Origin of the sequence: Saccharothrix longispora (assembly GCF_030852425.1) — a bacterium.
In the GTDB taxonomy this organism is placed as follows: Bacteria; Actinomycetota; Actinomycetes; order Mycobacteriales; family Pseudonocardiaceae; genus Actinosynnema; species Actinosynnema longispora.
In genome coordinates, this window is sequence record NZ_NSDM01000024.1 from 1 (window position 1) to 57,671 (window position 57,671).

Consider the following 57,671-nt stretch of genomic DNA (forward strand, 5'->3'; position numbering starts at 1 on the left):
GGGCCGCCGATGACGGTGAGGGGTGCGTGGCGTGCGGTGAGGACGGCGGCGCCCTGGTCGGGGCTCAGGGGGAGGGGGCCGGTGGTGGTGGCGGGTGCGTCGTGGGTGGCGGTGGTGTCGTGGTCGGCGGGTGCGTCGTCGTGGGCGGTGTAGAGGGCGGCGAGGGCGGTGCGCTCGGTGCCGGGGGTGCGGGCCCAGGTGGTGAGGGCGGTGCCGCGTTCGGTGTTGACGACGGGTTCGCCGGCGTGCAGGCCGGTGCCGGCGACGACGACCGGTTCGTCGCCGGTGGTGTAGCGGTGGGGGTGGTGGCGGGCGTCGAGGACGGGGACGGCGTCGAAGCCGGCGGCGGTGAGGACGGCGGTGATCCAGCCGTGGTCGGTGGTGAGGGTGGTTTCGAGGTGGGCGGCGTGCGTCCAGTCGGTGAGCAGGGGGAAGAGGGTGGTGTCGCCGGCGGCGTGGAGGGTGTGGCGGCGCCCGCCGGAGTGGTGCAGCCGGACGGGGCGTGAGACGAGGGGGAGGCAGACGCGGCGGCGTTGGCCGTTGACGCGGACGGGGCCGCAGAGGAAGGCCCAGCCGAGGCGCAGGAGGCGGTCCTCGTGGTGCAGGGCGTCGAACTGGGCCAGGCGCTGGGCGGCGCGGTGCTGTTCGGGCGAGGCGGTCCAGGGGGTGGGGGTGTCGCCGGTCAGCGCGGTCCACCCGGAGGGGTCGTCGCCGAGCCAGGCGAGGCCGGCGGTCCTGGTGAGGTCGAGTTGGACGCGTTGCGGCTGTTCGGAGGCGCTGAGTCGGGCGAGGGTGCGCAGCACGGCCGGGACGGTCACGGTCGGGATACTGCCATCCCCCGGGCGGGTGGTCAGGGGGTCGTGCGGTGCAGGGCGAGGTTGCGCTTGTCGGGGGGTGTCACGGCGGCCTCGTAAGCGGGTGTGCCGGGCGACGGTTCGGTGTCCGCGGTGGTCAGGTGGGAGAGGGTGCCGGCGGTGAGTGCGCCGATGCCGAGGCCGACCAGCAGCACGAGGGTGGAGCGGGGGTCGGTCGATCGGGCCACGGCGGTCCTCCGGGGTGTGCGGGGTGCGCTCGACCGACGGGCGGCGTGGTGCCGGGACCGGTGGGGCGAGCGGGGAGGGTGGGGGCGAATGCCCCCGGAAACGGCATCGTGGGGATGCCGTGGCCGCGACCTTAGCCCCGCTGGGGCGGATTATCGGATACTTCCGAAATGATCCACTCGGACGTGTGACGCTTCACGGGGGGTTCACCTCGGTGGGCCGTAAAGCCCCGGGCACCCCATTCCGTCGAAGTAGGCCGCGAAGGGGCGTTCGACGGCGGCGAGCGGGATCAGCGCCCCGTCGCGCTCCAGCGCCCGCCGGATCACCGGCGCGTGGCCCGGGTGCGCGCCCAGCGCCACGACCACCTCGGCGACCTGCTCGGCCTTCGCCACCTCGCCGACGCCGGCCAGGCACTCCCGCACGGCCACCGCGTCCGCCCGCGCCATCCGCAGCCCCAGTTCAGCCCGTCTGGACGGGTCGGCGCCCACCGCGACGGCGAACCGCTCGCACCGGACCTCGTCACGCGCCACGTCGCCGAACTCGGCCACCAGCGCCAGCGACAGCATCTCGTAGACCGCGCGCACGCGTTCGGCCCCGATCGACGCCGTCGGCACCCGGAACCCGCGCACCACGCGCTCGGCGGCGGCCAGCACGTCCCGTCGGCGCACCACCCCGTCCGCGTTGGAATCGAACAGCCGCAACCTGCGCGCGATTCTTTCGACGAGGCGGTCGTCGTCCATGAACAACCCCGATGTCATTGCACGGTGCCCGCCCCGATGTTATCCGGCCGGCTGGACCGGTGGAGTCCCTGGAAGGATGAACCGGTCCGTTCCGCCACCGGTGGCACCGCGCCGCTCCAGCTCCAGCTCCCGCAGCGCCTCGCGGTGCGCCCGGTCCCGGGCCTGCTCCGCCGGCACCTCGACGTCCGGCGCCACCCCGACCGGCTCCGGTCGGCGCCCGACACCGGGTTCACCGCCCGGCCCGTCGGGATCGTCGCCTCCAGGTGCGGGTGCACGGTGAAGCCCGGCGCGGACGTTCTCCGCCGCCGGTCCGCCCGCCCACGACCACCACCCGCCCCAGCTGCTGGAGGTCGTAGGCCGGCTCCTCCGCGCCGGAGAACGTCCGCCCGGCGGTCGGCACGTAGACCGGCCTCGTGCCGCCGAACGGCGTGCCGGCCACGTGCCCGGGGCTCCAGAACCGCCGGCCCGGCCCGTCGCGGTCGTGCATCGTGTTGAGGTGCGTCGGCTCGTCGAGCAGGTAGCCGCACACCAGCGCCACCGTCTCCGGGGCGCCGCCCACGTTCTCCCTGCCGGTCGCCGTTGACCGACCCGCGGTCACCAGCCGGCCCAGCTCCTCGGGCGTGGCGGCGGTGTCGTACGCGCCCGCGGCCAGGCGGTCGGCCAGCAGCGCGTCCAGCCGGGCGGCGACGTCGGGGAAGACGTAGTGCTCGACCAGCAGGGCCCGGGTCCGGGTGACGATCGACGTGGTGTCCACGCGGGGCGGTGGAGCAGCGCGTCCGCGGAAGCGGCAACGCCTGCTGTCCGCGCCCGGCCGCACCCGCGCCGGCCTGCTGTTCGTGCCCCCGGGCCGGGCACCGCGTCCTGGTGGCCCTGTACCGGCAGCCCCGACCGGGGCACACTGGGGGCGCGGCGCTTCCCCCGCCGGCACCACGCGAAGGGGGACGCGCATGTCCGGGTACCGGGCCGGGACCGAGCAGCTCAGGGCCGCGCTGGCCGCCGCCGCACGCGGCTGGCCCGTCGTGCCGCTGCGCCCGCACGACAAGGCGCCCGCCCTGCGCGGCTGGGACCGCGAGGCCACCCTCGACCGCGACCGCATCCGCCGCTGGTGGTCCCGGCACGCCTACAACGTGGGCATCTCCTGCGGTGCGGCCGGGCTGCTCGTGGTCGACCTCGACGTGCCCCACGGGCGCGAGGCGTTCGCCCGCCGCGCCTGGCAGCACGGCGAGGACGACCCGCGCGACACCTACTCCGTGGCCACCGCCGGCGGCGGGGAGCACCGCTACTTCCGCGCACCCGCCGTGCCACTGGGCAACAGCGTCGGCAAGCTCGCCCCGCACGTCGACACCCGCGGCGTCGGCGGGTACGTGGTCGCCGCCGGGTCCCGCGTCGGACCGCACCGGTACCGCGTGCTGCGCGACCTGCCCGTCGCACCCGCCCCCGACTGGCTCGTCGCCGTGCTCACCCCACCCGAGCCCGAGCACGTCGACGTCCCCGCGCAGCGGCGCCCGCCCCGGCGGAGGGTCGCCGCCTACCGGGCCGCCGTCGTGGACGGCGAGGTGCGGCGCGTCGAGGAGGCGCGTCCCGGCGTGCGGGCGCACGTCGTGTTCACCGCCGCGTGCCGGCTGGGCGAACTCGTGGGCGCCGGCTGGCTGGACGAGGCGACCGCCACGTCACTGCTGCTGGCCGCCGCCTCCACCCACGAGGGGGTCGAGGGGTGGACCGCCCGCGAGGCCCTCCGCCACGTCGCCAACGGCATCGCCCTGGGCCGCCGAAGACCTCGCGTCCTGCGCTGAGCCGTCCCGCGCCGAGTCGTCCTGCCCTGAGCCTTCCTGCCCCGAGCCTCCCTGTGCCGACAGCAGCCGCACCAGCACCAGCAAGCCGGCCACCCTGGTCAGGTCGTCCAACCCCAGCACGACCTCATCGGCCACCGGCCGCTCGACCACCGCCCGCCGCCGTGCCGCGCGCCGCTCCGACCACCACAGCACCACCGCGACCACCGCACCCAGGGCGGACAGCACGACCAGCGTGGCGACCGGGTCGCCGCCGCTCACCGGCGGGTCGACCCGGTCGGGGTCGACCAAGGACAGCACCGGCCCAGCATGCCGCAGCGGGGCCCCCGAGTCAGCCGTCCGGTCGAAGGGTGCTGCCCGCCCCTCGTCTCGACCGGCGCCGCCTCGACCGGTGTGGCCCTCGCCGAGGTCCGGGTCCGGGCCGGGTTCGTCCGCGTCCGGCACGTCGGCGCCGTCCCGGTCGGCCCACTCCGGCAGCGGCTCGATCGAGAACACCGCGTCGTCGATCCCCGCGTGCAGGTCGCCCGGCTCGGCGAACCGCGCGGGCACCGTGGCGATCGTGCAGTCGCGCGGGTCCACGTCGTCGACCTCGTCCCAGCGGATCGGAGTCGAGACCGCCGCCTCCGGCACGCCCCGCACCGAACAGGCGCAGGCGATCGTGTGGTCGCGCGCGTTCTGGTCGTGGTCCACGAACAGGCTCCGCGGGTCGCGGTCGCGGACCACGCGCCGCACCCGGTCGAACGGGCAGTCCGGCATCGGGTCCAGGTCGATGCGCCACTCGTCGGGTTTCTCGGTGTCGGCGCGGCGCGAGTTCCACGGGTGGAACTCCACCGTCGACACCTGCACCGCCCGCGCCACGTCCGCCAGGTGCGTCACGCACAGCTCGTCGGCGTGCCGGCCGTAGCGCGGGAAGTGCACGCGCTACCGTCTCGACCCACGGCGGCGCGCCGCGCGGCAACCGCTTCCGGTGCACCTTCTCCCCGGCCACCCCGGAGGGGAAGCGGTGCATCGTGCACGGCCGCTCCCGCAGCGCGCGGACGATCCCGTCGCCGACCGCCGGGTAGTAGCGGGCCAGGTCCAGCTTGGTCTCGCCGCGCGCCGGGAAGCAGACGCGATCCGGGGTGGAGACCCGCACGACGCGGTCCCCGACCTCCGACTCCGCCGAAGGCACCTTCCGGCCATGCGGTGCAATTGACCCGGATCGCGCCGGGAGGCCGGCGGCGCTGCGCCCGCCGCCGGCCCGTCCTCGGGTCAGCCCACCACCTCCCGCCGCACCGGCACGTCGTCCGCGGGGGAGCGCGGCGCGGGGATCTCCGGCGCCGGCCTGCGGATCGTGGCCGCGAGGGCCACCGCGCCCGCCGTGATCACCGCGCCCACCAGCGGCAGGACCACGGGGGCCACCGCGCCGCCGAGCACGCCCGAGCCCGCGATGCCCGCGTAGATCGCCGAGGCGTTCAACGCCAGCAGCAGGTTGGCCCGGTCCGGGTCCAGCGCCACCAGCGCGGCGAACAGCGGCGGGTTGAACGCCCAGAACAACGCGCCCCAGGCGAACAGCAGCACGGCGCCACCGGGACCGGACACCGCCCAGGGCAGCAGCGCCATCGTCACCGCGCACCCGCCCAGCGCCACCAGCAGCGGGGGGCGCGGGCCCCACCGGTCGGCCGCGACGCCGCCGACCGCGTTGCCGAGCACCCCGCCGAGCCCGTAGGCCAGCAGGTTCCCGCCCGACGGCGAACCGCCCAGCACCGGACCCAGGTAGCCGTAGACGCTGAACGTGCCCAGGCACGCCAGCAGCGACACCGCCAGCAGTCGCTGCACCGGCCGGTCGGCCAGCGGCGCCAACCGCTGCCGCACGTCGACGACGGGCCCCGGCGGCACGGCGGGCACCGCCGCGCGGACCACCAGCGCCGCCGCCGCGCACAGCAGTGCCGTCAGCACGAACGCCGCCCGGTAGCCGAACTGGTCGGCCACGAACCGCCCGGCCGGCACGCCCAGCAGCGTGGCCGCCGTGAGGCCGCCCGTGACCACGGCCATCGCCCGCGCCTGCCGCCCCGGGTTGAGCCGGGCCGCCACGGCGGTCGCCGCCGGCGTCGCCAGCGCCGCGCCGCACGCGGTGACCACCCGGGCCACCAGCAGCAGGTCCAACGTCGGTGCGAGCGCCGCGCCCAGGTTGCCCGCCGTCGCCACCAGCAGCGCCGCCACCAGCACGGAGCGCCGGCCGAAGCGGGTGGTCGCGATCGCCAGCAGCGGCGAGCCGACCGCGTAGGCCAGCGCGAACGCGGTGATCGTCGTGCCCGCCGCGGCGGCGGACACCCCGTGGTCGGCGGCGAGGTCGGTCAGCACCGCCGCGACCACGTACCCGCTGGACCCCGCCGCGACCGTCGTCGCGGCCAACGCGGCGGTCCGGGCGTGCATCACGACACCAGTCGGGGCGGCACCGGGGTCAGGTGGGGGGACAGGTCGGGTGGCCTGCGGCCGGTGAACGCCGCCAGGTACACGGTCTCGCGGACCAGCGCCACGGGTCTGCCCGCGCTGAGCAGCGTGGCCTGGCACCACAGCGCGGGCACGTCCTCGGGCAGGTCGGGCAGCGGGTCGTCGAGGTCGGGGTCCCCGGGCGCGCGGGTCGTCGTGGCGTAGTGGGTCGCCCGGCGCGCCTCGGTGAGCAGCACGCCGAGCGGGGTGTAGCCGCGGGCCAGTTCCTCGCGGCGTGGGTCGTCGAGGTCGAGGGCCCGCTGGTGCACGAGCGCGGTGATGGCGGCCAGTCGGGGGGCGCTGTCGCCGAGGTTGGGGACGAGGTAGCCCTCACGCCGGGTCACCCGCGTGCCCGGTGGTAAACCGAGCAGGTGGGCCTGGCGCGGCGTCAGGTCGTGCGGCGCGTCGGGTCGTCGGGGGTCGCGGCGCAGGCGGTAGCCCACCCACAGGGACAGCACGCGGGTGAAGGGGACGGGTACGTCGCGCAGGAAGCGGGCCATGGTCTCGGCCCTGCTCCCCGCCTCGTCCGCGTGTGCGGAGGGAGCTGTGTGGATCATGCGGGTGCACCTTCCGGTGAGTGCCGCACGTCGTTGTGCGGGCATCGGTGCGGTGCACCCCACGATGAGGCCGCACTGATGCGGAGACATCCGTAGGGTGACGTAGACCATCCTGCATATGGTCCACAGTGGACCAGGTATTCGACGGGGCGTTCGACGGCGCCCGGCGCCCGGTCGGCCGCCCCCGTCCGGTCCGGCCGGGCGGCGGTCGGCCGACGAGCCGGCTCCGAACGGCCGCCGCGCCGCCCCGCGGTCGGCCGCACCCGCCGGCCTCCGGCGGCGTGCCCGCGACCCGGACGGCCCGTGCTCCGGCACGTGCGCGCCCGCCCCGGCAGTTCTGCCTGTCCTTCTGCCTGGCGCCGGCGCCACGTCGCCGCTTGACTGGCGGGGCCGCCCCGGGGGTCGGCGACGCCTCCCCCGGAGTGCCTGGCACCCTGGAAGCCCGCACCACCCACAGACGTGCCGTCGGCCACCCCCAGGGCGGACGGCACACCCGGACGCCGTCGGGGCACCGCCCCGGCGGCGTCCCCATGCGAGCACCCCCTCGGGAACGCCCTGCTACGTGCTCCCGTACCCGGCCGGCGGCGGTGCGGGAGGTCGGGACCGGCACCGGTGGGCCCCGATTGCGCAGGTGAGGGACCTTCTCGTTCCGCCGGGGAGCGTCCCCGAGGTTCCAGGTCGGTCCCCGGCGCTCCCCCGGACAATTGTCGTGAACACGGTCCGCCATTAGCGTGACGCCGCGTTCGAAAACACGACGACCCACCTAGGAGAACATCGGGAGCGGGCTGCGAGCCCGTCATCGAAAAGGCGAATGGCGACCGGGGCCCCATAGGGGTGGCCTATCCGCCCGTTGCCTCCCATAATTTCCCCTTGACGTCCTGTTAACACATCTGGCCAGGTCCACGGCGTCGCACACCGGCGTCGGACCCGGTCCGCCCCATGCTGCCCGAAACGGGTCGAGGTGCCATGCGCTCGTTATTGCTGTTCGACGGTCTCGGTGGGAACAACGACACTTTGACGACAACCCTGCGCGCCTTGCGCGCACGTCCCGAGAACGCCGCGTTCTTCGCCGCGGTGGGTCAGGCGCTGGACGCCACCGCCGAATACCTCGGACCGATTGCGCTGCCCGGCGGATTGCCACTGGAAAAATGGCTCGACGGTGTCGAGCCGCCCGCGCTGGACTCCACCGCCGCCGGGGTGTGCGTCCACGTCCACCAGCTGTGCCACCTCCAGCCGACCGCGTGGGGACCCGCCGACGGCGTCGTCGCCGCGCTCGGCCACAGCATCGGCCTCCAGGCGGCCGTCGTCGCGGGCCTGCGCCCCACCCGGCTCGACGAGTTCCTGGCCCTGGTCACCGCCTCGGTCAAGCTCGTCCTGGTCAGCCTGGTCCGCGCGCACCAGATCGCGCCCGGTCCCGCACCCGGCCCCGACCACGCCGCCCACCAGGCGGACGGGCGGGGGAGCAGGGGCGCCACCCCCGGCCCCATGGCGTCCGTCACCGGCCTGGCGCACGACGAGCTGCGGGACCTCCTGACCGGCACACCGGTCACGCTCGGCCTGGTCAACGCGCCCACCACGCACGTCCTCGGCGGCCCCACCGCCGCGCTGCTGGCCCTGCGCCGGCACCCCGCGTTCGACCGCCCCGGCGTGAACTGGGCGTTCCTGCCCAACACCATCCCGTTCCACACCCCCGCGCTCGAACCGGTGGTCGACCGCGTCCGCGCCGACGCCGACTTCACCGGCCCGTGGCCCACCCCCGACCGGCTGGCCGTCCCGGTGTACGCCACCGACGGGCCCCGCAACCTCCAGCACGCCGACGACCTCGTGGACGAGTACCTCAGGCAGGTCTTCGTCCACCCCATCGACTGGCCGCGCGCCGCGAACCACGCCGTGGCCGACGCCGGCGCGACCCGGGTCCTCGACTGCGGCCCCGGCGCCGGCGCGCGCCGTTTCACCCGCGAGTCCCTGCACGCGCGGGTGCGCTTCGAACCGGTCCGACAACCCCGCCGAGCAGGATAGGAGAACCGCCGTGCAGTGCCTTCTCTTCCCGGGCCAGGGCGTGCAGCGCAAGGGGATGGGCGCGGAGCTGTTCTCCCGCCACCCCGAGGCCACCGCCCTCGCCGACGACGTCCTCGGGTACTCCATCGAGGAGTTGTGCCTCCGCGACCCGGAGCGCCGGCTGCGCGACACCCGCTACGCCCAGCCCGCGGTGTTCTTCGTCAACGCCCTGCTGGGCGTCGAGCGCACCGCCGAGCACCCGGCCCCCGACTTCTTCGCCGGGCACAGCCTCGGCGAGTACAACGCGCTCGTCGCCGCGGGCGTGCTCGACCTCGCCGACGGCCTGCGGCTGGTCCGGCGGCGCGCCGAGCTGATGTCGGGCATCACCGGCGGCGGCATGTCCGCCGTGCAGGGCGTGCCCGCCGCGTTCGTCCGCCGCGCCCTGGCCGAGACCGGCCTGACCAAGGTGTTCGTCGCGAACTTCAACGCCGACACCCAGACCACCATCGCGGGCGACCGCGCCGAACTCGCCGTCGCGGGCAAGGCCATCGCCGCCCTGCCCGGCTCGCGCGTCGTGCCCATCAACGTCAGCGGCCCGTTCCACACCCCGCTGATGGCGCCCGCCGAGGCCGAGTTCCGCACCGTGCTCGCCGACTTCACGTTCAGGCCCGCGGCCACGCCCGTCGTCTCCAGCGTCACCGGCGGCCCGTTCGACGGCCCCGACCTGCTCGCCCGCCAGTTGTCCTCGCCCGTCGAGTGGGTGGCCGCGGTCAAGACCCTGCGCGCCGCCGGCGTCACCGGCTTCGACGAGGTCCACGGCCAGACGCTCACCTCGCTCGTCAACAAGATCCACTGAGGGGAAACACCATGAACCAGGACATCGCGGTGGTCGGCCTCTCGGTGGACGTCCCCGGCGCCACCGACCTCGACTCCTTCTGGCAGGTCGTCAGCACCGGCACCAGCATGAGCCGCCCGTTCCCGCCCGACCGCGCGGAGAAGCTCGCCGAGTACATCCGCTACCAGCGCGCCACCAGCATCGACCCGCTCGACGAGCCGGACATCGACTACCACAACGGCTACTTCCTCGACGTCGTCGACCACTTCGACCACGCCGCGTTCGGCATGAACCCCCGTCAGGCCACGCTCACCGACCCGCACCACCGCATGGTGCTGCGCGCCATGTACCTCGCGTTCGAGGACGCGGGCTACTCGCTCGACCGGCTGCGCGGCAGCCGCACGGGCGTGTTCGTCGGCTTCGCGGTCAACCCCGGCTCCACCTACCTCGACTACATCAGCCGCGTCGACCCGTCCGTCGGGCAGCAGGCCATCACCGGCAACATCCCGGTGATGCTGGCCAACCGGCTGTCGCACCACCTGGACCTGCGCGGCCCCAGCATGGTCGTCGACACCGCCTGCTCGGCCACCCTCGTCGCCGTCCACCAGGCCAAGAACGCGCTGCTGGTCGGCGACTGCGACATGGCCGTCGTCGGCGGCGCGCGAATCGTGTTCGCCCCGGTCAAGCACCGGCACTCCAACATCGGCATCGAGTCCTCCGACGGCGTCACCCGCACCTTCGACGAGGCCGCCGACGGCACCGGCTTCGGCGAGGGCTCCGGCGCCGTCGTGCTCAAGCGCCTGGACAAGGCGCTGGCCGACGGCGACCAGGTGTACGCGGTCGTCAAGGGCAGCGCGGTCAACCACGACGGCAACACCGAGGGCATCACCAACCCCGACTCCGACTCGCAGGCCGACCTGCTGCTGGCCGCCTGGGACAACGCGGGCGTCGACCCGCGCACCATCGGCTACTTCGAGGCGCACGGCACCGCCACCCGCGTCGGCGACCCCGTCGAGCACGAGGGCATGAAGCGGGCGTTCGCCAAGCACACCGCCGACCGCGGCTTCTGCGCCGTCGGCACGGTCAAGGCCAACGTCGGCCACCTGTTCGAGGGCTCCGGCGTGATCGGCCTGATCAAGGCCATCGCCGTGCTGCGCAACAAGGCCATCCCGCCGCAGGCCAACTACGCCAACCCCAACCCGAAGCTCGACTTCGCCTCCGGCCCGCTGTACGTGCCGACCGCGCTGACGCCGTGGGAACCCGACGGGCCGCGCCGCGCCGGCGTGAGCGCCTTCGGCCTGGGCGGCGCCAACGCGCACGTCGTCGTGGAGGAGTTCACGCCCGTCGACGACCGGCCCGCCTCCACCGGCGAACACCTGTTCACCCTCAGCGCCGCCACCGTCAAGTCCCTGGTCCGCCTCGTCGAGCGCTACGTCCGGTTCATCGACGCCGGCGGCCTGACCGGCGTCGACATCGCCGACGTCTGCCACACCGCGCAGGTCTCGCGCGGCAGCCACCGCCACCGCGTCGCCGTCACCACCACCGATGCCGCCGACCTGCGGCACAAGCTCGTCGAACTGCTCGCCGAACGCCCCGCGCCGCTGCCCGACGGCCCGCTGGGGGACCAGGGCCGGGCGTTCCTGCGGGGCGGCCGGGTCGACTGGCGCTCCCTCGCGGGCGACCGGCGGCCCCGGATCGTGCGACTGCCGTCCTACGCCTTCGACGAGACGCTCGCCTGGGTGCAGTTCCCGGACGACTGGCGCGAGACGATGAACATCTCCACCACCGACGAGCGCCACCCCGTCACGCACGACGTCGAGTTCCAGGAGACCACGCCGGCCGAGCCGACCGGGCGCGCCACCACCGTGCTGGCCCTGGTGGACCCGGACACCGACGCCGAGGCCGTGCTCACCGCCGCGCGACTCGGCGACGTGCGCTACCTGCGCCTCGGCGAGGACGTCGAACCGGGCACGCCGTTCGACCCGACCGACCCCGCCGCCCACGAGCACGTCGCGCGCCTCGTCGGCGACGGCGTCACCCACCTCGTGCACGCCCTGGCCTTCGAGGACGCGCCCGCCACCGACGTCGCCGAGGTCGATCGGCGCACCGCGAAGAACCTCGGCAGCCTGTTCCTGCTGACCAAGGCGCTGATGGCGGCGGGCGTCAAGGTCGACCTCGCGGTGCTCACCAAGGGCGCCGTGTGCGCCGCCGACGGCGACCCGGCCGTGGTGGAGAACGCCGCGCTGGTCGGCTTCGGCAAGGTCGTCGGCCGCGAGTACCCCTACATCAAGGTCAAGCACGTCGACGTGGACCCGGCCGTGCCGCCCGCCGCGCTGCGCGCCGAGGTCCTGGCCGACCAGCACGGCGTGTTCCTGCTGCGCGGCGACAAGCGGCTGCGCGAGGTGTTCGTCGAGGTCCCCGAGGTGACCGGGCGGGAGGCCCGCGACTACCTCAAGCCGGACGGCACCTACCTCATCACCGGCGGCACGGGCGCGCTCGGCCTCGCCGTCGCCAAGGACTTCGCCACCGCGCGCCCCGGCGTGACGCTCGCCCTGCTCAGCCGCTCCGGCGTGCCGCCGCGCGAGCGGTGGGACGACCCCACCGCCGTGCCCACCGGCTCCAACGCCGCCAAGCGGGTCGAGGCGGTGCGCGAACTGGAGGCCCTCGGCGCCACCGTCGTCGTCCTCGCCGCCGACGCGGGCGACCCCGGCTCGCTCGCCGCGGCCGTCACCGCGCTGCGCCGCGACCACGGCCGGATCGACGGCATCGTGCACGCCGCCGGCCTGCCCGGCGGCAGCACGGTGATGTTCCGGCGGACCGAGGACTTCGACCGGGTCGTGCGGGCCAAGCTGCACGCCGCGTTCGTGCTCGACGAGCTGACCGCCGACGACCGGCCCGACTTCATCGCCCACTTCTCCTCGGTCGCCTCCGTCTTCCCCGCACCCGGCCAGGCCGACTACGCCGCCGCGAACTACTACCTCGACAACCTCGCCCGGCACCGCGCCGGCGGGCCGACGCACGTCATCGCGCTGGACTGGGTCGCCTGGAAGGAGATCGGCATGGCCGTCGACTTCGGCACCAACGGCGACACCATGTTCAAGGCGCTGCCCACGAAGGTCGGCCTGTCCGTCCTCGACGCCGGCCTGCGCTCCACCCGCGCCCGGCTGTTCGCGGGCGAGCTGAACTACCGCGGCGAGCTGATCCACCTGCTGCGCTCCTACGACGTCGCGCTGTCCCCCGACATCGAGGCCAAGGTGGAGAAGGAGATGCAGGCGCTGGAGGCGCGGCTGCTCAAGGCGTCGGAGAAGACCCGCGCCACCGTCGCCGCCGTGTCCGTCGAGCTGGAGGGCCGCCCCGGCGGCGACTACAGCGACGTCGAGCGCACCGTCGCGCAGTGCCTCGCGCTGGCGTTCGGCTACGAGACCCTCGACGTGGAGGCCGACTTCTTCGACCTCGGCGGCGACTCCATCATGGCCGCCACGGTCGCCAACACGATCGCGGTGTGCCACGGCGTGGGCTACGACGTGGCCGACCTGCTCGCCGACCGCACCATCGCCGAGATCGCCTACCACGTGGAGGACCTCGCCGACTTCGCCGCCACGGAAGTCGCCTGATGAGCGACCTGACCACCGGACCGCCGCTGCGCCGGGTCGTCGGCTTCGCCCTGCCCCTCACCGCGGCCAACCTGCTCCAGCAGGGCTACGTGCTGGTCGACAGCATCGTCGTCGGCCACTACGTCGGCGTGGAGGGACTGGCCGCCGTCGGCGCGAGCGGGCCGCTGTTCTACCTGCTCAACGCCATGTTCATCGGCCTGGGCACGGCGTTCACCATCCGCCTCGCGCACCTGCGCGGCGCGCGGCAGGACGGCGAGCGGCGCGGCGTCGTCCTCTCGCTCGCCCTGCTCACCGCCGTGTGGTCGGTCGGCTGCATCGTGCTGGCCACCGCGCTCGCCCGGCCCGTGCTGGCGCTCATGGGCATCCACGGCACGCTCGCCGACGCGTGCGCGGAGTTCATCGGCGTGCTCTCGCTCGGCTTCCCCGGCCTGTTCGGCTCCGCCGCGGTCAGCGCCTACCTGCGCGGGTTGGGCGACTCGCGGGCCGCGATGTGGGTGGCGGGCTTCGGCAGCATCGCCAACGCCGTGCTCGTGCTGCTGTTCGTCGCCGTGTTCGGGATGGGCGTCGGCGGCGCGGCGCTGGCCACGGCGATCGCCGCCACCGCCGCGCTCGTCGTCGGCCTGCTGCACGCCCGCCGCGTCCACCCGGTGCCGCGCGCGGGGGAGCGACCCGCCGTGGCGCGCGAGCTGCGCGACGCCGTGCGGCTCGGGTTCCCGCTGGCCAGCCAGCACATCATCCTCGCCGTGGGGATCATGGTGCTGGTCTGGATCATCCAGGCGTTCGGGCCGGTCGTGCTCGCGGCGTTCACCGTCGTGTCGCGGATCGAGCAGTTCACCGCGATGCTGTTCCTGGACTTCTCCGGCGCCGTCACCGCGTTCACCGCGCAGAACCTCGGCGCGCACGACCGGGCGCGGGCGCGGCAGGGGCTCCTCCAGACCCTCGGCCTGACCGTCGCCCTCACCGCGGTGGTGTCCGCGCTCGTGCTGCTCGCCCGCGGCCCCATCGCCGCCGTGTTCACCGACGACCCGGCCACCCGCGACCTGACCGAGCGCTACCTGCTGATCATCTTCCCGTTCTTCGCCCTCTACACGGTCATGGTGGTGCTGCACGGGCACCTCAACGGCTCGCGCCGCACCACCGCGCCGCTGATCTGCACCGTCATCGCGTTCGTCGTCGTGCAGATCCCGTTCGCCTACCTGCTCAACGGCGTGTTCGGCATCGAGGCGGTGATGTGGGCGGTGGTCGCGGGCTGGACCGCCGGCCTGACCTACACGGTGCTGTGCCTGCGCCGCGTCCTGTTCGACCGGACCCCCGAGGTGGTGCCGTCGTGATCACCGAGAGCGCCGCGCAGGTCGAGTTCCACGGCGGCCGGGCGCGCACCGGCCCGGCGACGTGGGGCCAGCAGGGCACCTGGGACGGCATCCACGGGTGGCTGCCCGAGCTCAAGCCGTTCTTCTTCCTCACCAAGTGGCTGCCCGTGCCGCTGCTGCTGGAGGTCGGCGACGTGCTCGACGTGCTCGGCGAACTCGTGCTGCGGCACGAGTCGCTGCGCACGCGCTTCCACCTCGGGCCCGGCGGCGAGGTCACCCAGGAGGTGCTGGCCTCGGGGACCCTGCCGGTGCGGGTGCACGACCGGCCCGCCGACGACCCGGTGCAGTTCGGCGACGTCGTGGCCACCTGCTGGCAGCGCGACACCGCCACCGCGTTCGACCACTCCGCCGAACTGCCCGTCAGGCTGTCCGTCGCGCTGCACGAGGGCATCCCGGTGCTCGTCGTGCTGGTCTTCTCGCACCTGGCCGCCGACCACACCGCCACCGAGCTGCTGGCCGCCGAGCTGACCGCCCTGCTCCAGGCCCGCGTGGACGGCGTGCCGCCGCCACCGCCGCGCCCCGCGCTGCAACCCGTGGACATCGCGCTGGCCGAGCGCTCACCCGACGGCCAGATGCTCGCCGCGGACGCGCTGCGGCACCTGCGGACCGCGCTGGAGCGGATGCCGCCCGCCACCCCCGCGCGCGCCGAACCCGCGTCACCCCGGCACGTGGGCGCCGACCTGGAGTCCGACGTCCTGCCCGTGGTGGTGCGCAAGGCCGCCCGCCGCTGCCGCACCACCACCTCGGTGCTCATGCTGGCGATCACCACCGCCCTGGTCCGCTGCGTGTGCCCCGGACCGCTGCACCGCCTGGACGTCATGCAGGGCAACCGCGCCACACCCGGGCTGATGGGCAGCGTCACCACCCTCAACCAGGTCGTGCACACGGTGACCGACCTGCGCGCGGACTCCTTCGCCGAGCTGCTGGCACGGGCCGGGCGCACCATGGCCGACGCCCGGGCCCACGCCCGCTACGACAGCCGGGCGGCGGCCGAGGTCGTCCGCGCCCGGGGCGGGGCGCTCGAACCCGGCACCCAGTTCAACGACATGTGGTCCACGCTGCCCCGAGCCCGCGCCACCGCCGAACCCGACCCCGCCGCGTCCGAGCTGACCTGGCCCGCGACCTCCGAGGCCGAGCACATGGTGCTGTACTTCGACGTGCGCGGCACGCCGGAGCGGATGCGGCTGGGGCTCATGGCGGACACGGCCGTGCTGCCGCGCGAGGAGATCGGCGGGTTCCTGCTGGCCTTCGAGCGCGTCGCGGTGGAGCTGGCCGACGGCGACGTGCCGCTGGAGCGGATCGGGGAGCTGTTCGCCGAGAGCCGCGCGCGGGTGGACCGCTGACCCCACCTCCGCCGACCCTCCCGGACGGGGGTCGGCGGGGGTTCACCGCCTGCGCTCGCCCCACTCGCGCATCAGCGCCAGCACCCGCAACCCCACCGACGGCAGCACCGCGCCCGCCCGCGCCATGCCCGCCCGGTAGGCGGGCACCGCCCGCACCAGCCGCCGCCCGTCCAGCATCGACACCGCCGCGTCCGCCACCCGCGACGCCGACAGCAGCGACGCGTTCGCGAACAGGATCGCCGAACCGGGGTCCGACCGGACCTCGCGCACCATCCCCGTGTCGGCCACGTCCGGGCAGCACGTCAACACCCTGACCGGCACCCCGGCGCGCCGCAGGTCGCCCTGCAACCCCACCCCGAAGCTCAGCACCCCGGCCTTCGTCGCCGCGTACAGCGCCAACCCCGGCACCGGCCCGTACGCCGACGTCGACGCGACGTTCAGCACCGTGCCGCCACCGGCCCGCATCGCCCCCACCGCGGTCAGGCTGCCGTGCACCACCCCGAGCAGGTTCACCTCGACGAGCCGACGCACGGCCTCGTCACCGTGCTCCCACGCGTCCCCGGTGACCAGCACCCCGGCGTTGTTGACCCACAGCGACAGCCGCCCGACGCCGGCGGCCACCCCGGCCACCGCCCGGTGCGCCGCCGGGTCGCGCACGTCCGCCACCACCCCGTGCCCGCCGATCGCCGCCGCGACACCGACCACGGCCTCGTCCACGTCGGCCAGCACCACCTCGTACCCGCGCCCCCGCAACCGCCGCGCGATCTCGAACCCGAACCCGCGCGCCGCCCCGGTCACCACCGCAACGTCCACCCGACCCACCCTAGGGCGGGCGTCACGCCCCGGCAGGACGTGGCACGACCCCCGCCCGCGCCACGGCGTCCACCTCGACACCGGCGGAGCGGACCAGCGCGCCGCGCGGGTCCCACACGGCGGAACGGCCCGCCGCCCGCGCGAAGCCCTCGCCGGTCGACCCGGCGAAGCTCGCCACCGCCACCCACACCCCGTGCCGCACGGCGATCCGCCGCGCCCGCGAGCGCAGCACGTCGAGGTCCGACTCGTGCTCCGCCACGCCCGCCGCGTACACGTCCACGCCCAGCGCCGCCACGGCGGCCGCGTGCTCCGGCACACCGGTGTCCTTGCACACGGCCAGCCCGATCCGGACGCCGTCGACCTCCACCGCGGCGGGCGCGTCGCCGGGCACGAAGTGCGCCGGCTCCTCCCCGCCCAGCCACATCTTGCGGTACGCCACCCGCCCGCCCGCGCCGGTCACCTCCAGCACGCCGATGGACCGACCCGACCCCGACGGCCCCGCGACCGGCGCGCCCGCGAACGCCACCGCCCCGGTGTCCGCGCACGCCGCCACCAACGGCCCCAGCGCGTCGGGCGACACCACCGGCGCGTCGAAGTGGTACCCGGTCAACGACAGCTCCGGGAACACCACCACCCTCGCCGAAGCCGCGCGGACCGCCTCGGCGTGCGCCACCGCGTTGACGGCGACGTCGCGGGGCGCGCAGCGCGGCTGGGCGACGGCGATGGTGATCACCGCCCGACCCTACGGGCCGGGTCAGGAGCAGCGGTAGTGCGCGGGCCGGTCCGCCTCGACGCCGACGATCGTGCGCTCGTCGTCGCTCAGCCCGGTCAGCGCGAAGCGCGCGGCGATGGGCTGGGCCACGAGCACCCCATCGCGCCAGAGCATCACGCGCTGCGACGATCCCACGAAGCCGTAGCCGGCGATCGTGCCGTTGCCGCCGAGGGAGATCCCCTCGACGGCGGGCCTGCCGATGGTGCGGACGACCGAGCCCCTCACGTCCCACTCGGCCACGGCGCCGCTGTGGTTCGGGGCGATGTCGAGCCTGCCGACGACGCGGCCGTCGCGGATGTCGCGGACGCTGCTCGAGTCGCCGGTGCCCGGTACGGCGAGCGGTATCCACCGGCCGGCCGGGGTGACCACGTGGTCGCTGCCCGTGACGATGCCGACGAGGACGCGCCCCTGGTCGTCGATGTCGACGAGGGAGACGCCGTGGGCGTCCGGCATGGTCACCTCGCGGTAGGTGCCCGGCGCGTTCGCCGGCCACACCACCATCCTGCTCTTCGCCGTGCCGACGCTGCTCCACCCGAGGACGTCGCCCCGGTTGTTGACGTGCGAGGCCGACGAGCTGGTCCACGCCGGGTCGGCCGGCAGGTCGGTCATGGTGCCGTCGTGGGCGACGGTGACGGCGTGGAACCGCTGGTCGAGGTACATGCTGCCGACCACCAGCCCGGACGCGTTGACGTCGCTGAAGTAGGGGACCTGGCCGGCGCCCCGCACCACCACCTTGCCGTTGTCCCACAGCGTCGCCCTGGGGTCGACGAGCCCGTCGCCCCAGAAGGAGTCGAGCCCGGTGTTGCCCACCGCGTACCGGCCGCCGTCGTAGCCCGTGATCTCGCCGGCGTCGGCGCCCTCCGGCAGGTCCCACAGCGTCTTCTGCCACGTGCAGGCCACCGCGCCCGTCGCGCCCGCCTGGCCGGCCGGCGGCGACACCAGCGCCGCGCCGAGCACGACCGCGGCCAGCAGCCGCCCCGCTTGTCGTTTCAACACGAAGAAGTCCTTCTCCCAGTGAGGAATTCACCCTGGAGGCGAGTCTGGCAGCGGTCGGGCCGCGAACCGGGCGGACGCGGACGGGCACTTCGGGCTAACGCGGCACCCTCGCCCACTCGGTGCCCGCGCCCAGGTGGAACGACGGGTACGCGGGCTGGTTGTACGTCGTCTGCTGCCGCGCCACGTCCACCCGGTACTGCGGGTCGTGCATCAGCGTGTACAGCTTGTGCGGCGTGACCTCCGTGCTCAGGTGCACGCGCAGCGCGCTGCTGTCCGCCGTGCGGACCAGCAACTCCTCCCGCCAGTCGCCGAACACGTCGGCCACCAGCGACGGGTTGCCCTTGGTGCCGTTGTTGGTGCGCGTGCCCCCGGCGGTCAGCAGCGTGCCGCGCCGCCAGTCCTCCACCGTCGGCGTCACCTCGCCCGCCCCCGCGACGACCTGCGTGGTCAGGTCCGCGGCCCACCGGATGCTCTGGTTCGTCCCCGGGATGGCGGCCGACAGCGGCCTGCCGTCCGCCGACCACAGGCCCACCGCGCCCGACCCGCCGGGCACGGACGCCCACGTCTCCAAGCCCGGCTCGTCGGGCAGCACGTCGCCGACCATGCCCCGCCCGGTGTCGACCCCGGTGTACGCGCCGTAGAGCACCCGCCCGGTCGCGGCGTCGCGCAGCGAGTAGCCGTAGGGCGCGTACCGGCCGCCCTCGTGCACCATGTAGATCTCCACGCCCGGTCGGGCCGGGTCGACGTCGGTCACGTGCAGAGCGTCGCCGTGGCCCAGCCGCTCCACCGCGCCGGGGTTCGCGCTGCCCGGCGGAAGCTCTGCCTCCGAGCTGTAGAGCAGCGACCCGTCGTGGTCGATCGTCGCCGCGCCGTAGACGACCTCCTGCTTCCCGTCGCCGTCCACGTCCGCCGCGCTCAGCGAGTGCGCGCCCTGCGTGGTCAGCGAGCCGTACTCGGGCGAGGTGCCGTCGCGGCCGTGGGGGGAGTCGTCGAACGGGTTGGACATCGGCGTCCACCCGCTGTCGACGAACCAGTCCCGCCGCAGCTCGCGGCCGTCCCACCGGTAGGCGACCAGGGTGGAGCGCGTGTAGTAGCCGCGCGCGAACACCGCCGACGGGTGCACGCCGTCGAGGTAGGCGACGCCGGCGAGGAACCGGTCGACGCGGTTGCCCGGCTCGATGCGCGGCATCGCGTAGTCGCCCCACATGAGCCCGTCGTCGTGCCGCCCCGGCTCGTAGCGCACGGTCCGCAGCTCGCGGCCGGTCGCGCCGTCCAGCACGGTCAGGTACTCGGGGCCGTCGAGCACGAACCCGGCGAACGCCCGCAGGTTGTTGCGCGTGCTGCGGCCCGGCGCGTACACGTCCACGAAGTGGTCGACCAGCGCGCGGGCGTCGGTGTCCGACAGCGGGTAGGCGTAGCGGGGTTCGAGGCCGAACGCCCGCTCCAGCGTCGCGGGCCAGCGACCGGCCACCACCTCCGGGTGCGCGTGCCAACCCCGGAATACCTCCACCAGGTGCTCGTAGTAGCCCGCCGCGCTGAGCCGGTGGTCGTCGCGGTGCGAGTGGCCCGCCCGCACGTCCTCGCGGGGCATCGTCACGTACCGCTGCGACACCGGGTTCCCGCGCCGGTCGTATCGGGTGACCTTCGTGCCCGGCGCCGTCTTGAGCATCATCTCCGCGCGGCCGTCGCCGTCGAAGTCGTAGACCGGGAACTGCGTGTAGTGCGCGCCCGAGCGGATGTTCACGCCCAGGTCCACGCGGTGCAGCAGGGTCCCGTCGAACCGGTAGGTGTCGATGTAGGTGGGGCCGGTGTAGCCGACCTGCGAGACGTCCTTCGAGTTGGACGGGTCCCACTTGACCACGTACTCGTACGAGCCGTCGCCGTCCACGTCGCCGACGCTCGCGTCGTTGGCCGAGTACGTGTACGCCTCGCCGGTCGGCGTGACGCCGTCCGCGGGCTTGCGCAGCGGCAGGTCGCGCGAGGCGCCCGCCCACGGCGTGACCGGTTCGCTGCGCGCGCCTTCGCGACCCCGCACCACCGGCGCCACGCGGTACTCCGCACCCACCACCGGGTCCAGGTGGTTCGTGCTGTCGGTGACGGTGGCGACCCGGCGGCCGTCGCGGTACACGGCGAACGCCGGGCCGGCCAGGCCGGTGGCGGTGTGCCCGGTGGCCTCGTGGCGCAGCAGTCGCCAGCTGAGGAACACGCCGTGGTCGGTGCGGGCGGCCACCAGGCCGCGGTCGAGGCGTTCCAGCCGGGGACCCGCCGGCCGGGAGCCGCCCGGCTCCGCGGCCGAGACCGGGGGAGCGGGCAGGACGAGCGCCAGGGCGGCGAGGGTGGCGAGCAGGGGTCGGACGCGGGTCATCGGCGGCCTCCAGGGGCGCGACAGTGCGCGAGGTGCGTGACGACGCCACACGATGAACCGTTTCAACCGGAATAGCAAGGGAAATCCTCCGTTCACTTGGGCAGGAAAGCGCTATCCTTGACGCCGTGACGTGGCTCACCTAGGTTGTTTGAACCGATTCAAACCGAAGGGTGAGGGTGATGGGACGAGTGTCTCGCCGTGGTCCGGCAGGCCTGCTGGTGTCGCTGGTGTCGCTGGTCGCCGTGCTGTCCGGGTGTGGCGGCGGTGACTCCGGCGACGGCCCGGTGACCCTGCGGTTCGTCTGGTGGGGCAACGAGGACCGCGCCAAGGTCACCGAGGCGGCGGTCGACGCGTTCCGCGCGAAGAACCCGGGCATCGAGGTCGAGACCGAGTACAGCGGCTACGACGCGTACTTCCAGAAGCTCTCCACCCAGGTCGCCGGGGGCGCCGGTCCGGACCTGCTCCAGCTCGACCGGGCCACGATCGGCGAGTACGCGGGCCGCAACGTGCTGGCCGACCTCGGCCCGTACCTCGGCGGCGCGCTGAAGGTCGACAAGATCCCGGCCAACCTGCTGGAGGGCGGCAAGGTCGACGGCAGGCAGCACGCCGTCGCCGCGGGAGCCACCACGCAGATGCTGATCTACGTGCCCTCGCAGTTCCAGGCCGCGGGCGTCACCGCCCCGAGCGCGCCGGGCGAGACGTGGACGTGGTCGCAGTTCACCGAGGCGATGAACAGGATCGGCGCGGCCGGCGCGGTGGCGGGCACCACCGACTTCGGCTGGGCCATCGACTGGTTCGAGGTGTGGCTGCACCAGCACGACAAGTCGCTCTACACCCCCGACGGCGAACTCGGCTTCACCGCCGACGACCTGGCGGAGTACTGGGAGCTGATCGGCACGATGCGGGCCGGCAAGGGCGTCTCGGCCGCCGAGGTCACCACCAAGATGGACGGCTCGGTGCAGAACTCCGGCATCGTCACCAAGCAGACCGCCTCCGAGATCGGCTACGACTCCAGCGTCACCGGCTACTTCGGCGCGTTCGGCCCGGACCTCGCGCTCGCCCCGCTGCCCAGCGACGCCGAGGAGAGCGGCATGGCCGCCCTGCCGCCCGTGTCGTTCGGCGTCGCGCAGCGCTCGAAGAACAAGGACGCCGCGGTGAAGCTGCTCGACTTCCTGCTCAACGACCCCGAGGCGGGGGAACTGCTGGGCGCCTCGCGCGGCGTGCCGCCGAACGAGGAGGTCCGCGCGCGGGTCTGCGCCGGCGCCACCGGGGGCAGCAAGGCCGTGTGCGACTACGAGGTGGCGCAGCAGGACAGGATCGGCCCGGCGTTCGGCGCCTGGCCCACCGGGTCCTCCGCGGTCAAGCGCGACTTCCAGCGCACCTACGACGACGTGATCTTCAACCGGGTGTCCGTCGCCGACGCCGCGAAGCGCGTCGTCCAGGACGCCGAGCAGTCCCTGGGGTCCTGACCGATGACCCGGTCCGCGTTCACCGGCACCACCGGCACGGCCGACACGTCGGGCGTGACCGGCCCGCCACTCCGGGACATCCCGCCTCCGACGGCCGCGCCGGGTCGCCGGCGGCGCGGGCAGGGCGTGGCCTACCTGTTCCTGTCGCCGTGGATCGCCGGCGCCGCGCTGCTGACCATCGGCCCGATGGTCGCGTCGCTGTACCTGTCGTTCACCGACTACGACCTGTTCTCCGCGCCGAACTGGATCGGCGTCGACAACTACGCGACCATGTTCGGCGGCGACGAGCGGTTCTGGCACGCCGCGTGGGTGACCACGAAGTACGTGCTGATCTCGGTGCCGCTCAAGCTCGGCCTCGCGCTCGCGGTGGCCCTGTTGCTCAACCGGCCGCGCCGGGGCGCGGGGCTCTACCGGTCGGCGTTCTACGCGCCGTCGCTGCTCGGCGCGAGCGTCAGCGTGGCCCTGGCGTGGCGGGCGCTGTTCTCCACCGGCGGCACCGTGGACGAGGGGCTCGCGGCCGTCGGCATCGACACCGGCGGCTGGGTCGACCAGCCGCAGTACGCGCTGCTCACCCTGGTCGCGCTGGCCGCGTGGCAGTTCGGCGCGCCGATGGTGATCTTCCTGGCGGGCCTGAAGCAGGTGCCTAAGGAGCTGTACGAGGCGGCGGCGATCGACGGCGCGGGTCCGGGGCGGCGCTTCCTGTCCGTCACGCTGCCCATGCTGTCGCCGGTGATCCTGTTCAACCTGGTGCTGGAGACCATCCACGCGTTCCAGGCGTTCACGGGCGCCTTCGTGGTCAGCAGCGGGCGCGGCGGGCCGAGCGACTCGACCCTGCTCTACCCGCTGTACCTCTACCAGCGCGGCTTCACCGACTTCCGGATGGGCTACGCCTCGGCCATGGCCTGGGTGCTGCTCGCGGTGGTCGCGGTGCTCACCGCGCTGGTGTTCCGCAGCGCCCGGCGCTGGGTGTTCTACGCGGGGGAGAACAGGTGACGCTCTCGAAGCGGGTCGTGTGGCACGCGCTCGTGGCGGGCGCGCTGCTGGTGCTGCTCTACCCGGTGGTCTGGCTGGTCTCCACCTCGTTCAAGCCCGCCACGGAGGTGCTGTCCACGCTCGCGCTGCTGCCGACCGAGCCGACCGGCGACAACTACGCGCAGGTCTTCGACGGCGTCGGCGAGTTCGGCGTGCTGCACTACTTCCGGAACTCGCTGCTCATCTCCGCCGGCGCGGTCGTCGGCAACGTGGTCTCGTGCTCGCTGGCCGCGTACGCGTTCGGGCGGCTGCACTTCCGGGGCCGCGGACCGATGTTCGGCTTCATGATGATCACCATCATGCTGCCGCAGCACGTGGTGCTCATCCCGCAGTACGTGATCTTCCAGCAGATGGGCGCGGTGAACACGTTCTGGCCGCTGGTCCTGCCGAAGTTCCTGGCCACGGACGCGTTCTTCATCTTCCTGATGGTGCAGTTCATCCGCACCCTGCCGCGCGAGCTGGACGAGGCCGCCACGCTCGACGGCTGCGGACCGGTCGGCGTGTTCCGGCACGTCGTGCTGCCGCTGCTGCGGCCCGCGCTGATCACCACGGCGATCTTCACGTTCATCTGGACGTGGAACGACTTCTTCTCGCAGCTGATCTACCTCAACGACGCGGAGAAGTTCACCCTGCCGCTGGCGCTCCAGCTGTTCGTCGACCAGGCCACGCAGTCCGCGTTCGGGCCGATGTTCGCCATGTCGGTGCTCGCGCTGCTGCCCATCGGGCTGTTCTTCCTGGCCTTCCAGCGGTTCCTGGTGGACGGCGTGGCGACCTCGGGCCTGAAGGGGTGAGCGCCGGGGTGCGCCGGGTGGCGCTGCTCGCCGAGGTGCTGCTGGTCGGGGTGCTGGTGTGCGCCGCGGCGCTGCCGGTGCTGACCGCCGTGCCCGCGCTGGCGGCCGGCGCGGTGCTGCTGCGGGAGCTGGTCGACGAGGGGCGGACGCCGACCGCGCGGCGGTTCGCGCTGCTGCTGGGCCGGGCGCTGCGCGACCCGGCGGCGGTCCTCGTGCCGCTCGCCGTGCTGGTGGTGGGCGCGCTGGACCTGCTGGCGCTGGCGGGCGGGCTGCCCGGGGCGACCGTGCTGGGCCCGGTGATCGGGCTGGTGCTCGCCGCGGTCGTGCTCGTGCTGCTGCGCACGGCCGCGCGGTGGCGCCCCGGCGACCGGTGGGCGGTCCTGCTCGCGTCGCCGCCGCGGGACCCGGGCGGTTACGCCTACCTGGTCGGCGCGGTGGCGGTGGCGGTGCTGGTGGTGGGCCAGGCGCCCGCGTTCGCGATCGTCGTGCCCGGTCTCCTGGTGTTCGCCGCGGTCGCCGTGGAGCGCCGGTGACGCCCCGCGTGGTGCTCGTCGGCGCCTCCGGCCACGGGCGGCTCCACCTGCGCGAGATCGTCGCCCTGGAGGCCGCCGGACGGGTGGAGCTGGCCGGGGTGTGCGAGACCGGGCCGCTCGACGCCGAGGCGCGGCGGCTCATCGGCGACCGACCGGTGGGCCCGGACCTCGGCCCGCTGCTGGCGGGCGCGGACATCGGCGTCGTGTCCACTCCCATCCACACGCACGTGCCGCTGGCGCACGCCGTGCTCGACGCCGGGCTGCACCTGCTGCTGGAGAAACCGCCCACCCCCACCCTCGCCGACTGGCACGAGCTGGTCGGGCGGTCGCGCGGCCGGGTGGTGCAGGTCGGGTTCCAGAGCCTCGGGTCGCACGCCCTGCGGCGGCTGCGCGGCCTGGTGCGCTCCGGGGAGCTGGGCGCCGTCCGGGGCATCGGGGTGCGCGGCACCTGGTCCCGCGACGACGCCTACTACGCCCGCGCGCCCTGGGCGGGCCGCCGCACGCTCGACGGCAGGCCCGTCGTGGACGGCGCGCTGACCAACCCGTTCGCGCACGCCGTGGCCACCGCCCTCGCGCTGGACGGCAGCACCGGCGTGGACGACGTCGAGGACGTCGAGCTGGAACTGCTGCGCGCCCGTCCCATCGAGGCCGACGACACCTCGTGCCTGCGGCTGCGCACCCGTCGCGGCACGGTCGTCGTGGTCGCGGTCACGCTGTGCGCGGAGGTGCCGGGCGACCCCGTCCTCGTCGTGCACGGCGAGGCGGTGCGCGCCGAGCTGCACTACACCGAGCACCGGCTGGTGGTCGACGGGGTCGAGGAGCGGCACGGGCACGACACGCCGCTGCGCAACCTGCTCGACCACCTCGACGACCCGGCCGTGCCGCTGAACGCGCCGCTGTCCGCCACCGGCGCGTTCACCCGCGTGCTGGAGGCCGTGCGGACCGCGCCCGACCCCGCGCCGATCGACCCGCGCTGGCTGCGCCGCAACGGCAGGCGGGTGGACGTCGACGGCGTCGACGACGCGGTGGCCAGGGCGGTCGAGCGGCTGAGCACCTTCGCCGAGCTGGAGGTGCCGTGGTCACCGCTGGGCGCTGCCGCCCGGTACGGCTGGGACGCCCGGTCGCTGCCGCTGGTCGTGCCGCGACCCGCGCTGCACCCGGTGCGCACGCTCGGCGGCGTGGTGGTCACCGGGGAGCACCCCGCGGACCACCCGTGGCACCGGGGCATCGGGCTCGCCCTGCCCGACGTGAACGGGGTCGACCTGTGGGGAGGCCGCGACCACGCGCCCGGTGAGGGGTACGTGCCGGGTGAGCTGGGCGTGGTGGGCGAGGTCGGTCCGGGCGAGCTGGTGTGGTGCGACTCGGCGGGGGAGGTGCTGCTGCGCGAACGCCGCCGCCTGCGCCGCCGCATCGTCGACGGCGGGTGGGAGCTGGAGTGGAGCAGCGTGCTGTCCGCGCGGACCGAGGTGGTCCTGCACGGCCCCGGCGGCAAGGGGCGCGCGGGCGCGGGCCACGGCGGCTGGTTCTGGCGGCTGCCCGACCTCGACCCCCTCGCCGTGCGGGTGTTCAGCCCGGACGGCGAGGGGGAGGAGGAGGTCAACGGCCGCGCCGCGCCGTGGCTCGCGGTCGTGGTCGCGGACCCCGTGCGGCCCTGGACGGCCGTGCTGTCCGGGCCGGCCGACCCGTGGTTCGTCCGGGTCGCCCGCTACCAGGGGATCGGTTCGGCCCTGGCCTGGGACCGCCCGCTGGTGCTGCGGCCCGGGCGGGAGCGGGAGATCACCGTGCGCGCGGCGTTCTACGACGGCCTGCGGCTGCCCACCGGGTGACCGTGTGGAGCGTCCCGTCCGCCTGATCACGATCCGACGCCATGCCCTGCTCCGGCGGAGCAGGGCATGGGCCATTCGTGGTGTGAATTCCTCCGAACGGGGTACTCCCTCTCGGATCGAGGGGAGTGCACACGATGGCGAAGCACCGATTGGGCCAGTCCGAGGGCCGGCAGTGGGGTGGTCCGGACCTGGTCTCCGGAGCCGAGGACGCCCTGGCCCGCGGCGACCGCGAACAGGCCGAGACCACCCCGGAGCGGCTCGACGACGACTAGGACCCGAACGCGCCGGTCAGAAATCCAGGTCGGCGTCCTCGCTCACCGAGCGCAGCGCGGTCACCGTCGGGTGCCCGCCGGAGAGGACGGCGGCGTCGCTGCCCGGCGGCAGTTCGCCCTCCACCGCCACCGAGGCGATGTCGATCGACCCGTCGTCGGTGTCCTTGACCCGGCTCTGCACCGCGCCGAACTCGGCCAGCCCGGCCCGCTTCGGCTCGGCCCAGGAGGCGTCGGGCTCGGCGGCGTTGGGCACGTTCAGGTTGAGCACCGAGCCCGGTGGCAGCGCGGCGAGCCGGTCGAACAGGCCCGACGCGACCGCCACGGCGGTGTCCCAGTGGTGCGGCACGTCCGCGTCCAGTCCGACGTCGAGGGACACCGCCATCGCGCTCACCCCGTTGACGGAGGCGGTGAGCGCCGCGCCGACCGTGCCGGAGTGCAGCACGGCCCGGCCCACGTTCGCGCCGCGGTTCACGCCCGACAGCACGATGTCCGGTGGGGCGCCGAACGCGCCCTGCGTGGCGACCATCGCGATCAGGCCGGGGTGCGCCGAGACCGCGTAGGCGGGCACGTCTGGCAGGCCGGGCAGCTGCCGTTCCTCCACCACGATCCGCCGGTCGTCCTCGGCCGCGGTCAAGCCGGCGCTGGTGCCGCTGGACTCGCGGGCGGGCGCGGCGACCACGGTTTCCCACCCGTGCTCCACCGCGCCGCGCGCGAGGGCGGCCAGCCCCGGCGAGTCGATGCCGTCGTCGTTGGTGATCAGTACCCTCACTCGTGCTTCCACGGGGTGAGGGTTACCCGTTCCGCCAGCTCCCGCACCACGTCGCCGCTACCGGTGCCCAGGCCGTGCCGCGTGATGTTGACCGCGCCGGCCGCCGCGCCGAGCTTCAGCGCGTCCTTCAGCGACTTGCCGAGCGCGAGACCGGCGGCCAGCCCCGCGGTCATCGAGTCACCGCCGCCGCGGGTGTCCACGGGGGAGAGGTCGGGCGACTCGACGAGGTAGAACTCCTCCTCGACCAGCGCCAGGGTCTCCTCGGCGGCCCGGGACACGACGACCGCGCGGGCGCCGCACTCCGCCAGCTCGCGGACGCCCTCCACCAGGTCGGGCAGCGAGTCGGACTTGGCCAGCCCGTCGGACACCAGCTCCTCGTGGCTGACCTTCACCACCGCGGGCCCGCCCTTGAGGGCCGCGGCGAGCCGCCCGCCCGACAGGTCCACGACGACCTGGCACCCGTTGCCGCCCAAGTCCTTCGCGAGGCGCTCGTAGACGGAGTCGGGCACCGGCTCGTCGTCGGCGGCGGGGCCGCTGAGCACGGCGACGCCCGCGTTGAGCGACTCCATCAACGTCATCTCGTACAGGTCGTCCAGCTCGTGGCGGGTCAGCGCGTCGGCGGGCATCCGCACCGCCTCGTCGCGACTGCCGTCGCGCCGGTCGTGCACGTAACCGCCGTTGCGGGCGGCGACGTCGCGTGCCTTGAGCTCGACCCCGATCAGGTGCCGCAGCACGTGACCGGTCTCCCCGCCGAGCGCGGCGCACAGCACGACCTCCGCGCCGAGCGACTGGATCATCCGCGACTGCCACACACCCTGACCACCCGCGTGCACGTGGATGTCCGGCGCACCGTCCAACTCCTCCACCGTCACCGTCAACTCCGGGGACGGCGCGAACACCGCAACTCGACCAGTCATAATCGGACATCTACCCCAATTCGTCGTGATCAAATCACGGGCAGTCGGGCCTCCCCCAGCCAGGAGTCGAACAGCGCGCCCAACGGCAGGGCGGTGTGCCGGGCGGCCACCGCCTCGAAGTCCGCCGTCGTCGCCGTGGCGTGCCGGAACGTCGTGGTCCAGTCCCGCAGCAGCGCGAAGAACTCCACGTCGCCGACGCGCTCGCGCAACGCCTGGAGCAGCAGCGCCCCGCGCTGGTACACGCGGTCGTCGAACAGGCCGGCCTCGCCGGGGTCGCCGATCCTCAGGTCCTGCGGCAGCCGGGTGAGCCGGGCGTGCGCCCGCCGCGCCTGCACCGCCGCGGTCAGGCCGCCCGAGCGCTCCGACCACAGCCACTCCGCGTAGCAGGCGAAGCCCTCGTTGAGCCAGATGTCCCGCCAGTCGGCCAACCCCACCGCGTTGCCGAACCACTGGTGCGCCAGCTCGTGCGCGACCAGCCGCTCGTGCCCGCGCCGCCCGTCCACGTGGTTGGCCCCGAAGACCGACATGCCCTGCGCCTCGACCGGCACGTCCAGCTCGTCGTCGGTCACCACGACCTGGTAGTGCCGGAACGGGTACGGCCCGAACAGCTCCTCGAAGACCTCCACCATCCGGGGTTGGCGGGCGAAGTCGTGCCGGGCCGCGCGCAGCAGCCGGGCGGGCACCGCCACGTCCTGCCCGTCGGCCGGGGCGAACCGCTCGTACACGCCGATCTGCACCGACGCCAGGTAGGTCGCCATCGGCTCGGCCTGCTCGTAGACCCACCGCGTGGTGCTGCCGCCGATCCGGCCGTCGACGAGGACCCCGTTGGCGAGCACCGTGTACGGCGACGCGGTGGTCACCGCGATCCGGTACGTCGCCTTGTCGCGCACCAGGTCGTTGCACGGGAACCAGGACGGCGCGCCCACCGGCTGGCCGGCCACCAGCGCGCCGTCGGCGAGCTGGTCCCAGCCCAGTTCGCCCCAGTGCCGGGTGCGCACGGGCCGCACCGCGCCCGCGTAGCGCACCTCGACGGTGAACGGGCCGTCGACCGGGCGGGCCGGGCGGACGCGCAGCTTGCCGCCGCCGAGCGCGAACCGGGCGGCCTTGCCGTCCACCAGCACGCGCTGCACGGCCGGTCCCGCGAAGTCCAGCACCACCGGGCTGAGCGGCGCGTCGGCGACGGCGGACAGCACCGCCCGCCCCGACAGGCGACCGCTGATCCGGTACTCCAGGTCGAGGTCGTAGTGCGCGACCCGGTAGCGGCCGTCGCCGTTGCCCGGCAGGTACGGTCCGCTCATCGCCAGGCGGAGATCGGGTTGCCCAGCCAGCGCGTGCCCGCGGGGACGTGCTCGCCCCGCATCACCAGCGACGCCGGGCCCACCGTCGTGTGCGGGCCGACCGACGCCCCGGGCAGCACGATCCCGTGCGGGCCGAGCGTCGCGCCGGCCGCGAGCGCCACCGCGTCCATGCGCAGGATCCGATCGTGGAACAGGTGGGTCTGCACCACGCACCCCCGGTTGACCGCCGCACCGTCGCCCAGCGACACCAGGTCGGCCTCGGGGAACCAGTACGACTCGACCCACGTGCCGCGGCCGACCCGCGCGCCCAGCGCGCGCAGCCACACCGCCGTCACCGGCGACCCGCCCGTCGAGCCGACCAGCCACGGCACGGCCAGCACCTCGACGAACGTGTCGGCCAGCTCGTTGCGCCAGACGAACCCGCTCCACAGGGGGTGCTCGCGCGCCCGGAACCGGCCCACCAGCAGCCACTTCGCCGCCACCGCCACCGCGCACGCCACGACGCCGGCCGCGAGCAGCACCGGACCGGCGAGCAGCGGCCCCACCTCGCGCAGCGCGAACAGCACGCCGACGACCAGGGCGACGTGGCACATCACCGGCACCACCCGGCACAGCTCGACCAGCGCCCGCGCCACGACCAGGCGGCGCGGCGGGTCGAACGTGCGGCTCAGGTCGCCCTCCTCGGCCGCGCGGGGCAGCTTCATCGGCGGCATGCCCAGGTAGGAGCTGCCCGCCTTGGCGCGCTTCGGCGTGGCCGACAGCACGCCGACCAGGCCGCGGTTGGGCACCGCGCGACCGGGCGCGGTCATGCCCGAGTTGCCCAGGAACGCCCGCTTGCCGACCCTCGCCTGGGCGATGCGCAGCCGCCCGCCGCCCAGCTCGTAGGTGGCGACCATGGTGTCGTCGGCGAGGAACGCGCCGTCGCCGATCGTCGTCATCCTCGGCAGCGCGACCACGGTGGACGCCTCGACCCGGCGACCCACCCGCATGCCGAGCAGGCGCAGCCACACCGGCGTGAACAGGCTCGCGTACAGCGGGAACAGCGCGACGCGCGCGGTGCTCATCAGCCGCTCGGTGGTCCACGCCTGCCAGGCGACGCGGCTGTGCACCGGGTGGCTGCCCGCGCGCAGGCCGGTGCCGAGCAGCCGCACGCACACCAGCACCAGCAGCGCGTACGCGCCGAGCCACACCACCGTGGCGAGCGGCACGGCGAGCAGCGCCGAGGTGAGCGTGAGGGGTTCGCGCACGACCAGCAGCACGGCGGGCAGCGCGGCGGCGGCCGGGATCAGGCCGAGCGCGGAGGCGGTGAGGCCGTAGGCGAGCTTCCACCGCCGCGAGCGCGGCGGGCGCGGGCCGGGACGGCCGGCCTTGCCGGTGCGCGTCGCGGGCACGCCCGCCCAGCGCTGCCCGGTGGGCACGGAGCCGGTGACACCGGAGCCGGGCGCGACCTCGGCCCGCTTGCCGACGCGCGCGCCCGGGAACAGCGTGCTGCGGGCGCCGACGACCGCGCCCGCGCCGATCCGCACGCGGCCGACGTGGACCAGGTCGCCGTCGACCCAGTGGCCGGACAGGTCCACCTCGGGCTCCACGGCGCTGCCGCGGCCGAGCTTGAGCATCCCGGTGACCGGCGGCAGCGAGTGCAGGTCGACGTCCGGGCCGACCTTCGCGCCCAGGGCGCGGGCGTAGTGGGTGACCCACGAGCCGGTGAGGTTGGTGGCGCCGCTGGACTCGGCGAGCCGTTCGGCGGCCCACAGCCGCAGGTGCACGCCCCCGCCGCGCGGGTACGAGCCGGGTGTGACGCCGCGCAGCAGCAGCCGTGCGCCGCCCGCCGCGATCGCGACCTTGCCGGGCGGGCTGACCAGCAGCAGCCAGCCGGCGGCGAGCCACCACCACGACACGTGCGGCGTGATGCCCAGGACGTTGCCGAGGGCGGCGAGCGCGAGCGACCAGCGCAGCCCGACCAGGCTCGTGAGCGGTACGAGCAGCAGCAGTTGCAGCAGCCCGGCGCGGCGGGGCGTGGGCACGACCTCGCGGGCGGCGGCGCGGTGGCCGGCCAGGTCGTCCAGCCGCGCGGCCATCCCGCGCAGCGTGGGGTGCTGGTAGACGTCGCTGACCGAGCCGCCCGCGTGCCGGGTGCGGACCAGCGTCACCAGCCGGGCCGCGGCCAGGCTGCCGCCGCCGTGGGCGAAGAAGTCTGCGTCGGGGTCGGCGACGCGGGAGCCCAGCACCTCGGCCCACTGGTCGGCCAGCCACGCCTCGGTGGGGGTGAGGTCGGCGTGCGCGGACTCGTCGGCGGCCGGCGGCAGCGGCCACGGCAGCGCGTCGCGGTCGACCTTGCCGGACGTGCGGGTGGGCAGCGTGCCGACCACGGCGAGCACCGGCACGAGCGCCGCGGGCAGCGCGGACCGCAACCGGTCCAGCGCGGCGGCCTGGTCGAACGCGTCCCCGTCGGCGGGCACGACGTACCCGACGAGCACCTGGTTGCCGCTCTTGGTGGACCGCACGGCCGCGGCGGCGCCGGCGACGTCGGGCAGCGCCTGGAGCGCCGTGTCCACCTCGCCCAGCTCGATGCGCCGACCACCCAGCTTGACCTGCTCGTCGGCGCGGCCCAGGAACACCAGCCCCTCGGGCTCGGCGCGCACGAGGTCGCCGCTGCGGTAGGCGCGGTCCCAGCCCAGCGCGGGCAGCGGCGCGAACTTCTCCGCGTCCTTGGCCGCGTCGAGGTAGCGGGCCAGGCCGACCCCGCCGATCACCAGCTCGCCCGAGCCGCCCATCGGCACCGGCCCGCCCGCCGCGTCGACCACGACCAGCTCCCAGCCGTCGAGCGGCAGCCCGATGCGCACGGGGGGTTCACCGGTCAGCCGGGCGGCGCAGGCCACCACGGTGGCCTCGGTGGGGCCGTAGGTGTTCCACACCTCGCGGCCCTCGACGGCCAGCCGCTCGGCCAGCTCCGGCGGGCACGCCTCGCCGCCGAAGATCAGCAGCCGCACGTCGTCGAGCGCGTCCACCGGCCACAGCGCGGCCAGCGTCGGCACCGTGGACACCACGGTGATCTCGCGCTCCACCAGCCACGGCCCCAGGTCGAACCCGGTGCGCACCAGGGCGCGCGGCGCCGGGACCAGGCACGCGCCGTTGCGCCAGGCCAGCCACATCTCCTCGCACGACGCGTCGAACGCCACCGACAGCCCGGCCAGCACCCGGTCGTCGGGGCCGATCGGGTCGTCGGGCAGGAACAGCCGCGCCTCGGCGTCCACGAACGCCGCGGCCGAGCGGTGGCTGACCGCGACGCCCTTGGGCTTGCCGGTGGAACCGGAGGTGAAGATGATCCACGCGTCGTCGTCGGGGCCGGGCGAGCCGACCGCGCCGAGCGGCGCGCGCAACGGGGTCAGGGCGCGGTGCTCGCCGAGCACGGCGCACGCGCCCGCCTCGCCGAACACCAGTTCGGCGCGCTCGTCGGGGTCGTCGGCGTCCACCGGCACGTACGCGGCGCCCGCGGCGAGGACCCCGAGCACGGCCACGTAGAGGTCCACCGTGCCCGACGGCACGCGGATGCCGACCCGGTCGCCGACGCCGATGCCGGCCTCGGCCAGGGCGCGCCGCTGCGCGTCGACCTCGTCGAGCAGGTCGCGGTAGGTCAGCGACGTCGTGCCGTCGTCGAGCGCGGGGGAGTGCGGGTGGCGCTGCGCGGTGTCGGCGAGGACGTCGACGAGGGTGCGCGCGGGGGCGGCGACGCCGGCGCGGAACAGAGCGGGCGTGGCGGTCGGCGTGGGGAGGGCGGTGTCGGGGGCGATGGTCACCGGCCGACACCGGTGGGACGTGAACGCACGGTGTGATCCTCCGAAGGGGCGACGAGCTGCTCCACGCCCGGCGGAACCGGTCAAGCAGCCTGGGCGGTCGCTCCAGCGAAACCGCCGACGTGCGACTTTACCCAGCTTTAACGGGCCTGTCCCGATCTGCGCGTCGCGAGTGGGTGGTGTCACACTCCGTGATCGCGTGCCGTGATCCCTGCTCCACGTGGGGTGAACGCGAACCCGTCGGGGAAGCCGGCGCCGCCCAGCCGGGCCGCGAGCACCGCGGGTTCCGGCAGGTCGGGTTCCTCGCGCAGGTGGAACAGCACCGGCGGCCGGGCGCGGTCGGCGGCCCCGTAGAGCAGGGTCCCGGGGTGACGGGGCTTCGTGCCGCCGAGCAGCGCGGTCGGCGTCCCGAACCGGTCGAGCACCTCGTCGCGCGCCCGGTCTCGGGCGCACCACTCGTGCGCCGAGGCGAGCAGCCGGTCGTGCTCGTCCCGGTCGAGGAGCCGGTCGGGGACCAGGAAGCCGTGCCGGTGCGCGAACTCCGCGTACACCGAGGCGACCACGTCGTCGTCCGCCCGGCCCAGCACGGCGTGCACGCCGCCCCTGACGCCCGCGCCGTTGGCCGCGCGCCGCTCGACCAGTTCCGCGCGGAACGCGGCCCACGCCGCGCCGAGCCCGTGGGCGAACGCGGCGGCGTCCAGGCAGAGCAGGAGGCCGATCTCACCACCGTGCGCGACCGGGCGCCGCAGCGCGTCGTTCGCCCGGTCGAGCAGGTGCGCGCGGATCTCGTCGGCGGTGGGTCGGGTCACGGGGACATCCAACATCGCGCCGGGCACCGCGCCCGCGCGACCTAGCGACCCGACCCGAGCGCGGCGTCCACCAGGGGCTTGACCTCGGTGCCGAGCAGTTCGATCGCCTCCATGACCAGCTTGTGCGGCACGCCGGCCCAGTCCATCTGCATCGCGTACCGGTCGGCGTCGACCAGGCCGCCCACCGAGATCAGCCGTTCCGCGACCTCCTGCGGGCTGCCCGCGAAGATCGACGTCGCGCCCTCGGTCCACGCGTCGTAGTCCGCCCGCGAGGGCACCGACCAGCCGCGCGCCTTCGCGCCGTACTTCATGGTCTCCAGCCAGTACGGGTAGAACGCGTTCTTGGCGTCCTGCGAGTTGCGGGCGATCAGGCCGATGGCGCTCATCGTCACGTGCAGGTCCTCGGGGCGCTGCCCGCCCGCCTCGCCCGCGCGCCGGTACAGGTCGACCAGCGGGGCGAAGCGCTCCGGCTCGCCGCCGATGACCGCGTAGACCACGGGCAGGCCGAGCAGGCCCGCGCGGATCGAGGACTCCGGGTTGCCGCCGGTGCCCACCGAGATCCGCAGGTGCTCGCCGTAGGGGCGCGGGTGGACGCGGGCGTTCTCCAGCGGCGCGCGGAACTTGCCCGACCAGGTGATCGGGTCCTCCCGGTCCAGGCGCAGCAGCAGCGCCAGCTTCTCCTCGTACAGCTCGTCGTAGTCCTCCAGGTTCGCGCCGAACAGCGGGAACGACTCGGTGAACGAGCCCCGCCCCGCGAGCAGCTCCGCGCGTCCCCGGCTGAGCTGGTCGAGCGTGGTGAACTGCTGGTAGACGCGCACCGGGTCCTCGGTGCTGAGCACGGTGACCGCGCTGCTGAGCGTGATGCGCTCGGTCACGCCCGCGGCGGCGGCGAGCACCGTGCCGGGGTTGGAGATCGAGTACTGCGGCAGGTGGTGCTCGCCCAGGCCGTAGAAGCCGAGCCCCAGCTGGTCGGCGAGCCTGATCCGCTCCAGGCTCTGGGCCAGCGCGTCGGCGACGGAGACCTGCTCGCCCGTGACGGGGTCGGGGTGCCGGTCGCCGAAGCTGTAGACCCCGAGCTGCATACCTTTTGTGGACACGTCAACAAGCTAGCGCGTCATTGATGACACGTCAACATCTTGCTAGCTTGGGTGGATGGTCGAACCACGGTGGCTGGGCGAACGGGAGGCCGCGGTGTGGCAGGCGTACCTGGCCGTGCAGCGTGAGCTGCGCAGCGCGCTGGAACGGCAGCTCGTGCGCGACTCGGGGTTGTCCGACGCCGACTACTCGCTGCTCGTGCCGCTCTCCGAGGCCGCGGACGGCGTGGTGCGCTCCCGCGAACTCGGCGTCCTGGTGGGCTGGGAGCGCAGCAGGCTGTCGCACCAGGTCGGCCGGATGGAGAAGCGCGGGCTGGTCGTGCGCGAGGAGTGCGCCGAGGACGCCCGCGGCTCGATGGTGCGGCTGACCCCCGCGGGGCGGGCCGCGATCGAGGCCGCCGCGCCGGGGCACGTCGAGGCGGTGCGCCGCTACCTGTTCGACGGTCTGTCCGCCGAGGAGGTCGACGTCCTCGACCGGGTGTTCCACCGCGTCCTGGGCCGGATCGCCGACGACGCCTGACCGCGGGGACGGTCCGGAACGGCTCGGAAAAAGGGGCCGCGCGTGGTGCGGCCCCTCTCCGCCCCCCCGGGATACCGGTCGGCGGCGGTGGACCGCCCGTCCGCCCGGTCGCGTTCGGCCGTCGGGGAGCCGAACACCCTTCAGCATCGCCCGCGGGGGAGCGCGCCCGCATCGACAACCCTCCGTATCCGCTTCCGTATCCCCTGCGGGCAGGTGTACGACCGGCGCATCCGTACCCCCGCCGCCGGGGATACGGATACCGGTGGATGCGCTCGTGGTGGCGAGGTCGCGACAGTGGACACCCACGTGGAAGACCCGACGCCGGCGTGGGCACCGTTCGCGAGGAGAAGACGTGCAGCTGACCGCTGGGTTCGCACCGGACCGACAGGCCCTCGTCGGCGGCCCGCTGCGCGGCTGGCAGCACCACGCGCACGAGGACGCGCTGGCCCGCCTCGGCCCGGCGCACGCCGCCGAGCTGCCCAACGGCCTGGAGGTGCTGGTCACCACCGTGGGCCTGGAGGCCACCCGCTCCCTGCTCGGCGACGAGCGGCTGTCCAAGGACGCGGCAGGCCTGGTCGGCGCGATGCAGCAGCAGTTGGCCGCCAAGGGCAGGCCGACGGACCTGTCGCGGATCATCGGCCCGTCCATGCTCAACACCGACCCGCCGCACCACCGCAAGCTGCGCGCCCTGGTCTCGCAGGCGTTCACGCCGCGCCGGATCGAGCTGCTGCGCCCTGCCGTGGAGAAGACCGCGAACGACCTCGTGGCGGCGCTGCCCCAGGACGCCGACCTGGTCGAGGCCCTGGCGTTCCCCCTGCCGCTGACGGTGATCTGCGACCTGCTCGGCGTCCCCGGGGAGGACCGCGCCCAGCTCAACCGCTGGACCGCGGCGATGATGACCGAGCGGCCCGAGCTGGTCGTCCCGGCCTCCGACGCCATGTTCGGCTACCTCGCGGGCCTGATCGAGTACAAGCGCGCTGAGCCCGACGACGCCCTGCTCAGCGCCCTCACCCAGGCCCGGGTCGACGGCGAGGGCCTGACCCCGGAGGAACTGCTCACCACCGCGATCCTGCTCGTCGTGGCGGGGCACGAGACCACCGGCGCGCTCATCGGCAACACCGTCGCCGCCCTGCTCGCCCTGCCCGGCGCGTGGCAGGCCCTCACCCCGGACACCGTCGCCGCCGTGGTCGAGGAGGCCGCCCGCTGGGACCCGCCGACCCGCGTCACCCCGCACTACCGGGTGACCGCCGACGTCGAGGTGCCGGGCGGCGTGCTCCCCGAGGGCGCGCTCGTGATGATCAACCTGGGGACCGCGGGTCGCGACCCGCTGACGCACGGTCCCACCGCGACCCGCTTCGACCCCACCCGCGTGCCGGTCACCGGCAACGCCGCCCTGGGGCACGCCTCCTTCGGCCACGGCATCCACTACTGCCTGGGCCACCACCTGGCCCGGATCGAGGTCAGGGCGGCCATCACCGCCCTGCGCGCCCGCCACCCCGGCCTGAGCCTCGCGGCCGACGCGGCCGAACTGGTGCGCGACGACAAGGTCGTGCCGAACACCTTCGCCTCGATCCCCGTGCGGCTGGAGCCCTGACCCGACATGTCGGTACGACTGCGCGAACCGCACTCCCAGGTCCCCACGAGGCCGGCGGTCAAGGTGATGGGCTGGTACCGCTCCGTGCTGTCGAGCCTGCGGTCCGCCGACCCCGCCGCGTCGCGGGGCTCCCACCTGACCCGGGTGGTGGCCCTGGCCCGGGTGCGCCCCGACCCCACCCCCTGGACCCGGCCCCTCTAGTCCGACTTCCCCGCCAGCAGCGTGATCAGCTGGTGCCGGTTGGCGATGTCGAGCTTGCGGTAGATGCGGGTCAGGTGGGTGTGGACGGTCGCGGGGGAGATGACCAGGCGGGACGCGACCTCCGGGTTGGACAGGCCGTCGCCGACCAGCCGGGCCACGTTCCACTCCGCCGGGGTCAGGCCGGCGGGGCGCGGCGAGGTCGGGACCTCGTCCTCGTCGTCGGCGTCGAGCACGGCGGCCAGGGCGTTCTCGACCGACTCGGCCCGTGACGAGTACGCGCGCCCGTAGGCGTCGTCGCCGAGCACCGCGCGGGCGCGTCGGACGGCCCGGGCGCTGTGCGCGGCGAACGGCACGAGGCCGTCGACGCGGACGCCGGTCACCCGGTGCAGCCCGTGGGCCAGACCGAGCATGCGGGCCGCCGCCTGCGCCTGGCCGGCCTTGGCGTGCGCCCAGCCCAGGCCCTCGATCGTCCACAGCGGACCCCACTTGTCGCGGATCGCGCGCTGCACCCGCAGACCCTCCCGCAGCACCTCCAGCGCGCGTTCCGGGTCGCCCCACCGGGTCTCGACCACGCCCCGGCACCAGTGCGCCCAGCTCAGCCCCCACGGCGCGCCGAGGCGCTCGCAGGAGGCGAAGAACTCCTCGGCCGCCGGTTCGGCCCGTTCCCGGGGGCTCAGCAGGACGAGGGACACGGTGAGCATGATGTGCGCGAGGTGCTCGTCCACCGCGAAGTCGGGGCCCAGGTCGCCGAACTCGGCGTGCGCCTGCCTCAGCAGGTCCGCGCCGGCGACCGAGCCCAGCGCGAGCACCGCGAACGCGCCCCGCACGAACGTCACGGCCGGCAGCGGCACGCCCACCGCCCGGGCCAGGGCCGTCGCCTCGTCGACGCGGCGGGCCACCTGCGAGCGCTCCACGCCCAGGCAGAGCGCGATCCAGGCGTCCAACGCGATGGCGCTGGCCCGCAGCGGGTCCGCGGCCGGCGGCACGGCGGCGAGGGCCCGGCCCAACCACAGCCGCTCCTCGGGTAATCGACCGGCGTAGGTGTACCAGCGGGTGCGCGCCAGGTCGACGCTCATCTGGAGGCCCGCGTGCGCGGTCGCCGGGTCGCCGATCAGGTCGGCCAGCACGACCCGGTGGTTGGCCATGTCGCGGTCCACCGCGTCGAGCAGCAGCGCCTCGTTGCGGCCGGTGAACGAGGCGGCCAGCCGGGCCGCCTCACCGCGGAAGTGCCGCCGGTGGCGCTCCCGCACCCCGGCGGCCTCCCCGGAGGCGCGCAGCCGGGCCGCGCCGTGCTGCCGCAGCGGTTCGAGCAGGTGGTAGCGGCTGCGGTCGGCCGACGGCAGGGCGATCGACTTGTCCAGCAGCCCGGCCAGCGCGTCGGCGACCTCGGTGGCGTCGAGCCCGTCGCCGGCGCACACCGCCTCGGCCGCGGGCAGGCTGAACCCGCCCTCGAACACCGACAGCCTCGCCCACAGCAGCCGTTCGGCGGGCGTGCACTGGTCGTGGCTCCAGCCGATGAGCGCGCGCATGGTCCGGTGGTGCGGGACCGCCGTCGTGTCGTTCACGGTCAGCACGCGCATCACGTCGTCGAGCCGGTCGGCCAGCAGCTCCACCGGCATCGACCGCATCCGCACGACGGCCTGCTCGACGGCCAGCGGGATGCCCGCGACCCGCCGCAGCACGCGCACGACGTGCGGCCAGTTGTCCTCGGTGATCCGCCAGCCGGGCACGCTCGCCGCGGCGCGGTCCACCAGCAGCGCCACCGACTCGTGCGCCAGGTCCAGGGGCGCGTCCTCGGCGGGCACGTCCAGCGGCGGAACCATCACCAGCACCTCGCCGGGCACGCGCAGCCGGGCGCGGCTGGTGGTCAGCACGCGCACGCCGGGCGCCGCGCCGAGCACCTCCCGCACCAGGTGCCCGACCGGCTCGACCAGGTGCTCGCAGTTGTCCAGCACCAGCAGCATCCGGCGCGGTGCGAGGTACTCGACCAGCGTCTCCAGCGGGGTGGTCGTCGCCTGGTCCGGCACGCCCACCGCGCTGAGCACGACCTGTGCCAGCAGTTCCGGGTCGCCGCCGCGCGCGGGCGCCAGCTCGACCACGCGCACGCCGTCGTCGTAGGCGCGCTGCACCTGCGCGGCCAGCTCCAGCGCCAGGCGGGTCTTGCCGCCGCCGCCCACGCCGGTGAGCGTGATCAGCGGTGCGGTGCCGATCCTCCGGCGCAGCTCGGCGAGCAGGTCCTTGCGCCCCACGAACGAGCTCAGCGCACGCGGCACGCCTCCGGTCCCGGGTCCCCGCTCGGTCATCCGGACACCGTACGACACCCGTGCGTCCTCGTCCCGTGAGATCGGCGAAACAGGTCGCACCGCGAACCCTTGCACGACTTGGTGGAGACGACCCCTGGTCGGCCCGTTCGCACCGCCCCGATCCCACCCTTGCCCTGCAAAGATTGCACATCCTTGTGCAACGTGGCGCGATGGTGCGAGCGGGATCGCGACGGTGGACGGCGGTGGTGGCCGCCCCGGCCCCCGCTCAGGCCCAGGCCAGCACCGACTCCACCTCGGCGTCCAGCTCGGACACCGGGATGTGGCCGAACTGCTCGACCACGATCCGCCCGTCGCGCCGCCGCCACGAGCCGCGCACCCGGCCGTCGACCACGACGTGCGGCACGGGACCGCCGCCACCGGGCCGCACGAACGGCTCGTCGGCCGGGTCGAGCAGCAGGCCGCGGTCGCGGTAGCCGAGCAGGAAGGTGTCGAACGGCCCGAGCAGGCGCACCACGCCGTCGAGGTCGGGCGCGTCGGCGGTCGGCAGCTGCCAGCCGTGCTCGCCCTCGACGAGCTCGTCCACGGGGAACCCCCGGGCCGCCTCGGCGGCGGGCAGCCCGCTCCAGGCGGTGAAGTCCTCGACCGTGGCCGGGCCGTGGGCGCGCAGGTAGCGGCGGACCAGCTCGGCCACGCCGTGCCGCGCGTCGCGGCCCTCGCGCCCGTCGCCGAACCCGTCCCCGGAACCGTCGCCGACGAGGCGGTAGGTGCCCTCGCCCGCGCACACCACGCCCCGGTTCGCGGCGTAGGCGAGCAGGTACGCGGGCGCCTCGGTGGTCGGGTCGAGCACCACGCCGACCTCGGCCAGCCTCCGGACCACCTCGTGCCGGGGCACGGGTTCGACGAGCACCTCGCGCAGCCCGTCGAGGGCCCGCGCGCACAGCTCGTCGTCCAACCCCAGCTCCAGCCTGCGGCGACGGGTGCGGGCCACGTTCACCGGGCCGAGCAGCGCGACGAGCGGGCCCGCGTCCTCGCGACGCAGCAGGTGCACGGCGCCGCGCATGGCGCAGGTGCGCACCACGGCACCGCCGGCGAGGGCCGCGCGCAGGTCGGCCGGTGCGACGCCGGTGGTGCGGGCGCGCACGGCCAGCCCGGCGGCGGTGGTGTCCTGCGCCTGCACGGCCAGCACGTCGCGCAGCAGCTCGTCGAGCGACCGGGCGGGGGTCGTCAGGCGCTGCGCCCGCATCCGCAGCGCCCTGGTCCTCGCGGCGGTCACCTCGGCCCCGCGCCCGTGGACCCGCGCACCACCAGTTCGGGCAGGAACACGAACTCGGCGTGCGTGGACGGCGGGGAGCCGCCCCGCGTGCCGCCGATCCCCTCCGGCAGCGCGTGCACCGCGGCCCGGCCCATCGCCTCCACGGACCGGCGCGGCGTGGTCAGCGGCGGGTCGGCGAACACGATCAGCGGCGAGTCGTCGAAGCCGACCACCGACACGTCCCGCGGCACGGACAGCCCGCGTCGCCGCGCCGCGCGGATCGCGCCGAACGCCATCAGGTCGCTGCCGCACACGACGGCCGTGCACCCCTGGTCCAGCAGCGCCGAGGCCGCCGACTGCCCGCCCTCCACGGTGAACAGCGAGTGCTGGACCAGGGCCTCGGCCTCCTCGGCCGTGCGGTGCAGGATCGTGCGCACGGCCCGCACGAACCCCTCGGTCCTGCACAGCACCGGCGTGAACCGGCGCGGCCCGACCGCGAGCCCGATGCGCTCGTGCCCCGGCTCCACCAGGTGCGACACGGCCAACCGCAGCGCGGCCCGGTCGTCGGTCGACATGAAGGGGGCCGCGACCTCCTCGGTGCAGCCGTTGATCATGACGAACGGGATGCCGCGCCCGGCGAGCCTGGTGGACCGACCGGTGTCGGCGGTGGAGTCGGCGTGCAGCCCCGAGACGAACACGATCCCGGCCACGCCCCGCTCCACCGGCACCTCCGTCAGCTGGTCCCCGGTGGACCCGCCGGGCGTCCGGGTGCACAGCAGCGGCGTGTACCCGGCGCCGGTGAGCACCTGCTCCACCACCTGCGCCGGCGCGGGGAAGATCGGGTTGCCCAGCTCGGGCGTGATCAGCCCGATCGACCCGGCGCTGCGCTGCCGCAGGCGGGGCGGCCGCTCGTAGCCGAGCAGGTCCACGGCCGCCCCGACGGCCTGCCGCGTGGTCGCCGAGACGCCGGCCTTGCCGTTGAAGACCCGGCTGACCGTGGCCTCGCCGACCCCGGCCTGCGCGGCGATGTCGCTGAGCCGGGCGGTCGCCCCGTCCATGTACGTCCTCTCCGTCGCGGTACGCAGAGGAAAGACCTTGCAAAGGCTTTCAGCAAGTCCTTGACAGTCGCCGGTCACATCCCGGGTGCGAGACCGGGTGAACCCAGCGTCCTCGCGGCCTGCTCCGCGCCGGCGGCCAGGGCGGTGGGCACGTCCGCGCCGCCGAGGTGGGCCACCAGGTAGCCGGAGAAGAACGCGTCGCCGGCGCCGTTGGTGTCCACGACCTCGGTGACGGGCACGGCGGGCACGCGGTGGACCTCGCCGTCGACCACGGCGACCGCGCCGTCCGGGCCGAGCGTCGCCACGGTGGGTTTGCCGGTCGTGCCGAGGAACGCCAGCAGCGCGTCGTGGTCGGCGAACCCGTCGTCGTTGAGGAAGACGTGGTCGGCGGCGGCGAGGAAGTCGCGGTGGAACTCCTGCGCGCCGTCGTAGCCGTGCAGGTCCGTCCACAGCGGCACGCCGGCGCGGCGCACCGCGGCCGGCAGCGGCCGTGCGTGCTCGGCGAGGTCGACCACGGCCACGTCGGCCGCCGCGAGCGCGGCCAGCGCCCGCTCGTCGTGCCGGGGCTCGCTCAGCCCGGGCAGCTCCAGGTACACCGAGACCCGCCCACCGCGCGGGTCCATCAGGTTCAGGTGCTGCTCGGTGGGCTGGTCCACGACCTCCGCGATCACCTCGACCCCGGCGTCCTCCAGCACGGCCAGCACCGCCCGGCCGGGCTCGTCGTCGCCGACGACGGTGCGCAGCACCACGTCCACGCCCAGCGAGGCGAGGTTGAGGGCCTTGCCCGCCGACGTGCCGCCGACCGCCGTCCAGTGGCGCGTGGCGAACACGGTCTGCGGGCGCGGCTCCGGCAGGCGGTCCACCTCGACCAGGCGGTTCCACGAGACCGGGCCGGCGACGAACACCCTGTGCGTGATCACCGGGCCATTGTGCGGCCCGGCGATCTCGTCCGCCGTGGGGATGGGCGTGCGGAGCGATCGCCCCGCCCGGGTGCCGGTTCCCGACCGGTCGCGCATCACGCGCGGCCGGTCGGTCAGAAGGTGACCTCCAGCGACTCAAGGCGGTGGTTGAGCGGCGGGCTCGGGACCACGTTCGCGGACTCCAGCCGCAGGTCCGGGCAGCGTTCGAGCAGGATGCGGAAGCACTCGTCGGCTTCGGTGCGGGCGAGTGCGGCGCCGAGGCAGTAGAACGCGCCCAGGCCGAACGCGGTGTGCCGGTTGGGCTTGCGGGTGATGTCGAAGCGGTCGGGGTCGGGGAAGACCTCCGGGTCGCGGTTGCCGGCCATCATCGCCAGGTAGAACCGCTTGTTCGCGGGCAGTTCGACGCCGCCCAGCTCGAACGGCTCGGTGCTCTGGCGCACGATCATGCTCGCCGGGCCGTCGCAGCGCAGCATCTCCTCCACGGCGTTCGGCGTGAGCGACGGGTCGGCCTTGAGCTTCGCGAACTGGTCGGGGTTGTCGAACAGCAGCTTGAGGCCGTTGGCGATCAGGGTGGCGGTCGTCTCGTGGCCCGCGAACAGCAGCAGCACGCAGTTGGCGACGATCTCGTCCTCGGTGACGACACCTTCGCGCTCGGCGGCGACGAACACGCTGATCAGGTCCTCGCGCGGTTCCTCGCGGTGCTGCCGCACCAGGTCGCGGACGTACTCCTGCATCTCCAGCACGCTGCGCTGCGACTGCCGCAGCCGGTCGGCGTCCGCGATCTGGAAGACCGCGAGGATGTCGCGCGACCACGCCTGGAGCTGCTCGCGGTGCTCGGTCGGCATGCCCAGCATCTCGGCGATGACGTTGGCGGGCAGCGGGTAGGCCAGGTCCGCCACGACCTCCATCCGGCCCTGTTCGGCGACGGCGTCGAGCAGTTCGTGGGTCAGCTCCCGGATGCGGGGGCGCAGGCCGTTGACCGTGGCGGGGGTGAAGTAGCGCTTGAGCAGCTGCTGGAACCGCACGTGGTCGGCCTCGTTCGTGTGGCCCATCCACAGTTCGATGGACGTCCGCAGGGGGAGCAGCTCCTCCTGCTCCTCGGGGGAGAACTGGGACAGCGACTGGGCCATGTTCGCCGGCACGAGGGTGCGGTCCTTGAGCACGGCCAGGATGTCGGCGTGCCGGGTTAAGAGGTAGGAGTCGAGCTGGGGGATGACGCTGACCGGGCTCTCGGCGCGGATCCGGTGCAGCAGGGGGGTCGGATCGGCCAACGCCTCGGGGGAGAACAGGTCGTAGGACTTCAGCGCCACGGCGGAATCGGTCATGGGCGCAAGTCTGGCCGAGCCGGCCGCGGCCCGGCCACGGGTGAACACGAAATGCCCTCACATGGCGGCATGGAATCAGGGACCGGTGGCCAATACTCACGATAACTTCAGTGTTGCTTAAAAACAACGCTCCACCGGGTAGGTGGAGCAGGAAACGGCAGGTCGAAACCGCAGGGACAGGAGAGGAGGCGTTGCGCGATCACCACGTCATGGGGAACTGGCTCGACGGGGTGCTCGGCGGTCGTCGCGAGGGCTCGAACTGCTCGACGGGGCGGTCGTGGCCCGCGGCGACCGTGCGGCGGAGATCATGGTCTCGTACGTCGTGGTGTTGGCGGGCACGGGGGGGTCCGAGCGCGCCGCCCCGGCGTTCGGGGACCTGGCCGCGGCGTGGGACGCCGTCATGCCGCCGGAGCTGCACGTGCTCCCCCGGTGGTCCGGGCCGTACCCGGTGGAGGAGTACCGCCGGTCCTGCCCGCCGGGTGTGGCGGTGGGTTCACCCGGGCGGTGCACGTCGAGCACCACCCGGGTCGAGGCCTCAGCCCTGGTCGGACCACCAGCGGCGTCCGGTCTCGCCGAGGGTGGAGATCGGGTCGTAGTACGGGTAGCGGCGGTCGAGGGCCTCGGGGTCGTCGAGTTCGATGCCGGTGCGGTAGTTCTTGGTCCAGTAGGAGATGCCCAGTTCGCGGTCGTACTCGTGCAGCTGGTGGACCCAGCGCTTGCCGACGTAGGGCACGTCGCACACGATGCGCGGGGTGGCGTAGCCGGGCAGGTAGCCCATGATGGCGTGCTGGAGCTCCTGGGCTTCCCAGACGGCGACGCGCCAGTGCTCGGCGTTGGGGATCATGTCGCACATGTAGAAGTAGTACGGCAGGATGTTCGCCTCGCCCTGGAGCGCGAAGCACAGGTCGAGCAGGTCGTCGGGGGTGGCGTTGACGCCCTTCATGAGCACGCCTTGGTTGCGGACGTCGCGGACGCCGACCTCCAGTGCGGTGCGGGCGGCTTCGGCGACGAGCGGGGTGACGGACTGCGCGTGGTTGACGTGGGTGTGGATGGCGAGGTTGACGCCGCGGCGGGCGGCGGTGCGGGCGACGCGTTCGAGGCCTTCGACGACCTTGGGCTGGAGCCAGTGCTGGGGGAGTCCGGCGAGGGCCTTGGTGGCGAGGCGGACGTCGCGGACGGTGTCGATGTCGAGCAGCCGCATGAGGAAGTTCTCGAGTTGCGGCCAGGGGACGTTGGCGACGTCGCCGCCGGAGACGACGACGTCGCGCACGCCGGGGGTGTTCTTGAGGTAGTCGACCATGCGGTCCTGGCGGTCGACCGGTTTGAGGGCGAGCTTGTGCTTCCGGACCTGGGGGGTGGAGTTGCCGACGAGGTCCATGCGGGTGCAGTGGCCGCAGTACTGGGGGCAGGTGGGGACGAGTTCGGCGAGGACCTTGGTGGGGTAGCGGTGGGTGAGTCCTTCGACGACCCACATCTCGGCTTCGTGGAGGGAGTCGCGGGTGGAGTGGGGGTGGCTGGGCCACTCGGGGTCGCGGTCGGAGCGCACGGGGAGCATGTAGCGCCGGACGGGGTCGGCGAGGAAGGACTCGGTGAAGGTGTCGGGGTCGAGGGCCGCGGTGGGGGCCATCGTGTTGAGCATCTGGGGTGGGAGCAGCATCGACATGGTGGCGAGGTGCTGCTGGTCGGCGGCGAGTTCGTCGTAGAACCGGTCGGTGAGCAGGTCGCCGGTGACGGTGCGGAGCTGCTTGGGGTTCTTGACGCAGTTGGCGCGTTGCCACTGGGCGTCGCGCCACTGGGCGTCGGTGACGTCGCGCCAGCCGGGGAAGCGGCGCCAGTCGGGTTCGACGAGTTCGCGGCGGACGTAGGTGTAGGGCTGGAGGTCAGCCCTGGCCGACGTGGTCGTGACCTCGTGCAGCGCAGTCATCCATGCTCCCTACCCGTAGAGTGGCGTGAAGATATGCTGCCAGACAGGCCGTTGGACGTAAATATTGCGGCCGGGAGCGTTTTGGGCGGTTCGTTCGTTGGGCGGGTATGCGCGTGTTCGCCGTACTGCTGATCGGCCTGGCCGTCGAGGTGACCGCCCTGGTGGCGGCCTTCGGTGCCTGGGGACTGCTGCCGACGCTGGGGCTGCTGCTCCTGGGCGGGGTGGTGGGGTCGCTGCTGCTGCGCCGGGAGGGCGCGCGGACGATCGGGGCGTTCTCGGAGGCGATGCGCACGCGGCGGGCGCCGCACCAGGAGGTCGCGGACGGGGCGCTGATCGCGGCGGCGGGGTTCCTGATCGTCGTGCCGGGGTTCGTCAGCGACGTGGTGGGCCTGTTCCTGCTGTTCCCGCCGACGCGGCGGTTGATCAGCCGGCGGATGGCGCGGCGGGCGGAGGCGCGGGAGCGGGAGTTGGTGCTCAACCTGCGGTACGGGCGGTCGCCGATGGCCGGTGGCGTGGTGGTGGACGGCTCGGTGGTGGATGGCGGGGTCGTGGACGGCGCCGTGGTGGACGTGCGGCCCGACGAGGTGCGCGGCGAGCGGCCCGAGTTGCGCTGATCTGTGGGGCGTGTTCGCGCCGCTAGCCTGCTCGTGGAGGACGCGCGGCGAACGGTGTTGGACTGGGTCGACGGGAAGAGCGGGGGCCGCCTCGTCGAGTTGCTGGAGGCCGGCCGCACGGCGGACGGGCGATGCGCCTGAAGGTGGAGCACAGGGCGGACCCGGCGGTCGGGGCGGGTATCGCGTCGGCGCTGCGGCTGTCGTTCGTGGAGTCCCGGGACGACGGCGTGCAGTGGATCACCCGGGTGCGCGGCTGGGTGTGCCCGGGTGCCGGGGCGGGGACGCCGAGGGCTGGCTGTGGGTCGACGTGGACGCGGTGACGCACGACTCGCTCGACGGCGTCACGATCGCCGCGCCGCGGTTCGTGCGGACGCTGCTCGCCGAAGGTGACCGGCCGCGGCGCGTGCCGCTGTCGGGTTCGCCGTTGCCGTACACCGGGGAGGCCGGGGCGGACGAGTTGGCGGAGCTGGTGACGGACCTGGACCGCGACCTGCCGGTGGTGGCGGTCAGTCCGCTCCCGGCGGACTTCCACTACGCGGGGCTGCCGCCGAACACGACCGCGCGGGAGAGGTTCGAGCAGGTGGTCGACCGCGCGGCGGCGATGGTGGCCGGGCTCGCCGCGGTGTGCGTGCTGGACGAGGCGGGTGTCGCGGCGTTCGCCTCGGCGGTCGGTGCGGACCACGCGGTGCGGGACGGCGCGTTCCGCGTCTACCTCTCGGGGACGGACCCGGCGGTCGACGAGCCGTGGCGCCACCGCTACACGCTGCCCGCCCGATTCCTCCAGCGGAGGGGGACGGCGGGCGTCGTGATCACCAGGGCGATCGCGTTGCGGGCGAACGCGCGTCGCGCGCCGGTGAGCTACGAGCCGGCGGCCCGTTTCCCGGACTCGGCGCGCGTGGACGCGGCGGGTGACGCGGCGGCGTTGCCGGAGATGTCGGAGGAGGAGAACGACGAGCTGCGGGGCCGTCTCGCGACGCAGGACCAGCGGTACCAGGACCTGCTGGAGGACCACGCGCACCTGGAGGGGGAGCACAACCGGCTGCGGATCGAGTTGGCGACCGCGCGGCGGAAGCCGGCGCTGGTCGAGCAGCGGCTGCGGGCGGAGCACCCGGACGAGGTGGCCGCGGTGGTGGGCGCGCAGTGGCCGGACAGCGCGGATTCGCCCGGCGAGGCCGCCGAGTTGGCGAGGGGCCTGCTCGGTGCGCACCTGTGCGTCCCCGACGGTGCGCTGGTGGACCTGGACCAGCTCGACCGGGCGGTCGAAGTCGCGCGCCTGGGGCAGACGTCGTGGCGCGCGTTCCTGGCGCTGTACTCCTACGGCGAGGCGTTGGCGGAGGAGGGCGACCCCGGTTCGTTCTGGACGTGGTGCGCGAACTCCGGGCACGCGAACGCGTGGACCGCGACGCCGAAGAAGCTGGCGATGGTCGAGAGCGATTCGGCCAAGAGGTCGGACAAGCTGCGGAACAAGCGCGTCTTCCCGGTCGACGCGGGTGTGGCCGAGGCCGGCGGGGTGTTCATGGAGATGCACATCAAGATCGCCGAGGGCGGGGGGTGTGCTCGCGCCGCGGATCTACTTCGTGCCTCGCGGGAGCAGGGGAAGGTGCACGTGGGCTACTTCGGCCCGCACAAGAACGTGCCGAACACGCTGGCCTGAGGGACGGCGGCCCGGAACGGGTGTCGCGGAAACGGGCGTTGGGTACGTGACACGACATGACGGTCATAGGCGTGCACGCCTCGCACGAACAAGTACACCCGACGGTGCTGCTGGACGCGGTCCGGCGGGCCGAGGAGGTCGGTTTCGACGCGGCGATGAGTTCGGACCACTTCTCGCCGTGGAGCAGCAGGCAGGGGCAGAGCGCGTTCGCGTGGTCGTGGCTGGGGGCCGCGCTCCAGGCGACGTCGCTGCCGTTCGGCGTGGTCAACGCGCCGGGGCAGCGCTACCACCCGGCGATCATCGCGCAGGCCATCGGCACGCTGGGCGCGATGTACCCGGGGCGGTTCTGGGCGGCGCTGGGCAGCGGTGAGGCCAGCAACGAGCACATCACCGGTGAGGTGTGGCCGGACAAGGCGACGCGCAACGCGAGGCTGCGCGAGTGCGTGGAGGTGATCCGGGCGCTGCTGCGCGGCGAGGAGGTCACGCACCACGGGTTGGTGGCGGTGGACCGGGCGCGGGTGTGGACGCTGCCGGAGGAGCCGCCGCTGCTGGTCGGCGCGGCGGTGAGCCCGGAGACGGCGGCGTGGTGCGCGGAGTGGGCGGACGGCCTGATCACGGTGAACGCGCCGGTCGAGCAGCTGGTGAAGGTGCGTGACGCGTACCGGGAGGCGGGTGGCCGGGGCAAGCTGCACCTCCAGGTGCACCTGAGCTGGGCCGAGGACGAGGACGAGGCGCGCGCGGTGGCGCACGAGCAGTGGCGCAGCAACGTGTTCGCGCCGCCGGTGTGCTGGGACCTGGACCTGGCGGAGACCTTCGACGTGGTCTCCGAGCACGTCTCCGTCGAGCAGGTGGCGTCGGTGGTGAACATCTCCACGGACCTGGGGTGGCACGCGAAGACGGTGCGCGAGTACGTGGAGCTGGGCTTCGAGGAGGTCTACCTGCACCACGTGGGCCAGGAGCAGCGGCGGTTCCTCGACGCGTTCGGCGAGCACGTGCTGCCGGCGGTGCGGTCGTGAAGCTGACGCGGACCGCGGACCTGTGGTGGAAGAACGCCGTCGTGTACTGCCTGGACGTGGAGACCTTCCACGACTCCGACGGTGACGGCTACGGCGACTTCCGGGGCCTGACGCAGAAGATCGACCACCTGCACCGGCTGGGTGTGACGTGCCTGTGGTTGATGCCGTTCTTCCCCACGCCGGACCGCGACGACGGTTACGACATCACCGACTTCTACGGCGTGGACCCGAGGCTGGGGACGCTGGGCGACTTCACGGAGTTCGTGCGCACGGCCCGTGACCGGGGCATGCGGGTGATCGCGGACCTGGTGGTCAACCACACCTCGGACCAGCACCCGTGGTTCCAGCAGGCGCGGGACCCGAAGAGCCCGCGGCACGACTGGTACGTGTGGGCGGACGAGAAGCCCGCGGACGGCGACGAGGGCGTGGTGTTCCCCGACCAGGAGACGTCGCTGTGGACCTACGACCGCAAGGCGAAGAAGTACTACCTGCACAAGTTCTACAAGCACCAGCCGGACCTGAACGTGGCCAACCCGGCGGTGCGCGACGAGATCGCGCGCGTCATGGGGTTCTGGATGGAGCTGGGGCTGTCCGGGTTCCGGGTGGACGCGGTGCCGTTCCTGCTGGAGGCGCCGGTCGAGGCGCTGCCCGACCCGCACGAGTACCTGGCCGACCTGCGGGCGTTCCTGTCGCGGCGCAACGGCGAGGCGGTGCTGCTGGGCGAGGTGAACCTGCCCTACACCGAGACGATGCGCTTCTTCGGCGACAACGACGGCGTGGGCGACGAGCTGCACATGTGCTTCGACTTCATCGGCATGCAGCAGATGTACCTGTCGTTGGCGCGGCAGGAGGCGAGCCCGCTGGCGCACGCGCTCAAGGAGCGGCCGGAGCCGCCGCGCGACTGCCACTGGGCGACGTTCGTGCGCAACCACGACGAGCTGACGCTGGACAAGTTGACGGTGCCGGAGCGGCAGGAGGTGTTCGCCGCGTTCGGCCCGGACGAGGACATGCAGCTCTACGGTCGCGGTCTGCGCCGGCGGCTGCCGTCGATGCTCGGCGGTGACCTCGCGCGCGTGAAGATGGTCTACAGCCTGCTGTTCTCGCTGCCGGGCACGCCGGTGCTGTTCTACGGCGAGGAGGTCGGCATGGTCGAGGACCTGTCGGTGCCGGGGCGGGAGGCGGTGCGCACCCCCATGTGGTGGGACTCGGCCGTCGAGCAGCGCCGCGACCCCGACTCGCTGCTGGAGTGGGTCAAGTTGCTGGTGGAGCGCTACCGGGAGTGCCCCGAGCTGGCGTGGGGCGACTTCCAGGTGCTCGACACGGCGGAGCCGTCGGTGCTGGCCCACCGCTGCGACATCGACGGCGGCACGGTGCTGGCGGTGCACAACCTCGCCGACCGGGACGTCGCGATCGACGTGGACAGGCTCGAGGGGGACCTCACGGACCTGCTGGTCGACGGCACGGTGCCGGTGAAGGACGGCACCGCGCACGTGGAGCTGGGTCCCTACGCCTGCCGCTGGTTCCGCGTGGTGACCGGCGACTGACCCGGCCGCCCGCGGTCGCCGCCTCAGCTGGTGAGGCGGTAGCCGTGGGCGGGCCGGTTGGCGACCCCGTAGCGGGGCTGGACCTCGGCCTTGCCCACGGTGACCAGGTGTTCGAGGTAGCGGCGGGCGCTGACGCGGGAGAGGCCGGCGCGTTCGCCGACCTCCTGCGCGGACAGGTCGCCGGTGGTGGTGCGCAGGGCGTCGAGGACGAGTTTCAGCGTCACCGCGGACAGGCCCTTGGGCAGGCCGGCGCGGGGCCGGTGCTGGAGCAGTTGGTCCACCTCGTCCTGGTCGAGCCACTGGCCCATGCGCGCCACCTCGGTGCGCCGCGCCAGGTACTCGCGCATCCGGTCGAGGAACGCGGTGCGGGTGAACGGCTTGACCAGGTAGTGGTCCACGCCCCGGGACATGGCCTGGCGGACGGTCTCGCGCTCGCGCGCCGCGGTCACCGCGATCACGTCCACCGGCGGGCCGGGGCGGCCGCGCAGCCGGGCGAGGACCTCCAGGCCGGAGATGTCGGGCAGGTGGATGTCGAGCAGCACGAGGTCGGGGCGCAGCGCCTCGACCGCGCGCAGCGCCTCGCCGCCGCCGTGGGCCTCGCCGACCACCTCGAACTGCGGCAGCGCCGCCAGGAAGCCGCGGTGCACGGCGGCGACCGCGAAGTCGTCGTCCACGACCAGGGTGCGCACGCTCACCGGGCCACCTCCGGCAGCCACACGTCGAACGACGCGCCACCCAGTTCCGAATCGGAGATCTCCACGCGGCCGTTCCGCCGGGTGACCACCCTGGACACCAACGCCAGTCCAATCCCTCGTCCGTGCGCGCCCCGCGGCGCCTTCGAGCTGACCCCGAGGGTGAAGATCCGGCCGCGTTGCGACCGCTCCACCCCCGGGCCGTCGTCGTCGACCACGACCCGCACGCCCGTGGTGTCCGACCGCACCAGCACGCGCACGGTGCCCCCGGCGGACACGGCGTCGACGGCGTTGTCGAGCAGGTTGCCCAGCACGGTGAGCGCGTCGTCGCCGGTGCGGGCGTCGACCGTGGAGGCCGGGTCCAGGCGCAGCGCCACGCCGCGCTCGTGCGCGGTGGAGGACTTCGCCAGCAGCAGCGCGGCCAGCGCCGGGTCGGCCATCGCGCCGCCGATGATGCCGGAGGTCACCGAGCCGGCGCCGCCGACCCGTTCGATGTAGGCGACGGCGTCCTCGCGCCGGTCCAGCTCCACCAGGCCGCTGATCACGTGCAGGTGGTTGGTGAACTCGTGGGCCTGCGCCCGCAGCACCTCGGTGACGGTGCGCTGCCCGTCGAGCTCGCGCAGCGCGTCGTGCAGCTCGGTGCGGTCACGCAGGGTGAGCACGACGCCGACGGGGCGGCCGTGGGTCTTGGCGGTGGTGCGGTTGGCGACGAGGACGCGTTCGCCGGCGAGCACGAGCCGGTCGACCACGTCGTCCACGCCGCGGGCGAGGTCGAGCAGGCCGCCGTCCTCCAGCACGTCGGCGGCGGGCCTGCCGGTCGGGTCCTCGGTGAGGCCGAGCAGCCGCACCGCCTCGTCGTTGACCAGGGCGAGGCGTTCGCGGTCGTCGAGGGCGACCACGCCCTCGCGGATGCCGTGCAGCATCGCGTCGCGGGTCTCCAGCAGCTGCGCGATCTCCGCCGGTTCCAGCTTGAACGTCCGCTTGCGGACCAGCTGCGTGACCAGGGCCGCGCCCAGCACGCCGACGAGCGCCGCGGCGGCGAGCCAGCCGATCAGCTCGGGCAGGTCCTCGGCGAGGTCGGCGGCCAGTTGGCTCTCCAGGATGCCCACCGACGCCATGCCGATGATCTCGCCGTCCGGCGAGCGGATGGGCACCTTCGCGCGCAGCGACGTGCCCAGGGTGCCGGTCTCGGTGCCGACGAACACGCGGCCCGACAGCGCGGTGCTGGGATCGGTGGACACCATCTCGCCGATGCGCGCCGGGTCGGGGTGGGCGTAGCGGACGCCGGTGCGGTCGGTGACCACGACGTAGGTGACGTTGGAGGCGTTGCGGATCAGCTGGGCCAGCGGCTGGATGGTGCCGGCCGGGTCGGGCGCGTCGAAGGCTTCCACGACGGTGGGCAGTCGTGCGACGCTCTCGGCGACCGACAGCATCCGGTCCTTGTACGAGTCGCGGATGCGGTCGCTCTGCAGCTTCGCCGCCATCAGCCCCGCCGCGCACACCGTGATCAGCACGATGACCACCTGCAACATGAGCAGGGAGACACCCAGGGGGACCGAACGGCGGCGCATGTGGGGCATTCTGGCCTATCGCCTGTGAGCCGGGCCACGACCTAAACGACCAATACGGCCCTTACGAACTATGTGACGCCTCACCCGATCGAGTGGATCTAGGGTCCGGCCACCAGCACGACGGCGCGCTGGGTGGAACACGGAGGACCCGATGGCAGGACAGCACACCCGACTCCTCGCGGCCGTGGCCGCCGCGGGCCTGGTGCTCGCGGGGTGTGGCGGCGGAGGAAGCGGCGTCTCGGCGACCGACGACGTCGACCGGCTCGAGATCATGGCCCCGGCGGACCCGGGCGGCGGCTGGGACCAGACCGCGCGCGCGATGCAGGCGGCCATCAGCGGAGCCGACCTCGCCGGATCGGTGCAGGTCAGCAACGTCGGCGGCGCGGGCGGCACGGTCGGCCTGCAGAAGCTCGCGAACGAGAGGTCCGACAGCTACCTGATGGTGACCGGCCTGGTCATGGTCGGCGCGGTCGAGACCAACGAGGTCGACAAGCGCCTGGAGGACACCACCCCGATCGCCCGCCTCACCGCCGAGGACGAGGTCGTCGTGGTGCCCGCCGACTCGCCGTACCAGACCATTGACGACCTGCTCGCGGCCGTCGCCGAGAAGGGCCAGGGCGTGTCGATCACCGGCGGCTCCGCCGGCGGCACCGACCACATCCTCGCCGCGATGCTGCTCAAGGCCAAGGACATCGACCCGGCCAAGCTCAACTACGTGGCCTACTCCGGCGGCGGCGAGTCGCTGGCCGCGCTGCTGGGCGGCAAGGTCGACGCCGGCATCTCCGGTGTCGGCGAGTACGTCGAGCAGATCAAGGCGGGCAAGCTGCGCGCGCTGGGCACCTCCGGCCCGAAGGAGCACCCCGAGATCAAGGCACCGACGTTCAAGCAGGTCGGGACCGGTGTGGAACTGATCAACTGGCGCGGTGTCGTGGCGCCCGGCTCCATCTCCGTGGCGGCCAAGGACCGCCTGGTCAAGCTGGTCACCGACATGCACGCGAGCCCGCAGTGGCAGGAGGAGCTGAAGAAGAAGGGCTGGACCGACACGTTCCAGACCGGGCACGACTTCAACACGTTCCTCACCACCGAGATCGGCCGCATCCAGCCGGTGCTCAAGGAGATCGGCCTCGTGAAGTGACCTCGCCCGCCACACCGTCCCCGGCCTCCGGGCCGGGGACGGCCCCGTCGGGCACCCCGACCCGGTCGGCGAAGGTCGAGGAGTACGTCTTCGCGGCCCTGGTCGTCGCGCTCGGCGTGTTCACGCTCGTCGACGCCACCACCATCACCGCGCGCAACCAGGCGGGCGGCGTCGGGCCCCGCGCGTTCCCCTACGCGGTGGGCGCGCTGCTCGTCGTCACCGGCATCGCCGCGATCGTGGCCACCGCCCGCGGCAGGCTCGGCGAGGCCGAGGACGCCGAGGACGTCGACGACTCGGTGCGCACCGACTGGCTCACCGTCGGCAAGCTCGTCGTCGTGCTGGTCGCGCACCTGCTGCTGATCGACCCGGTCGGCTGGCCGGTCGCCGCCGTCGTGCTGTTCGCGGGCGCGGCGTGGACGCTGGGCGCGGTCTGGTGGAAGGCACTGCTCGTCGCCGTCGTGCTGGCGCTGGTCGTGCAGGTCGTGTTCGCCGCCGGGCTGGGCCTGTCGCTGCCCGCCGGCGTCTTCGAGGGGGTGCCACTCCTCGATGGGTGACTGGGCCGCACTGCTGGAGGGCTTCGCGACCGCCGCGCAGCCCGAGTACCTGCTCTACGCCCTGCTGGGCGTCACGCTGGGCACCGCCGTGGGCGTGCTGCCCGGCATCGGGCCGGCGATGACGGTGGCGCTGCTGCTGCCGCTGACCTACACGCTCGAACCCACCGCCGCGCTGATCATCTTCGCGGGCATCTACTACGGCGGCATGTACGGCGGGTCCACGACCTCGATCCTGCTCAACACACCCGGCGAGTCGTCCTCCGTCGTCACCGCGCTGGAGGGCAACCGGATGGCCAAGGCCGGGCGCGGCGCCGCCGCCCTGGCCACCGCCGCGATCGGCTCGTTCGTGGCGGGCACCATCGCCACGGTGCTGCTCACCGCGCTCGCGCCGACCATCGCCGACGTCGCGGTGCAGCTCGGCCCGGCCGACTACGTGGCGCTGATGGTCGTCGCGTTCACCACCGTCGCCGCCCTGCTGGGCTCCTCGCCGGCGCGCGGCCTGGCGTCGCTGGGCCTGGGCCTGTTCCTGGGACTGGTCGGCACCGACACCCTCACCGGGCAGCAGCGCTTCACCCTGGGCGTGGCGACGCTGTCCGACGGCATCGACGTCGTGGTGGTCGCGGTCGGCGTGTTCGCCGTCGGCGAGGCGCTGTACGTGGCCGCGCGGCTGCGGCACGGGCCGGTCGAGGTGGTGCCGGTGGGCGGCAGGTGGATGACCGGCGAGTTCTGGCGGCGCTCCTGGAAGCCGTGGCTGCGCGGCACGTTCATCGGTTTCCCGATCGGCACCGTCCCGGCGGGCGGCGCGGACGTCTCGACGTTCCTGTCGTACGCGGCGGAGAAGAAGCTGTCGAAGCGGCCCGAGGAGTTCGGCAAGGGCGCGATCGAGGGCGTGGCCGGTCCCGAGGCGGCCAACAACGCCGCCGCGGCCGGTGTCCTGGTGCCGCTGCTGACCCTGGGCCTGCCCACCACCGCCACCGCGGCGGTGATCGTGGCCGCGTTCCAGAGCTACGGCATCCAGCCGGGGCCGCTGTTGTTCACGAACAACTCGGAGATGGTGTGGGCGCTGATCGCGTCGCTCTACATCGGCAACGTGATGCTGCTCGTGCTCAACCTGCCCCTGGTCAAGATCTGGGTGAAGGTGCTGCAGATCCCGCGGCCGTACCTGTACGCGGGCATCCTGCTGTTCGCCGCGCTGGGCACCTACGCGGTGAACTTCGTGGTGGACGACCTGGTCGTACTGCTGATCATCGGCCTGGTCGGGTTCTTCATGCGGCGCCACGGCTACCCTGTGGCGCCGCTGGTCGTCGGCCTGATCCTGGGCCCGATGGCCGAGGAGCAGGTGCGCCGCACCCTCCAGATCAGCGAGGGCGACCTGTCCGCGCTGGTCACCAGCCCGTTCGCGGCGGTCGCCTACTCGATCCTCGCGCTGGTCCTGGTCCTGGCGACGGTGCTCCGACTCCGCCGCCGCAGGACCCCCGTCACCACGGGGGCCTGAACACGCACCCCGCCGGGCGTGGACGTACGACTCGCCCGGCCCGGACGTACGACTCGCGGTACCCACCCGCGAGTCGTACGTCCGGGACCTGTGAGTTCCGCGTTCGGGCTCCGGGGCCGCGGTCAGAGGTGGCGGATCACGCGGGCGGGGTTGCCGACCGCCACCACGTTCGCGGGCAGGTCCCGGGTCACCACCGCGCCGGCGCCCACCACGGTGTTCTCCCCGATGGTCACGCCCGGCAGCACGATCACGCCGCCGCCCAGCCACACGTTGTCGCCGATGGTGATGGGGTGGGCGCCCTCCCACTTCTCCCGGCGCGGCCCCGGCTCGACCGGATGGGTGGGCGTGAGCAGTTGCACGTTCGGCCCGATCTGCACGTCCGCGCCGATCACGATGGGCGCCACGTCCAGCGCGACCAACCCGAAGTTCGCGAACGAGCGGTCGCCCACCCGGATGTTCCAGCCGAAGTCGACCCGGAGCGGCGGCCGGATCACCACGCCCTCGCCGACCGCGCCCAGGTGCTCGGCCAGCAGTCGGTGCCGCTGCGCGCCGTCGCGCGCGCCGGTGGCGTTGTAGGCGGCCATGAAGTCGTCGGCGCGCAGCACGTCCTGCTCCAGCGAGGCGTCGGCGACGTACGGCTCGCCGGCGAGCATCCGCTCGCGCATGGTCGGTTCGGGCATGTCACGACCGTACTGGGCGCGACTCTTGCGCACTCTCGCCGGTTCGCGTGAAGATATCGGCGTCTAGCAGCACTCTGGCCGAAGGATTTCCATGACGTCGATGTCGTCGTACGGTCTGCACCGCGTCCTGCACCCCGCCGGCGTGCTGCCGCAGCAGGCCTGGCGCCTGGACGCCGACGACACCTGCGGCCCCGACGAGGTCGTCCTGGACGTCGAACGCCTCAACCTCGACGCCGCCTCCTACCGGCAGTTGCGCGAGCAGCACGGCGTCGACGGCGTGCGCCGCGCCGTGCTCGACATCGTCGCCGAGCGCGGCAAGATGCAGAACCCCGCCACCGGTTCGGGCGGC

General features: G+C 74.0%; 48 protein-coding genes and 1 pseudogene (1 of these 49 running past the window's edge). 23 read left to right on the forward strand and 26 right to left on the reverse strand.

Annotated elements, in window-relative coordinates; translation table 11 throughout:
- From CKY47_RS34230 to CKY47_RS34245, 4 genes are all read right to left on the reverse strand, one after another.
- A partial coding sequence (locus tag CKY47_RS34230) for a hypothetical protein (RefSeq protein WP_306750515.1) occupies window positions 1-818 on the reverse strand: 818 nt, incomplete at its 3' end.
- Window positions 819-850: 32 nt separating this feature from the next.
- On the reverse strand, window positions 851-1,042 hold the full coding sequence (locus CKY47_RS34235) for a hypothetical protein (protein WP_306750516.1): 192 nt from the start codon (window positions 1,040-1,042) through the stop codon (window positions 851-853).
- A gap of 204 nt (window positions 1,043-1,246) precedes the next feature.
- On the reverse strand, window positions 1,247-1,780 hold the full coding sequence (locus CKY47_RS34240) for a hypothetical protein (protein ID WP_306750517.1): 534 nt from the start codon (window positions 1,778-1,780) through the stop codon (window positions 1,247-1,249).
- 229 nt (window positions 1,781-2,009) lie between these two features.
- The gene (locus CKY47_RS34245; RefSeq protein WP_306750518.1) at window positions 2,010-2,534 is read right to left on the reverse strand and encodes a S41 family peptidase; all 525 of its coding nucleotides are present in this window, start codon (window positions 2,532-2,534) and stop codon (window positions 2,010-2,012) included.
- A 193-nt stretch (window positions 2,535-2,727) separates the two neighbouring features.
- Between CKY47_RS34245 and CKY47_RS34250 the strand changes: the two genes are divergently transcribed.
- Entirely contained in the window at window positions 2,728-3,573 is an 846-nt protein-coding gene (locus CKY47_RS34250) for a bifunctional DNA primase/polymerase (protein WP_306750519.1), read from the forward strand.
- 429 nt (window positions 3,574-4,002) lie between these two features.
- On the opposite strand, the pseudogene ligD reads toward CKY47_RS34250, so the two are convergent.
- The 3 genes and pseudogenes from ligD to CKY47_RS34265 all read right to left on the reverse strand — a co-directional run.
- Window positions 4,003-4,762, reverse strand: a pseudogene (gene ligD, locus CKY47_RS34255) (non-homologous end-joining DNA ligase LigD); the annotation flags it as partial.
- A 59-nt stretch (window positions 4,763-4,821) separates the two neighbouring features.
- Window positions 4,822-5,985 carry an MFS transporter gene (locus CKY47_RS34260; protein WP_306750520.1) on the reverse strand — a complete coding sequence of 388 codons (1,164 nt, stop codon included), beginning with the start codon at window positions 5,983-5,985 and terminating at the stop codon, window positions 4,822-4,824.
- Window positions 5,985-6,599, reverse strand: a complete 615-nt coding sequence (locus CKY47_RS34265; protein WP_306750521.1) for a hypothetical protein — start codon at window positions 6,597-6,599, stop codon at window positions 5,985-5,987. Before CKY47_RS34265 ends, CKY47_RS34260 begins: the two co-directional genes overlap by 1 nt.
- 966 nt (window positions 6,600-7,565) lie before the next feature.
- Between CKY47_RS34265 and CKY47_RS34270 the strand changes: the two genes are divergently transcribed.
- Genes CKY47_RS34270 through CKY47_RS34290 form a run of 5 tightly spaced genes read left to right on the forward strand, consistent with a single transcriptional unit; the run spans window position 7,566 to window position 15,759 of the window.
- A complete protein-coding gene (locus tag CKY47_RS34270; RefSeq protein WP_306750522.1) occupies window positions 7,566-8,618 on the forward strand; it encodes a hypothetical protein in 1,053 nt (350 codons plus the stop codon).
- Window positions 8,619-8,628: 10 nt separating this feature from the next.
- On the forward strand, window positions 8,629-9,453 hold the full coding sequence (locus CKY47_RS34275) for an ACP S-malonyltransferase (RefSeq protein WP_306750523.1): 825 nt from the start codon (window positions 8,629-8,631) through the stop codon (window positions 9,451-9,453).
- 11 nt (window positions 9,454-9,464) lie between these two features.
- Window positions 9,465-13,046, forward strand: a complete 3,582-nt coding sequence (locus tag CKY47_RS34280) for a type I polyketide synthase (RefSeq protein WP_306750524.1) — start codon at window positions 9,465-9,467, stop codon at window positions 13,044-13,046.
- Window positions 13,046-14,377 (forward strand): MATE family efflux transporter, encoded by a 1,332-nt coding sequence (locus CKY47_RS34285; protein WP_306750525.1) that lies wholly within the window; start codon window positions 13,046-13,048, stop codon window positions 14,375-14,377. Before CKY47_RS34280 ends, CKY47_RS34285 begins: the two co-directional genes overlap by 1 nt.
- The gene (locus tag CKY47_RS34290; protein WP_306750526.1) at window positions 14,374-15,759 is read left to right on the forward strand and encodes a condensation domain-containing protein; all 1,386 of its coding nucleotides are present in this window, start codon (window positions 14,374-14,376) and stop codon (window positions 15,757-15,759) included. Before CKY47_RS34285 ends, CKY47_RS34290 begins: the two co-directional genes overlap by 4 nt.
- A 42-nt stretch (window positions 15,760-15,801) precedes the next feature.
- On the opposite strand, the gene CKY47_RS34295 is transcribed toward CKY47_RS34290, so the two are convergent.
- From CKY47_RS34295 to CKY47_RS34310, 4 genes are all read right to left on the reverse strand, one after another.
- Window positions 15,802-16,572: an SDR family NAD(P)-dependent oxidoreductase gene (locus CKY47_RS34295; protein ID WP_306750527.1), complete on the reverse strand. Its 771-nt coding sequence runs from the start codon at window positions 16,570-16,572 to the stop codon at window positions 15,802-15,804.
- 22 nt (window positions 16,573-16,594) lie between these two features.
- Window positions 16,595-17,305: a carbon-nitrogen hydrolase family protein gene (locus CKY47_RS34300; RefSeq protein ID WP_306750528.1), complete on the reverse strand. Its 711-nt coding sequence runs from the start codon at window positions 17,303-17,305 to the stop codon at window positions 16,595-16,597.
- A 21-nt stretch (window positions 17,306-17,326) separates the two neighbouring features.
- A complete protein-coding gene (locus tag CKY47_RS34305) occupies window positions 17,327-18,340 on the reverse strand; it encodes a hypothetical protein (protein ID WP_306750529.1) in 1,014 nt (337 codons plus the stop codon).
- 94 nt (window positions 18,341-18,434) lie between these two features.
- A complete protein-coding gene (locus CKY47_RS34310) occupies window positions 18,435-20,705 on the reverse strand; it encodes a rhamnogalacturonan lyase (protein WP_306750530.1) in 2,271 nt (756 codons plus the stop codon).
- Between the two features lie 179 nt (window positions 20,706-20,884).
- On the opposite strand from CKY47_RS34310, the gene CKY47_RS34315 reads away from it, so the two are divergent.
- The 6 genes from CKY47_RS34315 to CKY47_RS34340 all read left to right on the forward strand — a co-directional run bounded on the left by CKY47_RS34315 (window position 20,885) and on the right by CKY47_RS34340 (window position 26,628).
- Window positions 20,885-22,174 carry an ABC transporter substrate-binding protein gene (locus CKY47_RS34315; RefSeq protein WP_306750531.1) on the forward strand — a complete coding sequence of 430 codons (1,290 nt, stop codon included), beginning with the start codon at window positions 20,885-20,887 and terminating at the stop codon, window positions 22,172-22,174.
- Between the two features lie 3 nt (window positions 22,175-22,177).
- Window positions 22,178-23,167, forward strand: coding sequence for a carbohydrate ABC transporter permease (locus CKY47_RS34320; protein ID WP_306750532.1), 990 nt, complete (start codon window positions 22,178-22,180; stop codon window positions 23,165-23,167).
- Window positions 23,164-23,997 (forward strand): carbohydrate ABC transporter permease, encoded by an 834-nt coding sequence (locus tag CKY47_RS34325; protein WP_306750533.1) that lies wholly within the window; start codon window positions 23,164-23,166, stop codon window positions 23,995-23,997. Before CKY47_RS34320 ends, CKY47_RS34325 begins: the two co-directional genes overlap by 4 nt.
- Entirely contained in the window at window positions 23,994-24,530 is a 537-nt protein-coding gene (locus CKY47_RS34330) for a hypothetical protein (protein ID WP_306750534.1), read from the forward strand. The genes CKY47_RS34325 and CKY47_RS34330 overlap by 4 nt, the downstream gene beginning before the upstream one ends.
- Window positions 24,527-26,356, forward strand: a complete 1,830-nt coding sequence (locus CKY47_RS34335) for a DUF6807 family protein (protein ID WP_306750535.1) — start codon at window positions 24,527-24,529, stop codon at window positions 26,354-26,356. Before CKY47_RS34330 ends, CKY47_RS34335 begins: the two co-directional genes overlap by 4 nt.
- Window positions 26,357-26,490: 134 nt before the next feature.
- On the forward strand, window positions 26,491-26,628 hold the full coding sequence (locus tag CKY47_RS34340; RefSeq protein WP_306750536.1) for a hypothetical protein: 138 nt from the start codon (window positions 26,491-26,493) through the stop codon (window positions 26,626-26,628).
- Window positions 26,629-26,644: 16 nt separating this feature from the next.
- Here CKY47_RS34340 and surE read toward each other — a convergent pair whose 3' ends face one another.
- From surE to CKY47_RS34370, 6 genes are all read right to left on the reverse strand, one after another.
- Window positions 26,645-27,397, reverse strand: coding sequence for a 5'/3'-nucleotidase SurE (gene surE, locus CKY47_RS34345; RefSeq protein WP_306750537.1), 753 nt, complete (start codon window positions 27,395-27,397; stop codon window positions 26,645-26,647).
- The gene (locus CKY47_RS34350; RefSeq protein WP_306750538.1) at window positions 27,394-28,314 is read right to left on the reverse strand and encodes a PfkB family carbohydrate kinase; all 921 of its coding nucleotides are present in this window, start codon (window positions 28,312-28,314) and stop codon (window positions 27,394-27,396) included. Before CKY47_RS34350 ends, surE begins: the two co-directional genes overlap by 4 nt.
- A 29-nt stretch (window positions 28,315-28,343) precedes the next feature.
- Window positions 28,344-29,612 carry a M1 family metallopeptidase gene (locus CKY47_RS34355; RefSeq protein WP_306750539.1) on the reverse strand — a complete coding sequence of 423 codons (1,269 nt, stop codon included), beginning with the start codon at window positions 29,610-29,612 and terminating at the stop codon, window positions 28,344-28,346.
- Window positions 29,609-33,409 (reverse strand): Pls/PosA family non-ribosomal peptide synthetase, encoded by a 3,801-nt coding sequence (locus CKY47_RS34360; RefSeq protein WP_306750540.1) that lies wholly within the window; start codon window positions 33,407-33,409, stop codon window positions 29,609-29,611. The genes CKY47_RS34355 and CKY47_RS34360 overlap by 4 nt, the downstream gene beginning before the upstream one ends.
- Before the next feature lie 179 nt (window positions 33,410-33,588).
- Window positions 33,589-34,215 (reverse strand): hypothetical protein, encoded by a 627-nt coding sequence (locus tag CKY47_RS34365; protein ID WP_306750541.1) that lies wholly within the window; start codon window positions 34,213-34,215, stop codon window positions 33,589-33,591.
- Between the two features lie 41 nt (window positions 34,216-34,256).
- On the reverse strand, window positions 34,257-35,297 hold the full coding sequence (locus CKY47_RS34370) for an LLM class flavin-dependent oxidoreductase (RefSeq protein WP_306750584.1): 1,041 nt from the start codon (window positions 35,295-35,297) through the stop codon (window positions 34,257-34,259).
- Window positions 35,298-35,367: 70 nt separating this feature from the next.
- On the opposite strand from CKY47_RS34370, the gene CKY47_RS34375 reads away from it, so the two are divergent.
- The 3 genes from CKY47_RS34375 to CKY47_RS34385 all read left to right on the forward strand — a co-directional run bounded on the left by CKY47_RS34375 (window position 35,368) and on the right by CKY47_RS34385 (window position 37,624).
- Window positions 35,368-35,829 carry a MarR family winged helix-turn-helix transcriptional regulator gene (locus tag CKY47_RS34375; protein ID WP_306750542.1) on the forward strand — a complete coding sequence of 154 codons (462 nt, stop codon included), beginning with the start codon at window positions 35,368-35,370 and terminating at the stop codon, window positions 35,827-35,829.
- Between the two features lie 352 nt (window positions 35,830-36,181).
- Entirely contained in the window at window positions 36,182-37,423 is a 1,242-nt protein-coding gene (locus CKY47_RS34380; protein ID WP_306750543.1) for a cytochrome P450, read from the forward strand.
- A 6-nt stretch (window positions 37,424-37,429) separates the two neighbouring features.
- Window positions 37,430-37,624 (forward strand): hypothetical protein, encoded by a 195-nt coding sequence (locus CKY47_RS34385; protein ID WP_306750544.1) that lies wholly within the window; start codon window positions 37,430-37,432, stop codon window positions 37,622-37,624.
- Here the strand turns inward: CKY47_RS34385 and CKY47_RS34390 are convergent.
- From CKY47_RS34390 to CKY47_RS34415, 6 genes are all read right to left on the reverse strand, one after another.
- Window positions 37,621-39,927: a helix-turn-helix transcriptional regulator gene (locus CKY47_RS34390; protein ID WP_306750545.1), complete on the reverse strand. Its 2,307-nt coding sequence runs from the start codon at window positions 39,925-39,927 to the stop codon at window positions 37,621-37,623. The genes CKY47_RS34385 and CKY47_RS34390 overlap by 4 nt on opposite strands.
- Before the next feature lie 226 nt (window positions 39,928-40,153).
- Complete coding sequence (locus tag CKY47_RS34395; protein WP_306750546.1) at window positions 40,154-41,161, reverse strand: winged helix DNA-binding domain-containing protein; 1,008 nt, start codon at window positions 41,159-41,161, stop codon at window positions 40,154-40,156.
- Window positions 41,158-42,198, reverse strand: coding sequence for a LacI family DNA-binding transcriptional regulator (locus CKY47_RS34400; RefSeq protein WP_306750547.1), 1,041 nt, complete (start codon window positions 42,196-42,198; stop codon window positions 41,158-41,160). The genes CKY47_RS34395 and CKY47_RS34400 overlap by 4 nt, the downstream gene beginning before the upstream one ends.
- 74 nt (window positions 42,199-42,272) lie before the next feature.
- The gene (locus CKY47_RS34405) at window positions 42,273-43,118 is read right to left on the reverse strand and encodes a carbohydrate kinase family protein (RefSeq protein ID WP_306750548.1); all 846 of its coding nucleotides are present in this window, start codon (window positions 43,116-43,118) and stop codon (window positions 42,273-42,275) included.
- Window positions 43,119-43,231: 113 nt separating this feature from the next.
- Window positions 43,232-44,443 (reverse strand): cytochrome P450, encoded by a 1,212-nt coding sequence (locus tag CKY47_RS34410; RefSeq protein ID WP_306750549.1) that lies wholly within the window; start codon window positions 44,441-44,443, stop codon window positions 43,232-43,234.
- A 535-nt stretch (window positions 44,444-44,978) separates the two neighbouring features.
- On the reverse strand, window positions 44,979-46,367 hold the full coding sequence (locus CKY47_RS34415; RefSeq protein ID WP_306750550.1) for a KamA family radical SAM protein: 1,389 nt from the start codon (window positions 46,365-46,367) through the stop codon (window positions 44,979-44,981).
- Between the two features lie 107 nt (window positions 46,368-46,474).
- On the opposite strand from CKY47_RS34415, the gene CKY47_RS34420 reads away from it, so the two are divergent.
- The 4 genes from CKY47_RS34420 to CKY47_RS34435 all read left to right on the forward strand — a co-directional run bounded on the left by CKY47_RS34420 (window position 46,475) and on the right by CKY47_RS34435 (window position 51,195).
- A complete protein-coding gene (locus CKY47_RS34420) occupies window positions 46,475-46,981 on the forward strand; it encodes an FxsA family protein (RefSeq protein ID WP_306750551.1) in 507 nt (168 codons plus the stop codon).
- A gap of 232 nt (window positions 46,982-47,213) precedes the next feature.
- Window positions 47,214-48,635: an amino acid adenylation domain-containing protein gene (locus tag CKY47_RS34425; protein WP_306750552.1), complete on the forward strand. Its 1,422-nt coding sequence runs from the start codon at window positions 47,214-47,216 to the stop codon at window positions 48,633-48,635.
- A 56-nt stretch (window positions 48,636-48,691) separates the two neighbouring features.
- Complete coding sequence (locus CKY47_RS34430; protein ID WP_306750553.1) at window positions 48,692-49,651, forward strand: TIGR03885 family FMN-dependent LLM class oxidoreductase; 960 nt, start codon at window positions 48,692-48,694, stop codon at window positions 49,649-49,651.
- On the forward strand, window positions 49,648-51,195 hold the full coding sequence (locus CKY47_RS34435; RefSeq protein WP_306750554.1) for an alpha-amylase family protein: 1,548 nt from the start codon (window positions 49,648-49,650) through the stop codon (window positions 51,193-51,195). Before CKY47_RS34430 ends, CKY47_RS34435 begins: the two co-directional genes overlap by 4 nt.
- A gap of 23 nt (window positions 51,196-51,218) precedes the next feature.
- On the opposite strand, the gene CKY47_RS34440 is transcribed toward CKY47_RS34435, so the two are convergent.
- Together CKY47_RS34440 and CKY47_RS34445 are read right to left on the reverse strand one after the other, a co-directional pair.
- Window positions 51,219-51,890, reverse strand: a complete 672-nt coding sequence (locus CKY47_RS34440) for a response regulator (RefSeq protein WP_306750555.1) — start codon at window positions 51,888-51,890, stop codon at window positions 51,219-51,221.
- Window positions 51,887-53,458 (reverse strand): ATP-binding protein, encoded by a 1,572-nt coding sequence (locus CKY47_RS34445; RefSeq protein WP_306750556.1) that lies wholly within the window; start codon window positions 53,456-53,458, stop codon window positions 51,887-51,889. Before CKY47_RS34445 ends, CKY47_RS34440 begins: the two co-directional genes overlap by 4 nt.
- Window positions 53,459-53,609: 151 nt before the next feature.
- Between CKY47_RS34445 and CKY47_RS34450 the strand changes: the two genes are divergently transcribed.
- From CKY47_RS34450 to CKY47_RS34460, 3 genes are read left to right on the forward strand one after another with little or no spacing between them, the layout of a single operon-like run.
- On the forward strand, window positions 53,610-54,593 hold the full coding sequence (locus CKY47_RS34450) for a Bug family tripartite tricarboxylate transporter substrate binding protein (RefSeq protein ID WP_306750557.1): 984 nt from the start codon (window positions 53,610-53,612) through the stop codon (window positions 54,591-54,593).
- Window positions 54,590-55,147 (forward strand): tripartite tricarboxylate transporter TctB family protein, encoded by a 558-nt coding sequence (locus CKY47_RS34455; protein WP_306750558.1) that lies wholly within the window; start codon window positions 54,590-54,592, stop codon window positions 55,145-55,147. Before CKY47_RS34450 ends, CKY47_RS34455 begins: the two co-directional genes overlap by 4 nt.
- On the forward strand, window positions 55,140-56,642 hold the full coding sequence (locus CKY47_RS34460) for a tripartite tricarboxylate transporter permease (protein WP_306750559.1): 1,503 nt from the start codon (window positions 55,140-55,142) through the stop codon (window positions 56,640-56,642). Before CKY47_RS34455 ends, CKY47_RS34460 begins: the two co-directional genes overlap by 8 nt.
- A 122-nt stretch (window positions 56,643-56,764) precedes the next feature.
- Here CKY47_RS34460 and CKY47_RS34465 read toward each other — a convergent pair whose 3' ends face one another.
- Window positions 56,765-57,322: a sugar O-acetyltransferase gene (locus CKY47_RS34465; RefSeq protein ID WP_306750561.1), complete on the reverse strand. Its 558-nt coding sequence runs from the start codon at window positions 57,320-57,322 to the stop codon at window positions 56,765-56,767.
- A 100-nt stretch (window positions 57,323-57,422) separates the two neighbouring features.
- On the opposite strand from CKY47_RS34465, the gene kdd reads away from it, so the two are divergent.
- Window positions 57,423-57,671 carry the 5' portion of an L-erythro-3,5-diaminohexanoate dehydrogenase gene (kdd, locus tag CKY47_RS34470; RefSeq protein ID WP_306750562.1) on the forward strand. 765 nt of this gene lie beyond the right edge of the window, so only the first 249 of its 1,014 coding nucleotides appear in the window; the start codon lies at window positions 57,423-57,425; its stop codon lies off the right edge, out of view.

Coding starts and splice junctions, on each gene's coding strand:
- CKY47_RS34240 (WP_306750517.1), bottom strand. CDS start 1,780: ATGGACGACGACCGCCTCGTCGAAAGAATCGCGCGCAGGTTGCGGCTG.
- CKY47_RS34250 (WP_306750519.1), top strand. CDS start 2,728: ATGTCCGGGTACCGGGCCGGGACCGAGCAGCTCAGGGCCGCGCTGGCC.
- CKY47_RS34260 (WP_306750520.1), bottom strand. CDS start 5,985: ATGCACGCCCGGACCGCCGCGTTGGCCGCGACGACGGTCGCGGCGGGG.
- CKY47_RS34265 (WP_306750521.1), bottom strand. CDS start 6,599: ATGATCCACACAGCTCCCTCCGCACACGCGGACGAGGCGGGGAGCAGG.
- CKY47_RS34270 (WP_306750522.1), top strand. CDS start 7,566: ATGCGCTCGTTATTGCTGTTCGACGGTCTCGGTGGGAACAACGACACT.
- CKY47_RS34280 (WP_306750524.1), top strand. CDS start 9,465: ATGAACCAGGACATCGCGGTGGTCGGCCTCTCGGTGGACGTCCCCGGC.
- CKY47_RS34285 (WP_306750525.1), top strand. CDS start 13,046: ATGAGCGACCTGACCACCGGACCGCCGCTGCGCCGGGTCGTCGGCTTC.
- CKY47_RS34310 (WP_306750530.1), bottom strand. CDS start 20,705: ATGACCCGCGTCCGACCCCTGCTCGCCACCCTCGCCGCCCTGGCGCTC.
- CKY47_RS34315 (WP_306750531.1), top strand. CDS start 20,885: ATGGGACGAGTGTCTCGCCGTGGTCCGGCAGGCCTGCTGGTGTCGCTG.
- CKY47_RS34320 (WP_306750532.1), top strand. CDS start 22,178: ATGACCCGGTCCGCGTTCACCGGCACCACCGGCACGGCCGACACGTCG.
- CKY47_RS34340 (WP_306750536.1), top strand. CDS start 26,491: ATGGCGAAGCACCGATTGGGCCAGTCCGAGGGCCGGCAGTGGGGTGGT.
- CKY47_RS34350 (WP_306750538.1), bottom strand. CDS start 28,314: ATGACTGGTCGAGTTGCGGTGTTCGCGCCGTCCCCGGAGTTGACGGTG.
- CKY47_RS34355 (WP_306750539.1), bottom strand. CDS start 29,612: ATGAGCGGACCGTACCTGCCGGGCAACGGCGACGGCCGCTACCGGGTC.
- CKY47_RS34370 (WP_306750584.1), bottom strand. CDS start 35,297: ATGCAGCTCGGGGTCTACAGCTTCGGCGACCGGCACCCCGACCCCGTC.
- CKY47_RS34375 (WP_306750542.1), top strand. CDS start 35,368: ATGGTCGAACCACGGTGGCTGGGCGAACGGGAGGCCGCGGTGTGGCAG.
- CKY47_RS34385 (WP_306750544.1), top strand. CDS start 37,430: ATGTCGGTACGACTGCGCGAACCGCACTCCCAGGTCCCCACGAGGCCG.
- CKY47_RS34390 (WP_306750545.1), bottom strand. CDS start 39,927: ATGACCGAGCGGGGACCCGGGACCGGAGGCGTGCCGCGTGCGCTGAGC.
- CKY47_RS34400 (WP_306750547.1), bottom strand. CDS start 42,198: ATGGACGGGGCGACCGCCCGGCTCAGCGACATCGCCGCGCAGGCCGGG.
- CKY47_RS34410 (WP_306750549.1), bottom strand. CDS start 44,443: ATGACCGATTCCGCCGTGGCGCTGAAGTCCTACGACCTGTTCTCCCCC.
- CKY47_RS34415 (WP_306750550.1), bottom strand. CDS start 46,367: ATGACTGCGCTGCACGAGGTCACGACCACGTCGGCCAGGGCTGACCTC.
- CKY47_RS34420 (WP_306750551.1), top strand. CDS start 46,475: ATGCGCGTGTTCGCCGTACTGCTGATCGGCCTGGCCGTCGAGGTGACC.
- CKY47_RS34430 (WP_306750553.1), top strand. CDS start 48,692: ATGACGGTCATAGGCGTGCACGCCTCGCACGAACAAGTACACCCGACG.
- CKY47_RS34445 (WP_306750556.1), bottom strand. CDS start 53,458: ATGCGCCGCCGTTCGGTCCCCCTGGGTGTCTCCCTGCTCATGTTGCAG.
- CKY47_RS34450 (WP_306750557.1), top strand. CDS start 53,610: ATGGCAGGACAGCACACCCGACTCCTCGCGGCCGTGGCCGCCGCGGGC.
- CKY47_RS34460 (WP_306750559.1), top strand. CDS start 55,140: ATGGGTGACTGGGCCGCACTGCTGGAGGGCTTCGCGACCGCCGCGCAG.
- CKY47_RS34465 (WP_306750561.1), bottom strand. CDS start 57,322: ATGCCCGAACCGACCATGCGCGAGCGGATGCTCGCCGGCGAGCCGTAC.